The organism is Streptomyces chryseus, from assembly GCF_014650755.1.
In the GTDB taxonomy this organism is placed as follows: Bacteria; Actinomycetota; Actinomycetes; order Streptomycetales; family Streptomycetaceae; genus Streptomyces; species Streptomyces chryseus.
Map to the genome: position 1 here is coordinate 1 of NZ_BMVO01000004.1, position 54,490 is coordinate 54,490.

The window sequence follows — 54,490 nt, forward strand, 5'->3', positions numbered from 1 at the left end:
CGAACCCGCACGGACTCATGGCGGCCCCGCCGGACGATCTGCTGGAGTCTTTGCCCCTTTTGATCAGTCAACCGCCGTGCTCGGACCGGCTCTGCCATCGATGGCCTCACTCTCAACAGCAATCACGTTGTCATCGAGAGTGAGGCCGACAGACCCTGGCACCCCGAACATCGACCGGCGTGTCACCCGACCCGGCGAACGTTCGTGGCCAACGCACTAGCTGGTCAGGGCGGGTTGACGTGGTTTCAGGTTCACTTGTTCGGTTGCTGCCTGGTTGGCGTAGTGCTTCTCCTCGTACTCGATCGGGCTGAGGTAGCCGAGTCGTTTCTGGATGCGGCGGGGGTTGTAGAAGCCGTCGATGTACTCGAAGAGCGCGAGGTTCGCCTCGGCGCGGGTGGCGAAGACGCGGCCGCGGATGCACTCGGTCTTGATGACCATCCACAGGTTCTCCGCGAGGGCGTTGTCGTACGAGTCGCCGACCGAGCCCATGGACGCCTGGATCCCGGCCCTGACCAGGCGTGTCGTGAGCTTCACGGACGTGTATTGACAGCCGTGGTCCGCATGATGAATGAGCTCACCGGGGGCGACTTCGCGGCTGGCCAGGGCGTATTCCAGCGAGGTCAGGACCAGGTCGGCGTCCGCGCGGGCGGAGGTTTCCCAGGCGACCACCCGGCGGGAGAACGCGTCGCGGATCGCGGGCAGCCACAGCGGGCCCTCGAGCGTCGTGACCATGGTCAGATCGGTGACCCACAGCCGGTTCGGCCCGTTCGCGGTGAAGTCGCGCTTGACCAGGTCAGGAGCGAGGACGGCGTCCGGGTCGCGGCGGGTGAAGCCCTTGCCCTTGCGGGGGCTGATTCCGGCGAGGCCGGCCTGGCGCATGAGCCGTTCGACGCGCTTGCGGCCGACGTGGACGCCTTCACGTTTGAGGACGGCGTGCACGCGGGGTGAGCCGTAGATTCCGCCGGACTCGTCGTGGACCTGACGGATCCTGCTGGTCAGCTCGGCGTCCTGGCGGTGCCGCTCGCACGGCTCGGTCTCGGCCTGGCGCCAGCGGTAGTAGGTGGAGGAGGGGATGGAAAGTTCCCGGAGTACAGGCTCGGCCCCCAGGTGCGGGTGCTCGTCGAGGAGCGCGGTCACCTGGGCCGGGTCGGGCCGAGCTGGGCCGCGAAAAAAGCCGAGGCAGTCCGCAGGACCTCGTTCGCCCGCTTGAGCTGGGCGTTCTCCTTGCGCAGGGCGGCGAGTTCCTCACGCTCGGCGGTGGTGAGCATGTCGTCGCGTTCGCCGGCGTCGGCCTCGGCCTGCCGGATCCAGTTGCGCAGGGCCTCGTGGTGCACGCCGAGTTCCTCGGCCATGCGGCGGATCACGGGCTTCGGCTCGGCGGTCCGGTACATCCTGACCGCACGCTCACGCAACTCCAGCGGGTATTTTCTCGGTGCGGGCATCGTCTGGGCTCCTCTCATGAGACCCATCTGGCCCTTTGTCACCCACCCCCGCATCTCGGGGGAACCTCAGAGTCGAGGGTTTCGAGGTTGATGATGTGGTCGAGCAGGAGCCGGTAGCGGCCTGCGAGGAGCTTTTCGGGCAGGTCGTCGACCTGGTTGAAGGCGAACCACCACAGGTGCGGTTGTCCGGGCTGGGGCATCATCCGCAAGTCGTTGAAGACCTCGCCGGGATGGCCGACCTCCCAGAAGGCGAGCTTGTTGGTGGCTTCGGGGTGGTTGGCGGCGAAGGCGTAGGCGACCATCGCGCCGATGTCCTCACCCGCGATGTTGACCTTCTCGTGCCGGAGGTGGCGGACGAGTTCGTAGACGTCGCGGGCCATCGTCTTCTTGTCGTAACCATCGGCGGGCTTGGCCGAGGCGCCCATGCCGCGGTAGTCGACGGCTATCACCTGGTAGTGCTCGGCGAGGGCGGGCATGACCTGGTGGAACTGCCACCACGTCTGAGGCCAGCCCGGCAGGAGCACCAAGGGCTCTCCCTGGCCGCCGGTCACGTAGTGCAGGCGGGTGCCGTTGACGTCGGCGTAGTGGTGCGCGAAGCCCTCGAGAGCTGGTTCGGTGATGGGGGTGGTGGTCATGTCTGTCTTTCGTTGTTCCCGGACAGCAGGGCGGTCCAGGAGGGGAAGTGTGCCGGCCTGGCGGGGAACCGCAGCACGAGCCGGTCGAGGCTGGTTTGTTCGCCGTCGCCGTACAGCTTCTGTCGGCGGCCTGGGCGGGGGCCGCGTCATGAGAAGGACCTGTCGGCGGGGTGGCCGCGTCGCCCGGGTCGGCGGGTGGGTGCCCCCGGGGGCGGCAGCGGGGTGTGCCGCGGGGGGCTCCTGCCCCGGACCGGCCGGTCCGGGGCAGGAGTGGCGCTCGGGGCTGGGGGGTGTGGAGTGTGGGGTTACTGCGGCATCAGGCCGGCGACGATGGGCAGGATCTTCTGCCCGTCGGGGCCGGTCCAGGACTCGGCGAGTTCGGCCAGGAGCTGGTTGATGGAGGTGATGGTGGCGCCGCCGTTCTCCATGCGGCGCAGGGCGACCTGGTCGGCCCGTCAGGCACATCACCTTCCACCACGCGTGCGGCTCGGCGTGCCCCTCACCCGCGGCCGGCCCCACCGGCTGCACCCGGTGCCGCAGCATCCACCGCGCCAGCCCACCAGACGGCTGAGCCCGCAGAGAAGAACTGTCCACCACCTCCGGCATCCCCGCCTGATCCGCTTCGCTCATATCCGCCATCAGCCCTTCCGACTCTTTTCAGCGCACGCGCACAACGGCTACGAGATAGGGACTCGCGACGATCATCGAGTATGGGCCTGCCGCCGACCCGGCCCCGCACCGCACAGGCCCGCTCCAGTACCCGCCCTGCCTCTGTGGCGGGCACTGCCCGCCATCCCGGCCACCGGTAACCGCACCTCAAGAACCCACGTCCAGCGGCGCAGCGCATCAGCGGAGAGCCCTGCAGCCGTCACCGTCCGCGTCGATCTGATGCAAGGTTCGTTCGATGACCGGCCGGACGGGTGAAGTGCTCCTGGGCCGCTGGGACCGCTCAGCCGGCGGCGAGGCCGACTTTGGTGTAGTAGCGCTCCAGGTGTGCCGGGTTCTGTGTAGCCAGGCCGATGTGACCGTCGGGGCGGATCAGGAACAGGCCCGTGCCGAGGGCCTGCGCCAGGGTGCCGCCGGTCACCTGCAGGGTGCGGACAGCCGGCGGTACGGGGGGCGGTGCGCTGTCCACTGCGAGCAGGGTGAAGTGGGGGCCTGCGAGCAGTTCGAAGAGCTGTCGTGGGGTGTCATGGGCGGCTGCGTCTGCCGGGGTGAAGGTGAGGTCGGGGGCGCGGTCACCAGCTTGGAGGACCGTGTGTGTGAGCTGTTCGCGGGCTTCGGTGCTCAGGGGACTGTCGCGGTAGTGGACCGGCAGGAGGGTGAGGCGCCCTCGGTGGCGGGCGCGCACGCGGCTTCCCTCGGGTTTGCGGCCGAGGCGGTAGAGCTGGGCGCTGATGTCAAGGACGTCGTGGGCGGCAGGGCGGCGTTCGGCGTCATAGCTGTCCAGCAACGTGTCGGGAGCGTGGTCGTGCAGGACTTGGCCTAGTTTCCAGCCCAGGTTGTAGGCGTCGTGGACGCCGATGTTCAGGCCTTGGCCGCCGCCGGGCGGGTGGACGTGCGCGGCGTCGCCCGCGATGAAGACCCGTTTGTCGCGGAAGCGTTCGGCCAGTGCTGTGCGGGGCTTGTAGGAGGAGGTCCACTGGACGTCGGTGACGGCCGTTGCGGGCAGGTGGGTGCGGGTGGCGATCAGTTCCCGGACCCGTTGCGGGCAGGGGTCGCCTTCCTCGTCGCCGACCGGGGTGGTGAGCTGGAACTGGTCGGTTCCGGGCAGCGGGCAAAGCAGTAGTTCACCGCCCGGCCCGTCTGGCCACGTGTGCCAGTGGTCGTGGTCCAGGCCGTCGACGCGGACGTCCGCGACCACCGCGGCGTGCAGTGCGCCGCCCTCGGTCTTCATCTTGATGCCCAGCGCCTCGCGGACGGTGCTGCGTCCGCCGTCGGCGCCGACCAGGTAGGGCATGTTCAGGGTGCGGCGGCTGCCATCGGTCTGTGTCAGCTCGGCCTGCACCAGTTGGTCGGTTTGATGCAGGGCCGTCAGCCGGGTGCCGTACTCCACCGCCCCGCCCAATGCCAGGAGCCGGTCCTGCAGGATCTGCTGCGTCCGCCATTGCGGCACCAGCCACTGCACCGGATACCGCGTCACGGGCGCCTGCGGATCGCGTTCCACCAACCGCCATTCGCCGTCTCGGCGGCCGTTGCGCCAGGTCTGCATGGGCGGAAGGGGCCTACCGGCCTCCCGCAGCGCGTCCATGACACCGATGTCGTCCAGGACCTCCTGGGTGCGCGGCTGCAGGCTCAGACCGCGTGAACCGCTGAACGGCCGGTCGGCCGCCTCGACGACGAGGGTGCATACGCCACGCCGGACAAGGTCGACCGCGAGGGCGAGGCCGGTCGGGCCGGCACCAACAATGAGAACGTCAACGGCGTCCCTTGACTCAGCTTGGGGAGAGGGGTGGGCGGGCATTACTCACCGCTTTCTGCCGTAGGCCACGGCCTGGAAGGAGTGCGGTTTCTTTGCGCACGTCAGCACGCAATGCGTTACGGGTCGGACCTTCCCGTTGATGGGGTGGCTTTGTCAGTCGGCAACCCGCGTGCACCCGCATGGCCGGACGACCCGCCCGGCACCCGGACGGTGCCCACCGCGCCGCCCCTGCCACTTCTACTCCAGCGACGGGCTGAAGTTCGATCCAATGTTGATCCATCCCGTGGACCAGGGCCCCATCACAAGGACGACCAGCCCCAGAGGCACCAGGAACTCGACGACAACCGCTGACGCGCACAACACCCGACGCTGCCGCACTCCCCCGGCCAGGCCCTTCAGCCGGCGTTTCCGCTGGTAGCGACGGTTCTGGCACGGAGCTGCGAGCGGGCTCCGTCATGGCCGTTGGGCCGCCGACGATCTGCCCCGGCGCCGTAGGAAAGGCGGCGGCCGCACGCTGCAGCGGCGGATAGACGCGGTGGTGGAGCTCTCGAGGAGCCTACGCCTCCAGCGCGGAGGGCGGGCAGGCCGTCGCGCTGCTCGACCAACGCGACATCGTCACGTTCTGTGACCGAATCGTCTGCAGGACAGGAACGGACAGCCAAGCGCACCCGAGCGCCTCTACATCGCGCGGCTGGAGGGCCTGGCGGACGAGCGACGGGTGGGGCGGCCTCCGTCCATCCTGCTCGACCAGGTCGAGGACGTCATCGTGGCGATGTTGGATTCCATTCCGGGAAAGGACACGCACTGGTCACGGGCGTCGGTGGCGGCCCGCCCCGGGCGGTCGAAGTCGACGATCGGGCGGATCTGGAAGAGGTCCGACCTCAAGCCGCACCTGTAGGGACGCCTTCACGCTCTCCACCGACCCGCAGTTCGTCGCGAAGGTTCTCGACGTCGTCGGGCTGTACCACCACCCGCCGGAGAAAGCGGTGGTGCTACGCGTCGACGAGAAGGCGCAGATCCAGGCGCTGGACCGGTCGCTGTGTCGGTCGACTCCAGAATCATCCGGGCCCGCCAGCACGCGGCCGGCGCCCAAGAAGGGGGCACCGCAGCCCGGTGCTCGGACGGTCCTGCGGCGGACTGACGATCAAGATCACCTCACCTGCGACGGCTGTCTCTCGGCGGGGCGTAGGACGCCTGATCAGTGTGCGGCTTCCAGAGCGGCGCGCCACACCGGGCTGTCCACGTAGTGGTTGTCGAAGTGCTCGGAGGACTCCGCGATCTCCTGCGGGCTCGCCTCCCCGCGCATCACCCGCCCGAGGAGCCGCAGGTAGTCAAAGCGCGGCATGCCGGGCGTGAAGACGAACAGCACGTCGGCCTCGGCGCCGGGAGCCGCCGCGAACGCGTGCGGCGTGTGCGGCGGCACGACGAGCAGGTCGCCCGCGTCGAGGGTCTTCACCTCGTTGTCGACCAGTACCCGCAAGGAGCCGCTGATGACGAAGAAGAGCTCGGAGGCACGGGTGTGGAAGTGGGCCGGGGCGCCCACCGCGCCGTTGGCGAACTGTGAGCGGTAGCTGGTGAGCGGGCTGCCGTCCGTGCCGCAGTCGGCCAGCAGCGTCATGACGCTGCTCGGGTCGCTGGTGGTCTCGGCGGACGCGGCGCGGGTCAGAACCGGCTTCAGTGCGGCGGTGTTCATGGTTCGTACTCCCTGCTGAGCTGTGACGACGGGCGTTTCCCGCGCTCTCTTGACTACGACTCTAGGCGGCCAAGAGACCGGCCACGGGGTGCATTTCGATGCGGGGATCATGGGTCAATCTGGCGGGGGGCGGGCGGCGATCGAGCCGTCGGCGGCGACGAGGCACGCATTCGCGGCCGACCGCTGGGCACAAGGGGCAGGTACGACGACCCACAGCCCGGAAAGCAGAGATGAGAGTGATCACGTGTCCTTCTCCAACCACCCCCAGGCCCCTGACGGTTACGCGCAGACCCACCACGACGCGGGGGTGAAGCGGAGCAACGGCCCGGCGGTCACCGCACTCGTCCTGGGTGTCGCGGCGCTCCTGCTCTTCTGGACCGTCTTCGGCGGCATCGTGCTGGGCCTGCTGGCTGTCGTCTTCGGCATCGTCGGCGCACGCAAGGCACGTGGGGGACGCGCGCCCCACGGCAAGATGTCGATCATCGGTGCGGTGCTCGGCGCGCTGGGTCTGATCGCCTCCGCGGTGATCATCGCGATCGGTGCGTCGATCCTCAACTCCGACGAGTTCAAGAACTTCGACGACTGCGTCCAGCACGCCGACACACAGAGCGAACGCGACGCCTGCGCGAAGGACTTCGACCGGGACGTGAACAACTGACGCACACGCGCCCGCGCGTGGTGGCTCGGCGGCGCTCCGGACGGTGGAGCGGGCGTACGACCGCCGACGCCCGAGCTTTCGTCGCCCGCCGATCCGCTGTGAGATCCGCGGGCGACAGGCTTGCCCCGGGCCGGGTCCTCCACGGCCCGGCTTTCGTGCGGGGCACCGGACCGCACCGGCCGGCTACGTTCCGTAGCGCTTGTGCACCTCAGCGGTGGCCGTACGCGCCAGGTGCCGGACGGGCACAATGGGACGCATGACGTCCGGTGTGCCGGAACCGTCGTACCGGCCGCCGATCGGGGCACACATGGGCCATGACCTTTGGTGCGAACGGGCGTGGTGACGCGATGAACCAGGAATCAGGCAGCGGGAACGGGGCCGACGGGCTGCTGGACGGCCTGACCGTGGACGAGACCAGGCCGGAACAACCGGTCCTGCTGGACGCCACCGGGCAGTCGATCAAGACGTGGCGGGAGAACTATCCGTACGACCGGAAAGTCGGCCGGCGGGACTACGAGCGCCGCAAGCGGGTGCTCCAGATCGAGATGCTGAAGCTGCAACGGTGGGTCAGGGAGACCGGTCAGCGGCTGATCGTCATCTGCGAGGGCCGGGACGCCGCGGGCAAGGGCGGCACGATCCAGCGCTTCACGGAGCGGCTCAACCCCCGAGGCGCCCGCGTGGTGGCCCTGGAGAAGCCGACCGAGCGGGAGGCGTCGCAGTGGTACTTCCAGCGGTACGCCGCGCATCTGCCCTCGGCGGGCGAGATCGTCTTCTTCGACCGCTCCTGGTACAACCGGGCCGGTGTGGAGCGCGTCATGGGCTTTTGCACACGTGAGGAGTACGAGCGGTTCCTCGGGCAGTGCCCGGCCTTCGAGCGAATGCTGGTCGACGACGGGATCCTGCTGGTGAAGTTCTGGTTCTCGGTGTCCCGGGCGGAGCAGCGCACCCGGTTCGCCATCCGGCAGGTCGACCCCGTACGGCAGTGGAAGCTCTCGCCGACCGACGTGGCCTCGCTGGACCGGTGGGACGACTACACCGCCGCCAAGATAGACATGTTCCGGGCGACCGACACCGCGTACGCGCCGTGGACGGTGGTGAAGAGCAACGACAAGCGGCGCGGCCGGCTGGAGGCCATGCGGAGCCTCCTGTCGCGCATCGAGTACGCCAGCAAGGATGCCGAGGCGGTGGGGAAAGCCGATCCGCTGATCGTCGGCGCCGCCGACACCCTGCTGGAGCCCGGCGAGGAGCCCACCAGCCTCTCCCCCACGCCCCTGGTCCCCCACAGCACCGGTCCGGGGGCGCATCCCCCCGCCTCCTGAGCCGCCCGTGGCCGCGGCGGGCACAAGCCCGGGTCGGGGCGCTGGAGCTGCCGCAGGTGGTCACGCAGGGTGCGGGCGACGTGCGCCATGAGGGCGTCCGCACCGGGCTGCGTACGGGCCGCGACGCGTGACGCCGTGAGGACGGCGACAGCGAAACCTCCGACGGTGAAGCCGCCGTACTCGCTGACGCTGACGAACGCGCGACACGCTCCCACCAGATCCACGGCCCGCACGCTGTGCCAGTTCGGCATGGAACGGCGCCGGAGCGTATTGGACCGCATGGCGCCCGAGGGCGAAGGTGGACGGGTTCCGGCAATCAGGACCACGCACCCGGACGGCGCCGTGTCGCTCGCTCCGTCCCGCCACGCACCCCGCCCGCGGGGCGCCCCTCGGAGGTTTGGACCATGCAGTCCGCGCAGCCCCAGCAGTGCAAGCAGTCCGCGCGTCCGATGCGGCGCGCCCTCCTCGGCGCGCTCGCGACGCTCTCCCTCGTCCCGCTGGTGGCCTGCGGCCAGGGCGACTCCCCGGCCTCGCCGGCTCCCTCGTCCCCCACTTCGCCGGCGGCGGGGCCGAGCGCGACGGCGAAGCCGTTCGTCCGCGAACTCAAGGCCCTTGAGCGGAAGTTCGACGCGCGGCTGGGGGTGTACGCCGTCGACACCGGCACCGGGCGCGAGGTGGCCTACAACGACAGGGAGCGTTTCGCCTACGCCTCGACGTTCAAGGCGCTGGCCGCCGGCGCCGTGTTGCGCACGTACACCTTGAGCGGGATGAACCAGGTGGTCACGTACTCCGAGGACGATCTGATCGCCCACTCCCCCGTGACCGAGAAGCACGTCGGCACCGGGATGACCCTGCGCGAGCTGTGCGACGCCGCCGTCCGGTTCAGCGACAACGCGGCGGCGAACCTGCTGCTGGACGCGCTCGGCGGCCCGAAGGGCCTGGACGCCCATCTCGCGCGGATGGGCGACGACGTCATCCGCATGGAACGCCGGGAGCCCGAGCTGAGCCGCTGGGCGCCGGGCGACACGCGCGACACGAGCACGCCGCGCGCGATGGCCGAGGACCTGCGCGCGTTCGTCCTCGGAGACGTCCTCGGCAAGGACGAACGCGCACAGCTCACGACGTGGCTGCGGACCAACACCACCGGGGACGAGACCATCAGGGCCGGGATGCCCGAAGGCTGGGTGGTCGGCGACAAGACGGGAACCGGGAGCGGCTACGGGGCCCGCAACGACATCGCCGTGGTGTGGCCCCCCGGCTCCGCTCCGATCGTCGTGGCGATCATGTCGAACCGCGACGAGGAGGACGCCGGACACGACAACAGGCTGATCGCGCAAGCGGCGTCCGTGGTCGCCGCGACGCTGGCGTAGCGGGCGGCGCGGGCGCTGGGCGCCAGCCGGCGGCAGCCGGCGGCAGCCGGCGGCAGCCGACACGCCGGCCGATGCCGCGGGGCCGTCGGACGATTCTTCGCGCATGTGCGCCCGGTTCAGGGGCAAGTGGGGGCACATGACGCGACCACTGGGGTGGCGGTGACGGAAAGGCTGGACATGACCGGGATCTGGAACTACCTGCCGGGGCTTGAGCGGATGGCCGACGAGGACCTCACCGGCTACGCCGTGGAGGCCGTGGACGGCAGCGTGGGCAGCGTGGACAGGCAGTCGGAAGTCCCCGGGTACGACCACCTGGTCGTGGACACCGGCGTCTGGGTGTTCGGCAGGAGCGTCGTCATCACCGCCGGCCTCGTGACCTCCATCGACAGGTCCGCTCGTGTCATCCGGGTGGCCAGGACCAAGGAGGACATCAAGCAGGCCCCGGCCTTCGAGCACGACCAGGACACCAGCAGCACCCGCTACCTCGACGAGCTGGGCGCCTACCACTCGCCCGTGGCCGTGCGGTAGTCGAGTGCGCGGCGGCGGGAGCGCACCGCGCCGGGCGGTCAGGCGGGCTGGTCGCTGTAGCCGCAGATCCAGGCCAGGGCGTCGTGCACGCCCCGGATGTAGTCCCGGGCGTCTCCCTGGGTGGTGGCGTCGTCCAGCTGGACCACCGAAGCGTCCACCTCGGCGGTCAGCAGCGGCAGCCCGGGGAAACCCTGGGCGGCGCCCGTCCCGGTGATCGGGGAGCGGTCGGTACGGCCGAGGGCCCAGGTGTAGGCTGCGGCCGCCCCGGCGGCGAACTGCGGAGCACCGCCGTGGCCCGCCTGGTCCTTGAGCGCCAGATCGATGTCGGTGTGGGTGCGTACGCCGACGAGCGGGGTGTCGTCCGGTCGCGCGGTATGGGGGGTGGTCATGTCAGTCGCCTTCCCTGTTCGGCTGCGGAGGACCCAGGGCCTGGGCGGCCTCATCGGGACCGTGGTGCACGGACACCGCCGCGAGACCGGAACTCCGTGCCGCAACTCCATGGTCGTCTCACCACGCCAGGAACACGTGGATCTCCTTTCCGCCCGGCTCCCGCACCACACCGACCTCACGGGAGAGCGCCTGGATGAGGTGCCAGCCGATCCCCCCGGCCCCGCGTGCCGGATCACAGGAGCGTGGCACGGGCGGAGCGGGATTGGTGTCGCCGACACACACGTGCATGCCGTCGAAGGTACTGCGCATGTGCAGGACGAAGGGGCCGGGGGCGTACTGCACCGCGTTGGCCGCCAGCTCCGAGACCGTCAACAGGATGTCGTCCCGGCTCTCGCGCTCCGAGGGCGGGTACTGGCTGGTCAGGTCGTCGAGGAAACGCTCCGCTGTCAGGCGTGCGGCGGTGACGTCGCCGACGTCACCGCGGAAGCGGGCGGTCACGGTCTTGGAGCGCGGAGAAATGCCGCCGTCGTGGAACGGCCCGGTCACCATCGCACCCTCCTGCCTCATTTCTCCGCGTGCTCTCTTCGGGTCGTACCCGCGCCTTCCCAGCCACTGTGGACGTACTCCCCCGAGGCGGCCCCGAGGCGCACCCTTCGGGCGAGTCCACGGCAAAGCGGCCCGGGGAGGACACCTGGTGGTGAGCGCTTCGGCCGGCACCTCCGCTCACCTCGTGACCGACGTTACCCCGCAGCACATACCTGTTCTGCTGCCTCGCGGGCCGCCGCCACGTTTGACCGGCGCGTCAGCGGTCAGACGTAGGGCGTCCACTTGCTTGAACGGAAGCCTGAACGGAAGGACGTGAGCGCTGTGGCTGGGGACGAAAAGGCGAAGTCGAAGGCCGAGCAGGCCAAGGGCAAGGCCAAGGAGGCCGCCGGGCGTGCGGTAGGCAACGAGTCCGTGGAAGCCGAAGGGCGAGCCGAGCAGACCAAGGGCGACGCGCGCCAGGCGAAGGAAAAGATCAAGGACACCTTCAAGCACTGACTCTCGACGCATGACGTCTGCCAGGGCCCGGCATCCCCTCCGCCGGGCCCTGACTCATGAGCCCGTTCCGCGTCGCCGAGCCCTCTCCAGCCGCCCGTGCGACGCATTGGGGCGCCGGTGGCACGCCAGTCCGGCAGGTCGCTCGATCGGTGATCCGCAGCGCGTCGCCGGACAGCTCCGGTCAGGCTCCCCAGGGGACACGGGGTGACCACCCCGTCCACCCACGGCAGCCGGACACCGGTCGTGCCGGACGCGGGTGGCCGAAGAGCAAGGGGGGACAACGGCATGAGCTGGGATACGGGACCGGAGTGGGGCCGGCCACGGCACAGTGACGCGGTGCTGCTGGCAGCCGGGATGGCGGATCTCGCGGCGGGAGCACCGGGCAGCGTTCTGGGCGGGCTGCGCGGGCTGCTCCGCCGTTCGGACGTGGCCGACCCGGCCGGTGAGGGGCAGCAGGAGATCAAGGCGCGCGGCCGCCTGGTCCTGGACCGTTACGCCTCGGGCCCACCGGCGCACCTTGAGGTACTGGCCCGGCAGGTGACCGCCCGACGCAGTGGCGCTGCCGATGTCCGAATGGGCTGATCAGGCCGCCTTCAAGGCCCGCGTGGACCAGGTGCTGCACCAGTTCGCCCAACGCGAAGCCGACCGCCTGGTCGACATCGACGCCGAGCTCGCGCCAGTGGCCGAGCAGCTCCAGGTCGCCACGGCGCACGGAAAGCGGCTGCGCGCGGCGTTCTGCTACTGGGGCTGGCGAGCGGCCGGTCAGCCGGACGGCGACGCCGTGGTGCGGGCAGCGGCCTCGATGGAACTGGTGCACGCTGCAGCCGCCGTGCACGCCGACCTCGTCGACCGGAGCGAGGTCCGGCACGGGCTGCCCAGCGTCCACGTGGCCCTGCGCGGCGCCACGGCCGCCGGACCGCGCCCGAAGGCCGCCGCCAGGTCGCTGGCCATGCTGGTGGGCGATCTGCTGATGTCCTGGGCCGGGCAGCTCTTCACCACCTCCGGTCTGCCGGCCGCGTACCTCTCCCGGACACGGCCGTTGTGGGCCGTGCTGGCCCGCGAGCTGGTGGAACACCTGAAGAAGGACTACGACGTCGCCTCCACCGTCCCGCGAAGCCGTCGCTGGACCCCACCCGCCCCACGAGTCCCGCACCCGTAAGCGCCCGACACCCGTCCCACGGCCGGCAGCGAGGGGCACAGCACGGATCCGGCCCGGCGAATCGGCAGCGCGCTGAAGGCTGCCGGGACGCCGCTGCGCGGTCGGGGCGCGCCGCACGGCTGTCGCTGCGCGGACCCCGTCCGCGTGCCCGGCGTCATGTGGTCCGGCCCCCCGAGCGGCCGGCGGAGGACCACCCCTGGCGCCGCAGTCGCTCGAACCCGTCCAGGAGGAGATCCAGCGCGAACTCGAACTCGAACTGGTCGTCGCACCCCTGGCCGACCACGGACCCCTCGTCGTGGGCCACCGCGCCGGCCAGCTCCCTCACGTACGGGTACTCCCCCGCGTCCTCCTGGGGCCGGGCCGGCCGCGTTCGCGGGTCGGGACCAGGCGAGGCGTCGAACAGTTCCTGCGTGAAGCCCATCATGCGGCTGCCCAGCGCGTGCATCGCATGGTGGGTCAGATCGACGGAGAAGCCACCGGTCCTGAACATGCCGATCACGGAGTCCATGTAGGCGAGCACGGCCGGCGTCGGGCCGCTGCGCGTCCGGATCACTTGGGCCGCCCAGGAGTGTCCGACGAGAGCGCGTCGCGCCGAGAGGATCCTCCGGCGTACCGCGCTCTTCCAGTCGGCCCCCGCGACCGGCGGTTCGATCTCGCCCACGACGACATCCACCATGCCGTCCAGGAGTTGTTCCTTGTTCGCGACGTGTTTGTAGAGCGCCATCGGCACTACGCCCAGCTCCTGCGCGAGCTTGCGCATGCTGAGGGCTTCGATGCCGATGTCGTCGGCGAGCACGACGGCCGCCCGCAGCACCCGGTCCCTGGTCAGAGGGGTTCGGCGTGCCGCCTTCGTCTGCTCTGCCATCTCGCCGTCAGCTCCCTCGTGATCCGTCGTGTCTGTGGCCCGGGTTGACGAGTGTACGGCGTACACCTACCGTGGACCTTCGGTGTACGCCGTACACCTTTCATATGGGGGTGGGTCCTGGTGATACCGACCAGAAGAACCGCGGTCGTCGCAGGCGTGTTGTTCCTCGTCACCGAGGCCGCCGCGATCGGCGGGCTCGTGCTGTACGGACCCGTGCTGCAGGACGCCGACTACGTCGTCGGTTCCGGCGCCGACTCGCGGGTGTTCCTCGGCGCACTGTTCGAGATGGTTCTGGCGGCGGCCGTCGTCGGCACGGGCGCCGCGCTGTACCCGGTCCTCAGGAAGCAGAACGAGGGAGCGGCGCTGGGATACGTGTGCGCCCGCCTGCTCGAAGCGGCCGTCATCGTCGTCGGCATCATCAGCGTTCTGTCCGTCGTGACGCTGCGGAGGGACTTCGCGGGAGCGGCCGGCAGCGATGCCGCCTCGCTCGTCACAGCCGGCAGGACACTGGTGGCCTTCCACGACTGGGCGTTCCTCATCGGACCCAACTTCGCCCTGGGCGCGAACTCGCTGGTCCTGGCGTGGCTGATGTACCGCTCCGGCCTCGTCCCACGGGTCATCGCCGTGCTGGGGCTCGCCGGAGGCACGCTGATCTGCGCCTCGGCGACCGCCGTGCTGTTCGGGGTGTACGAGCAGCTCTCCGTGGCGGGGTCGGTCGCGGCGATCCCCGTCTTCGCGTGGGAGGTGAGCCTTGCCGTCTGGCTGATCGCCAAGGGGTTCAAGCCGTCTCCCCTCCTCGACACGGCACCCCGAGGAGAGGAGCCGCACCGCTCGACCGTCGGGTGACGGGTCGTCGCGTCCTCAGGCGCGCCGCGAGAAAAATACGGACAAGGCTGGCGTTTCGGCGTGCGTGAGCGGTCCATGGTGGGCGACGGTGGACCAGCCCTGAGCCGCGTACGTCCGCGCCCTCGGTCGGCTGCGGCCGCACCGAGGGCGCTGCGTTCGAACGGACTCGCCGCGTTTCCGAGGAGACTCTCCATGAACTGGACACTCGAAGTCGTCCCGGTCCCTGTCACCGACATGGACCGCGCCAAGAAGTTCTACGCCGAGAAGGCCGGCTTCCGCGTCGACCTCGACGACGAGGTCGCACCCGGCATGCGCATCGTCCAGCTGACGCCGCCCGGTTCGCGATGCTCGATCGCGATGCTGGAGGGCATGCCCGCCGCACCGGGCACGAAGACGATGGCTCCGGGCACTTTGCAGGGCCTTCAGGTCTGTGTCACCGACATCGAGGCGGCCCGGGAGGAGTTGGTGGGCCGCGGCGTGGACGCCTCCCCGATCCGGCACGTCGGTGCGACGGGCTGGGAGGACGGCAAGGGCGAGACCTGGAACTCGTTCATGTCCTTCGAGGACCCGGACGGCAACGGCTGGGTGGTCCAGGAGGCCCCGTCCGAGCTGTCGGAACGCTGACCGGCCGCCTCGCCGTACAGACGTAAGTGATCCACTCACGTACGTCACGCGGTGGTGGTCCCGTCGCCGCGCGCCGCCCGCGTCAGCCGGTCGGTCACCAGGGCGAGCGGGGGCCAGTTCAGGCGGCCGCGTCGGGCGACGGCGTACGCCCGCAGCTCGATGTCGGGCGCCGTGAGCGGGACGATGCGTACGTCGGGGAGCACGGCGGTGTCCAGTGGCAGCAGGCCCACGCCGAGGCCCGCCGTGATCATGCCTTGCACCAGGTTCAGGCTGTCGGCCTGGTGCGTGACGCGCGGGACGAAGCCGGCCATCGAGCCCAGCGTGCGGATGACGGACTCGTCGGCGGTGTTGCGCGAGTTGACGATCCAGTCGTGCTCGCGGAAGCGGTGGACGATGTCCAGCGCCGTCCCCTGCCCGGCGTCGGTCCGCGCGGGCACGCCCAGGCCCCACCGGGCCGTCCACAGCGGCGTGGCGCGCACCGCGGGGTCCTCGGCGGCCGGCGCGAGGTTGTAGTCGTACGTGAGCGCCAGATCCGCCTCGTCCGTCGCCAGCAGGGACAGCGCTTCGGCGGGTTCGTGCTCCCGGATCAGGACGTGGAGCCGCGGATGGCTTACCGCCAGGTCGCCGACCAGCGGCAGCAGGTAGGAGCGGATGGCGGTGCCGAACCCGGACACCCGCAGGGTGCCGTTGGGCTCCGCCCCGGGAGTGAGGTCGAGGTACGCCGCTTCGACGGCGGCGAGGATCGTCACGGCGTGTTCGGCCAGCCGTCGGCCCGCAGGGGTGAGCCGGACCCGGCGCCCGTGGGGCTCGATCAGCGCCGTGCCCATCTCCCGCGCCAGAACGGCGATCTGCTGGGACACCGTCGAGGTGGTGGTGTTCTGCGCCTCGGCCACCGCCCGCATCGATCCCAGTCGGGACAACTCCACCAGCAGGTGCAACCGTCGTGTCTCCATCACTCCATTGTTCAGGATTTCCGAACAGAGTGTCCATGATCGGCACGTGGACACGGACGATGGTCAAGCCCTCTACTGGGGCCCATGAGCCCGCTGACCTCCCTGAACAACTCCGGCGCCGTCCGTCCCCGCCTGCGCGGCGCCGAGGGCGGAGCCCTGATGACGTTCGCGTCCATGTCGAGCATCCAGCTCGGGCTGGCGCTGTCGGTCACCCTGCTCGACCAGCTCGGAGCCCTGGGCACGACCGGTCTGCGCCTCGCCTGGGCGGGCCTGCTCCTGCTCGTACTGGTGCGTCCGCGTCCCCGCGACTTCACCGGCCGGGACCTGCTGGCCTGCACCGTGCTGGGGGCGGTGACCGCCGGGATGATGGTGTTCTTCATGCTCGCCGTCTCGCGACTGCCGCTCGGCACCGCCAGCGCGCTGGAGTTCCTCGGCCCGTTGGCCGTGTCCTTGTTCGGGCCGGGCGGCGGGCGCAAGCGCTGGACCGCCGCGGCGGCTGTCGGGGTGGTGCTGCTGACCGAGCCGTGGGACGGCGGCATCGATGCCGCGGGAGCGGGTTACGCGCTGGCCGCGGCGGCCTGCTGGGCCGGGTACATCCTGCTGACCCAGCGCGTCGGCGACAGTGTCACCGGTCTGAGCGGCCTGGCCCTCTCGATGCCCGTCGCCGGTGTCCTCGGCCTGCTCCTCGCCGCACCGTCCGACCTGGTCCACGTGACGTGGAAGCTGCTCGGCCTCATGCTCGGACTGGCCGTACTGAGCGTCGTCCTGCCGTTCATCCTCGAATTCCTCGCCCTGCGCCGCCTGACCACCTCCGCGTTCGGCACCCTGATGAGTCTGGAGCCCGCCATCGCGCTCCTGGCGGGGCTCCTGGTGCTCGGCCAGGTACCCGGCGTGCTGCCCGCGCTCGGCGTCGTGTGCGTCGTGATCGCCGGCATCGGCGCCACCCGCACCGGCGCCCGCGTCTCGGAGGCAGCCGACGTCCCGAACGACGACGACAGCCTCAGCGCGCCGTTCCCCGCCAACGCGTCCCGTAGCGGCTGAGTCATCGACCCGGACCGCCGCTCCTCAGAACGTGTTGCTCCGGCGGCGGCTGAACGGCCTGCCGTCGGGGTCGACGAGCAGGCGGTAGAGCGGCATGGCGAGCGCCTTCTCCGGCTGCGAGAGGTCCGGGGGACGGTACGTGCGAAGACGCCCGGGCGGCCTCGGCCCCCGGCAGCCGCCGTCGTGCCAGGCGTCCAGGGCGGCCGCACCCGCCGCGAAGGCGTCGAAGGCGCCCACCGGGTCGCACAGGGCGTCCGGCGCGTCAGGCGCCTCGGGTTCCTCCTGGTCCAGGTGCTCGCGCGAGAGCTCCAGTCGCAGGTCCCTCGCGAAGGTGCGCGCGCCGTCCCCGAGGCCGCCGGGATCGCGCGGCTCGCGCGGGTCGGTGCTCCCGTCCAGGACGGCGCAGTCCAGTTCCGAGTCGTGCGTCCAGGAGCGGAGGTTGATGTTGTCGGAGCCCACCGAGGCCCACACGTCGTCGATCACGCACACCTTCGCGTGCACGTACACCGGTGTCCCGGCATGGTTCTCCAGCCCGTACACCGCCACGCGCCCCTCGCCCCCGCGACGCAGCTTCTCCAGGGCCGTGATCCGGCCGACCAGGTTCATCGGCAGGCTGAACCGGCCGTCCTGCTCGGGGACGGAGGGGATGACCGCGACGAGACGCAGACGGGGGTTCGCGGCCAGCGCCTCGGCGAAGAACTTCACCACGTGCGGAGACCACAGGTACTGGTCCTCCAGGTAGATGAGCGCACGAGCACGCCGCAGCGCCTTGAGGTAGCCGCGCGCGATGCTGCGCTCACCGTCGGGAGCGAAGTCGTAGCCCCGCAGCAGGCGGTTCGGATACGTGCGCAGCACTTGGACGGTGTGCCTGCCGCGCGGCTCGGGGTCCGGCAGCTGGGGCGGCAGCGTGTCGGCTTCGGTGTCCTCCCGGTGCATCCGCTCCCGCAGACGGGTCAGGGGGCTGCGGCTGAGCGGTGCCGGGTCGTCCCACCGTTCGCGGAAGCACGCCTCGATGTCGCCGACGGCGGGACCGCGCAGGGCGAGCTGGATGTCGTGCCACGGCGGGTGCGGTCCGTATGCGGCGGAGATGGGCTGGGCCTGCGGGTCACCGCGGTGGGTGGCGTCGTCGTTGCGGTTGTGGCACAGGTCGGTCCCGCCGACGTACGCCACGTCGAGCTCGGGGCGGCCGGGATGCCGCAGTACGACGAGCTTCTGGTGGTGGGAGCCTCCCGGACGCACCCGCATGTCGAGCAGGCACTCGCCGCCCCCCGCTTCGATCTCCTCGCCGAGGTGACGGTTCTCGGTCTCGCTGAACTGGAGTCGGTCCAGGTGGGAGCGCCACACCAGCCCTTTGACGATCACGCCGCGCTGTGCCGCCTCGCTCAGGACGGCGCCGACTTCGGTGCCCGGGCCGGCGAGGCGCTGGTCGGGGTCGCCGCGCCAGTCGGTGAACAGGAGCAGGTCACCGGCGCGCTGCGCGCGGATCCCCGCGAGGAGCTCCGCGAAGTACGTCGCGCCGTGGACCAGGGGCCGCGCGTCGTTGCCGTCCGACCAGGCCACGCGGTCCGGTCGGCGGCTGTCCAGGCGGGTCGCGGAATTGCCGCGTTCGCCGGCCGTCAGGAGCCAGTCGGTGTGTTCCACGGCAGGGGCCCTCCGTCCGTACGGGGCTGCGTACGCCTGCACGCGGTGCGGGTACCCGGTTCCCGCCCGCTCACCCGGTACCGGCGGCGCCCAGGGTGCCGGGCTGATCGCCGGCGGCACCGAGGACGAGCTTCGATAGGTCCTCCGGGGCGCCCCGGAGGACGTTGTGCCCGGACTCCACGGCGTGCGTGCGCCGGGCGGGGTCCTCGTTCACGCGTTCGTACACCGGGGTGAACGGTGAGGTTACGGGCCCGCCCGACGGTCGTCGTCGTGGTCGCTCCTGGGCGGCAGAGGCGCCACCTCCTGGAGAGTACGGACCTCACCGTGGACCGCATCGCCACCGAGGCGGGCCTCGGCACCGGCGCTTCGCTGCGCCGGCACCTGACGGCCGTGATCGGCGTGTCCCCGACGGCCTGTCGCCATACGTTCCGTACGGCGTCCCGCTCCCCCGCCTGACGGCGGGGAGGGCGACGTGTCGTGGCGGGGCGGCGGAGCGACCGGTGGCCTTTCCCGGCAGGCCCGCCGCGTCGTCGCCCCGGTCGCAGGCAGCCCCGCCACGGGCGCCGCCGTGCGCGGGTGCGGCGGGGGCGAGACCGGCTCAGGACGGCGGAGCCTGCAGGGGGTGAGCGGCGAGCGCCTGGGCGGTGGTGTGCAGGTTGGCGGCCATGGCCCGGCCGGTCTTGTGGGCCCAGTCGTGCCCGCGTTCGTCGTCGAGGTAGTCCGGACCGGCGCCCGGGCCGAGGTGCCAGTACGTCCATGCCTGGCCGGGGATGGTGTAGCCGATGTCGCCGAGGGCTCCGCCGATCTCGCTGATGACATGGTGGGCGCCGTCCTCGTTCCCGGTCACCACGACGCCGGCGACCCGGTTGTACGCCACCGGCCGGCCGTCGTCGTCGGTCTCGGAGAGCATGGCGTCCATCCGCTCCAGCACCCGCTGCGCGACCGAGGACGGCCGGCCGAGCCAGGTCGGGGACGCGATGACGAGAATCTCGGAGTTCAGCAGCTGCGCGTGGACGCGCGGCCAGTCGTCGCCCTCGCCCATGTCGGACTTCACCCCGGGCAGCAGGTTGAGGTCCACCGCCCGTACCGACTCGACGCTCACCCCCCGTGACACGAGTTCCGCGGTGACCACCTGGGCCAGGGCCTCGGTGTTCGACGGCTGCGGGGACGGCTTCAGAGTGCAATTGATCAAGAGAGCTCGCATGCTCGCTCGACTGCCCGGCAACCCCGCGCGTACACCGCCGCACCACACCATCGCTCCTACGACTACTTGGCCGCCGCTTCCTGCTTCCGGGTGGTGGCCGGCTCGCCCGCGTGCTTCTCGTGACCGACGGCCGTCAACGCGCACCGCCCCTCCCGGCAGGAGCGCCGCAGGCGTCCCCTCGACACGGTCTGCACCAGTCCGATCGTCCAGCACATCGGGCACCCGCGCAGCGCCATCGCCCCGGCCGGGAGCAACAGCAGGCTGACCGGTCCGACCACCGGAATCAGCGCGACGGAGCCGATCAGGCCGCCGAACCCCACCACGCCCCGGGCGAGATGTCGGGGCAGGGACGAACTCGCGAAGTCGGGGTTCTCAGCCTTCGTTCCCATCGGTGTTCCCTTCAGGAGTCGCGTCGGGTGCGGCACCCAGCATGTGGCGGACGGCGGCGCGGGCCCGGTGCAGACGCGACTTCATCGCGGCCGTACTCAGTCCCAGGGCATCGGCGACCGTGCGTCCGCTGTGACCCTGGATGTCGCGCATGATCAGCACGCGTCGCTGGTCGACGGGCAGCGCGGCGACCGCCGCCGCCACCCTGCCCGCCTCCAGGCGCAGCAGAACCTCCTCCTCGGCCGAAGGCGCGAAGCCGTCCCACGGCGGTGTGCGGTCCCGCGCCATCGCCCGCGCGCGCCGCAGGCACTCGTTGCGGACGATGCGGAACATCCACGACGCGAGAGCGCCGGACGCCCGCAGCGTCCCGATCTTCCGGTACAGGATGATCAGTGCTTCCTGCGCCGCGTCCTCGGCGTCCTCAGGGGTGGCGCACAGGGAGCGGGCGAACCGCCGCACGTTCGGATGCGAGCCCGACACCAGCGCCGTGATCGCGTCGACGTCACCCCGCTGCGCGGCGACGACCAGCAGTTCACCGGGCCAGGACGACTCAGCCACGGGCCCGGCCCCGTCTGCGCAGTACGACGTACCCACAGGTGCAGAGCAGCACGGCTCCGACGGCGACAGCGATTCCGACGATCACGGCAACCTCCATTTCACGTCCCGGCGTTCTGCCGACACGGTGATAAGAGGCGCGGGGCCGCCCAAAGGATTCCCGGCACCATGAGCCGGGCGGTACGGGCGGGGCAGAGGACGCACGAGGTGGGCGGGCGCTGATGTGCCGCCACGCGGCGCGGAGCGTCCGTCTTCGCTGCCGCCGGTTTCGCATGCGCGCTCTCCGGCAACCCATAGACAAGCGATCAGCCGGGCACGACCCGGAAACCACCGGAGGAAGGGCGCACCATGGGACGCGAGGACGCTGCCGGCCCCGACAGCGGCAGTGACATGAGGGCGATGACGTACTCGGCCTTCGGGGGTCCGGAAGTCCTCTCGGAGACCCGGCAGCCGCGCCCCAAGTTCGGCCCCGGCGAGATCCTCGTGCGCGTACGGCGCGCGGCGGTCAACCCGGTCGACTGGAAGATCATGGCCGGCGGGCTGGAGAGCCTGATGGACACGGTCTTCCCCGTGATCCCCGGCTGGGACGTCGCCGGGGTCGTCGAGCAAGTGGGTATCGACGTGCCCGAGTTCGCGGTGGGCGACGAGGTCATCGCCTACGCGCGCAAGGACTACGTGCACGGGGGCACCTTCGCCGAGTTCGTCACCGTCCCGGTGCGGGCCCTCGCCCGTCGGCCCGCGTCACTGACCTGGGACCAGGCGGCGGGCCTGCCGCTGGCCGGTCTCACGGCGTACCAGGTGCTCAAGCGCCTGGGCGCCGGCCCGGGTGACACCGTACTCGTCCACGGGGCCGCCGGCGGAGTGGGTTCCCTGGGCGTGCAGATCGCCCGTGCGCTCGGCGCCAGGGTCATCGGCACCGCCTCCCCCGCCAATCACGACCGGCTCCGCGAGCTCGGCGCGGAGCCCACGGCGTACGGCGAGGGAGTCGTCGAGCGCGTCCGCAAGCTCGCACCGGACGGGGTCGACGTCGTCGCGGACTTCGTCGGCGGGGTCCTGGACACCACGCTGGCCGTCCTGAGCGAAGGCGGCCGGCACGCGTCGGTCGCGGACAACTCCGTCGTCGGAGCCGGCGGGCAGTGGATGTGGGTACGGCCGAACGGCGACGACCTGACCGAGCTGGGAGCGCTCGCCGACGCGGGAAAGCTGGCGGTGCCGGTGGCCCGGACCTTCCCCTTGGAGGAACTCGCCGACGCTTTCGCGTTGAGCCAGTCCGGGCATGTGCACGGAAAGATCGTCGTGGCCGTCTGACCCCTCTCCCTTCCTCCCGCACCGAACATGGCCGGTCGTTGCCTTATCCCCGGACCTCCTCCTGACGCACAGTGAAGTCTCAGTTGTGCCGTCGGAGTTGGGAAGTCGGGTGTCGTCCACCGCCGGACGCCCCGGTAGCGGTGAGAACGAGCGGCTGGACCGAGGAGGGGCCATGGCCGGTGTTCGGTGGCGCGCGCCCGGAGTTGCCGCCCGCGGGCCGGACCGTGTGCCGTGGGCGTACTCCACCGCCGTGGTGTGCGCGGTGGTCTTCACCGGGGCGATGGGGCTGCTCCCCATGCTGGGCGTGGGCGGGCAACTGCACCACCCGGCAACCGCCTTGGCGGCGTACTGCGCGCTCCTGGCCTTCGTCGGTTTCCACGCGCGGCCCCGGGTGATACCGCTCGCCGCCGTCGTGTGCTGGCTTTGCTACGACGGTTTCGTCGTCCACCAGCACGGAGAGCTGGACTGGGACGGTCTCGTCGACGTCTACAGGCTGGCGGCCCTCGCGGGGGCGTCCCTGCTCGGCACGACGGCTGCTTCCGTCAGTCACGCGATCGGTGTCCGCCGCGCGTGACCGGACTCCTGAAGTGACTTGCCCGTCCGCGGCGGACGCCACATGGCGAAGGCAAGGAGCTCAGCCGCTCCTTGCCACTCTCAACATATAGCGCACCGGGGGCCTTGCGGCAAGACCCCCGTCGTACCGCAGAATGCTCGTCCAAGGCCAGGACCAGCGGAAATGACGCACCCGAGGCGCGCATGCGTGTCTTTCGACGTAGGGGTCGCGCGGGAACGTCGAACCGTTGGTGGCCTCGCGGTGCGGTTGCAGGGGTTCGGCGCGAAGGCGCGCGTGGGCCGTCCACCGGACCGCGCGGAGCGACTGGCCGGACCATCCAATCTCTTGAACGGGCTTTTGATGATTGACGTGATCGTGGTCGGCGGCGGACCGACCGGCTTGATGCTGGCCGGTGAGTTGCGACTGCACGACGTGAACGTGGTCGTGCTGGAGAAACTGACCGAGCCTACCCAGCAGTCCCGCGGCCAGGGCCTGCACACGCGCAGTGCCGAGGTGATGGACCAACGCGGCATCCTGGACCGGTTCCTGGCGGTCAGTGAGAAGTTCCAGGTCGGCGGTCTTTTCGGCGGCATCATGAAACCGTGGCCGGATCGACTGGACACGGCTCACCCGTTCGGCGTCGCCGCCTCGCAGCCGGTCACCGAGCGGCTGCTCAACGAGCGTGCGCTCGAACTCGGTACCGAGATCCGGCGCGGCTGCGAAGTCGTCGGAGTGAGCCAGGACGAGGACGGGGTGAGCATCGAGCTGGCGGACGGCACGCAGCTGCGCTCGCGTTACCTCGTCGGGTGCGACGGCGGCCGCAGCGCGGTGCGCAAGCTGATCGGCGTCGATTTCCCGGGTGAGCCCGCCAAGGTCGAGACACTGCTCGGCGACATGGAGGTGACCGAGGACCCGGCGACGATCGCCGCCGTCGTCGAGGAGGTCCGCAAGACCCAACTGCGGTTCGGTGTCGCCCCCGGCAAGGACGGGGTGTGCCGCGTCGTGGTGCCCGCCGACGGCGTGAGCGAGGACCGTACGGCCGAACCGACCCTCGAGGAATTCAAGCAGCAGCTGCGGGCGGTCGCCGGTACCGACTTCGGCGTGCATTCTCCGCGCTGGCTCTCCCGGTTCGGCGACGCCACCCGGCAGGCCGAGCGCTACCGGGTCGGCCGGGTGTTCCTTGCCGGCGACGCGGCGCACATCCACCCGCCGACCGGCGGGCAGGGGCTCAACCTCGGCGTGCAGGACGCGTTCAACCTCGGCTGGAAGCTGGCCGCCGCTGTCGACGGCTGGGCGCCGGAAGGGCTGTTGGACAGCTACCACGTCGAACGGCACCCGGTGGGTGCCCGCGTGCTGGACAACACCCGTGCGCAGATCACGCTCCTGGGGACCGACCCGGGCGCGACGGCGCTGCGGGAACTGTTCTCGAAGCTGATGGACTTCGAGGAGGTGAACCGGTACGTCACCGGGATGATCACCGCGGTCGACGTACGCTACGACTTCGGCGAGGGCCACGAACTGCTCGGGCGGCGGTTGCGGGACGTGAGACTGAAGCAGGGGCGCCTCTACGAGCTCATGCGCGACGGCCGCGGGCTGCTGCTCGACCAGACCGGCCGGCTCTCGGTCGAGGGCTGGGCGGATCGGGTCGACCACGTCGTCGACGTCAGCGAGGAACTGGACGCGCCGGCGGTGCTGCTGCGGCCGGACGGCCACGTGGTGTGGGTAGGTGAAGACCAGCAGGATCTGCTCAGCCGGCTTCGGCAGTGGTTCGGCGCCCCCGTGGGCTGAGCGCGCGGGTACGGCGCGAAGGGCGGTCCGGCGCCGACCCCCACCGGCTCGAAGCAGGGCGGCCCCGGGCCTCGGCCGCCCTGCTTCGCGATGGTCATGAGGGAACAGCCGAGGCCCTGCGGCGCCCAGAGGACGAGTGGTCGGCCCATGGTTCCCTCGGCCCCGGGGCCGTGCTTCAGGTAGTACCCCGCTCTTCCCCGCCCGTCACGGTCGACACCCGTGGCGGGCGCGGTCCGTCGTGGGGCGCGCAGCGCCGCAAGCGCACAGCACCGGCTGCCGCCACCGCGCGCTCCGCAGGGGCCGCAGCCGCCCGGGCGGCCGAGTTGCGTTCAACCTTTCAACGAAACCTCGGAGTCTCCCCACATCACGTAACGGCTCACCTCCCTGCTCCCTCCCGGGGCACGTCCCCGGCCACGTCCCGGGTCACGAAACAGTCGCACCCTGCCGCACCCCTTCCGGAGATGACACGTGTCACCTACCCTCCCCTTCAGCACGCTTCGTGGCCTGCTTCTGCGGCCGCCGGAGTGCGCCCGTCCAACCCACAGCACTTCGCTGCTTCCACCTGCTTCATTGCCTGGCACGCTCTCCAGGGGGCCCACCCATGACTCATTCACTTCCTGAAGGTGCACTTCCCGAAGGTGCGAGACCGGTACCAGCCGCTGTTCCTGGCACTGGCGCCCCGTCCGTCGCGCCCGACGAAGGTTCACTTCGTCTGCTGCAGGTCACCCTGCCGGTCGCGAACGTCGCGCTCTATCTGCTCTGGCTCGGTGTCGGCAGCTTCCTGCTGCCGATCCAGGTCGCGCGGATCACCGGCACCAACGACACCGCCGCCCTGTCCGCCGCCAGCACCATCGGCGCGATCCTCGCCACGGTCGGCAACCCCGTCTTCGGCCAGCTGTCGGACCGCACGCGCTCCCGCTACGGGCGCCGGGCGCCCTGGATCCTCCTGTGCGCGCTGCTCGGCGCGCTCGCCCTCGTGGCCCAGGCCCAGGCGGCGGGCATCGCCGCGCTGGGGCTCAGCTGGGGTGTCGTGCAGTTCATCATGAACGGTTACCAGGCCGCCCTGACCGCCGCCATGCCGGACCGGGTGCCGGCCTCCCGGTACGGCACGTTCTCCGCCCTCGTCGGCCTGGGAGTACCGCTCGGTACGATCGTCGCCGCGCTCGTCATCGGCGGCGTACCCGGCACCAAGTTCGGTAGGGACGGCGTCATCGGCGGTTTCGGCGGACGGTTCGCCGGCGAGAACGGCTACTACCTGATCGCCGCGATCGTGGTCGTTGCCGCGATCTTCTTCACAGTCCTCTCGCCCGACCGGGACGCACGGCAACTGCCCCGCGAGCGCTTCGAACTCAAGGCCTTCTTCGGCAACTTCTGGGTCAGCCCCCGGCAGCACCCCGACTTCTGCTGGGCGTTCGTGTCGCGACTGGGCGTAATGCTCGGCTACTTCGTCGTCCTCACGTACAACATGTTCCTGCTGGCGGACCACATCAAGATCCCGCAGCACGACCTGCTGCCGACCGTCGGCTTCCTGATGATCGTCAACGCGCTGTGCACGGTCGCCGCCTCGGTTCTCATCGGGCCGCTCGCCGACCGAACCGGCCGCGTGAAGCCCTTCGTGCTGGCGTCCGGAGTCCTCGCCGCGCTCGCGCTGACACTGCCGATGATCTCGCCCACGGAGGATGGCATGCTGGCGTACAACATCGTCGGCGGCATGGCGTTCGGCGCCTATCTCGCCGTCGACATGGCCCTGATCACCAAGGTGCTGCCGCGTACGGCGGACGCCGGCAAGGACATGGGCGTCATCAACATCGCCAATGCCGGGCCGCAGATCCTCGCACCGACCGTCGCCGGCTGGATCGTCGCCGCAGGCGGCTACGAGGCGCTGTTCCCCATGGCCGCCCTGGTCTCCCTCGTCGGCGCGCTCGTCGTACTGCGCGTACGTGGCGTCCGCTGACCCCGCTGCCCCCTTCCGGTACCGCGCGCACGAGCCGGCCGGCACCCGCACGCAAGACCTCCGATGTCACTTCGTACCGAACGAGGAGAACGATGACCACCACAGCCGGACGGCGAGCCACGGCCGTCCTCGCCGCCGCGGGCACACTCCTGCTCGCCGTCACCGCGGGCGCGCAGGCCCAGGTCCCGCGGCCGCCGGACCGTGACCAGCGGCAGTACGGCGGAGCGCAGCCGCTCGCCGGTCTGCGCGTCCTCATGAGCAACGACGATTCCATGCGGATGGCGCGTCCCGACGCCTCCGACGGAAAGGGCCTGTACGAGGCACGGCGCGCGCTGTGCGCGGCGGGAGCGGACGTCGTCGTCATGGCTCCTTGGGCGAATCAGAGCGGTGCGGGCACCAGCGCCACCAGCGGTGGCCACCTGACCGTCCAGCGCCGGGCCGTCCTGCCCGGCGACTACGCGAAGGACTGTTCCGGCACGCCGTCGCGCGGTGCGGTGTACGGCGTGTGCAAGGGCACGTCGCCCTGCGGTCCGGAGTCCGCGAGTGCCACACCCGCCGACACCGTACGCCTGGGACTCGGCGGTGGACTGGCCGCGAAGGCGGGCTGGGCGGACGGCCCGGATCTCGTCGTCAGCGGAAGCAACTACGGGCCCAACGTGGCCTCCGTGGTCAACGAGTCGGGCACGGTCGGAGCCGCGCTCGCCGCGATCGACGAGGGTGTCCCCGCGGTCGCGCTCAACAGCTCGTACGACCCGGCCGTCACGACCTCGCTCGAGGTGGCCGACCGCACCTATCGCCGGACCGGCGAGTTCGGGGCCGACTTCATCGGCCGGTTGCACCGGCGCGGGCTGCTGACCACGAAGTTCGTCGTGAACGTCAACTACCCGCATCTCGCGGAAGGCCGGCGCCCCCGCAGCACCGCCTGGACGTCCGTGGGGACGCAGAAGGTGGTGCGCAGTGTGTACCGGGGCAGCGGCGACACCTTCGCGGTCGGCGGGGCGATCTGCGCGCCGGGCGCGGCGGAGTGCCGGCCGGAGACCAAGCGCGACGCGGACTTCACGCTGCTCCAGCGGGGGCACGTCACAGTGACTCCCGTGAGCCCCGACCGCACGTTCACCGGCTCCGAGGCCGCGCGGCTCGCCAGGTACGTACGGACCAGCCGCTGATCGCCGAATGCGGCGAACGACCGGCCCCGGCGCTGCTGGAGGGGAGCGCCGGGGCCCTGGCGTCACCGGAAGCGGTGGAGGCATGGCGCTCAGGTGCGGGACCAACCGCCCGTCGTGCATCAGGTGGTACGGGGCCCCCGGGCCAACGGCGAAACCGGCGATCAGGCGCCGGTGACAGCGCCACCAGAGCGCCTCGCCGCACATCGCCGCCGTCCGGCGGCGGGCGGCCTCTTCGAGGAGCCGGTCCATGGCGGCCACGAAGTCCGGGTCCCGGGTGAGCGGGGCCTTCACTCACGGCCCACCACCCGGCCGGTACGGCCCCGGCGACCACGGCCACGAGTACCCTGCCGACGAGGTCGTCGAGGAGGGGACCACCCGATGGCCGCCGAACACGTCACCCGCGAGCAGGTCCCGGAAGGCACCGGCGCATGACTCCCTCGACGCAGACCCGCCTCGCCCTGACCGCCCTCGACCAGACGCTGTCGGGACTCGGCACGCCCGAGCGGGCCGCACGGGACCGCGACTACCTCCGCAGCCCCCTCGAACACCTCGGCGTCCCCGTCCCGCAGTTGCGTACCGCGGTCAAGACCTGGCACCGCGCCCTCGCCGGCACACCGCTCGAGGAGATCCTCACCATCGCCGAGGCCGCCTGGGGGCGCGAGGTGTACGAGTACCGATGGGCAGCGGTGGAAGTCCTGCGCTTCCACGCCGACCGGCTCGGCCCCCACCATCTGGACCTCGTCGAGCGCCTGGCCCGTCAGGCCCGCACCTGGGCCCTGGTGGACACCCTCGCCGTGCACGTGACCGGCCCGCTCCGCCTCCAGCACCCGGCTGCCACCGGGCCGACGCTCGACCGGTGGATCACCGACGACGACTTCTGGGTGCGGCGCACCACCCTGCTGTCGCTTGTCGCGGGCATCCGCACGGGCACGCCCGACCTCGGCCGGATCGACCAGTACGGCCGCCGGACCGTCACGGACACCGAGTTCTTCATCCGCAAGGCCCTCGGCTGGGTTCTGCGCGAACTCGCGTCGCACCGGCACGGCGACTTCGTGCGGACGTGGAGCGCCGTCCACATCGAGCACATGTCGACCGTGACGCTCCGAGAAGCGGTGCGCCGCCTGCCGCGGGACGAAGCCGACCGGCTGCTCGCCCTGCGGGCCATGCGGGCCTGACCGGGAGAAGGCGGTCGTACGCCGGTCAGCCGAGCCAGCGGCCGTCGCGCATGAGGTCGCGGCCCCGCAGCTCGTTCGCCTCACGCCAGGCCTGAATACGCCGCGGCCGGATCAGGAAGTACTGGTAGGGCTCGTCGAGCGCGCGGGGGTCGAATCCGGTCCTGGCCGCGAACTCGTCGCCCCTCCCGGGGGCGAGGTCGGCGATGTCCACGGGCTCGGCGGTGCCGTCGACGACCACGACGTCGCGGGTCGGCCCGAGGCTGAGTCGTACCCGGTCGTCCGCCAGCAGGTTGCGGCCGGTGGCCGAGGCACGCGGCGTCGAGACGAGGAACGCGGCCCCGTCCCAGAGGTAGGACAGCGGGATGAGGTGGACGCCGTCCGTGGAACCCGATGTCGCGACCCAGAGGTCGACGTCGCTCTCCAGCTTCGCGCAGGTGTCCCGCAGCCTGTCCTCGAGGCACCGCGGCGGCGCTCCCGTCATGCGTCCTCCATCCACAGGGGGAGCCCGCACTTCAGGGGACGGGCTCCGTCGGTCATCGGTCGGTTCACCGGGGCGTGGGCTGCGCGGACGCCGGGGCCGCCCCTGCCCCGGCGCCTCCCTCAGGGCGCGGGTGCGGGGGCGGGTGCGGACACGGCCGCCGTCGCGGGAGCCGGCGATGCGGCCTCCCATGTGAAGCCGTCCGGGTCGGTGAAGGGTCCGGCACCGCCGCCGATCACGAGCCGGTGCGATCCGGTGCCCTCGGGAGTGAGGCCGACGTCCTTGGCCAGGGCGCGGCGCCTGTACAGCGCCAGCTTGACGGGGCTCGACCCGGCGGCGAACTCGGCGTACACGCGGCCGAAGCTCTTGCCCACGGTGAGGCCGTGCTCGACGTAGAACCGCTTGCTCGCGGCCACGTCCGCCACGCCCAGCAGGAGCACGATCTCGTCGATCTGCCGGGTGGCCGGGCCGGTGTTCTTCTTCGCCGAGGTCGCGACCTTCCAGACGGTCCCGTCCGGTGCCTGGACGACACCACCGTAGCCCCAGAGCGACTTCGCGGCGGGCTTCAGCGACGTGGCGCCGGCTTCGAGGGCCGCTTCGACGAGGCGGTCGACGGTGGCCGGCTGGGACACCGTGAGCGCCAGGATGAATCCACGGAAGCCGGTTGCGGGTGCCTCCGAGGCCCGCAGGCGTACCTGCGTGTCCAGACCGAAGGCGGCGGTGTAGAAGCGGTGGGCGGCCGTGGGGTCGGCCACGTCGAGGGTTACGGATTCGATGTTTGCCATGCCCATCACGCTAGTTGCGGCTCGGCGTCCGGCGCTTCTTCATTCCTGACCGGTCCGGTCACCGGTTTCGCCGTCCACGGCGGCAGGCCGACCGACTCGGGGAAGCGGGTCGTGCGACGCGCCGTCACGTACGCGTACGGCGACTTGCCGTACGCCAGCCGGAACTGGCGGCTGAGCTGCCCGGCGGGCATGTCCGCGCCGCGGGCGAGGGCCTCGACGTTCAGCGGCTGCGCGTGCTCCCGGTCGATCCGGTCGCGGACGCGACGCAGTCGCGCGAGGTCGCTCAGGTGCTGCGCTGCGGCGCGTGCGCGCCCCCACGAGGGGTGACACATGCGGGAACTCCTTCTCGTCGGTGTCCGCGAGCACCTGGGTACGGCAACCCGCGTGTGGGCGCCGGCTCGGCGGCCGTACTCCGCACAGCTGGTCGCGGAGGTCGGCCGTCATGGCCGCGTCGGTGACCGGAACGCTCAGCGGATCTCCTGGATGCGGACCATGTTGCCCGCGGGATCGCGGAAGGCGCAGTCGCGGATGCCGTACGGCTGCTCGGTGGGCTCCTGGACGACCTCGGCGTCGCCGGCGGCCAGCACCTTCTCGAACGTGCCGTCGAGGTCCCGGGTGGCCAGCAGGATCCAGCCGTACGTGCCCTTGGCCATCATCTCGATGATGGTGCGGCGCTCGTCCTCGGTGACCCCGGGGTCGGCGGCCGGCGGCGCCAGGAGGATCGACGTGCCGGGCTGGCCGACCGGGCCGACCGTGATCCAGCGCATCTTGCCCTGTCCGACGTCGCTGCGGACCTCGAACCCGAGGGCGTCGCGGTAGAAGGCCAGGGACGCGTCCGGGTCGTCGTGCGGGAGGAAGCTCGTGTGAATGGTGATGTCCATGACGATCATGCTAGGCACGGACGGTGATCCGCGCTTCTCGATTCCTGACCGATCGGACCCGCGCCGCCTCCGCTCCGGCCCACCGTCCCACCTCCACCACCGTCCACTCGCACGACGCCCTCGGCGTTGTCAGGATGCGTCGATGCTGCGGCGACGCGACCGGTGCGGCCAGGCGGCGTTGGTCGCCGCTCGCAGCAGCCATTCGACCGGGCCGTACCGATGGCGGTGCAGCCACCAGCGGCAGGCCACCAGCTGGCAGGTGAACAGGATCAGTGCGATGCCTGCTGCCGCAGGAGGCGACACGCGGCCCACCAGAGCGGCGCCGAATCCCGTGAAGAGCAGGGCGCAGAGCAGGGATTGGGTCAGGTAGTTGGTGAGGGCCATTCTGCCCGCCGGAGCCAGCGGCGCGGTGAGCCGGTGGCCGCGGGTGGTGGCTGCCAGGCGCAGGACGGTGGCCGCGTACGCGGCGGCCAGCAGGGGGGCGGTGACGACATCCAGGCCGAGGGCCGCCAAGTGGTAGGCGGTGCCGGGGTGTTCCAGGCTCGCGTGGGCGTAGACCACTCCCCCGGCCGGCCCGACGGAGTATCCGATCTGCTGGAGCCGTCGCAGTACCGGTATGCGGCACGCGGCAGCGGTCAGCACCTCGCGTCGGCCGGCCGCCAGGCCGAGCAGGAAGGCGGCCAGCGCGGCGGGGGCCTGGAAGAAGACGAGCAGCACCGCTACGTCCGGGAGCTGTTCGAGGTGCGCGCCGATCACCGAGCCCGGGCTACCGCGAAGCGCCTCCGTGGCCTGCTGGGCACGGGTCGCCGCGGAGGCCGCGTCCGTGCCGCCACCGCCGGCGGCGTACTGGGCGAAGCTGAGCATCAGGTAGCCGGTGGCCGTGACGGCGAACAGGGCGACCGCGGCTTTCACCGCGGTGCGCGGCCGGGTGTTCCGGGCGGCGAGGAGTACCAGGCCGAGCAGCGCGTACGTGGTGAGGATGTCCCCGGGGAAGAGAACGACGGCGTGGAAGGCGCCGAGGGCGAACAACGCTGCCAGCCGGCGCAGGAACCGGCGGGAGAAGCGGGCGCCGCCGCGTGCGGCGGACTTCGCCTGGAGGGTGAAGCTGTAGCCGAACAGAAAGGAGAACAGCAGGAAGAACTTCGCCTCGAAGAAGGTCGCCACCAGGTAGCGGGTCGCGTGGTCGGCCGGCGAGTCGAATCTCGGGTCTTCCAGGCCGGTGCCGTGGTGGGCGGAGGCGATGTAGGTGATGTTGACCATCAGGATGCCGAGGAGGGCGAAACCCCGCAGCACGTCGATGTCGGTGATCCGCCGCCCTTCCGGGCCTGCGGGCTTCGGTCGTGTTCTCGCCGTGTCGGTCATGTCCGCCCACCCTTGTCCGTGCCGGCGTCGGCCTGCTCGACGAACTGGCGCTGGTCGGCGAGGAATCCGCTCGCGAACAGGGCCCTGGGCGCGAGGACCGCCGTCAGCGTGAGCTTGAGCTCCGACTGCTCGACGTCGTGCCTCACCAGTGAGTGCGTGGCGTCCGGATAGTGCCCGACCCGCAGGAGCGGGGCGGGGAGCAGCTTGCGGTACGCGGCTTCGGTGTCGGCCACGTCGACGTTGATGTCATGGCCGGCCAGGACGAGCAGGACGCGAGTGCCTCGTACGGCCCGCAGGTCCGCCGTGGCGTCGGCGGTGTAGTTCTTCTTGACGAACCGCCATCGGTCGGCCGTCATCCCCGGCGAGCCCGGCGAGTCGTCGACTGCGTCCCGGTACGCGGAGAACGAGGCGTCGCGGCGCAGCAGACGCAAAGTGGTTTCCCTCCGTCGCAGCGCCGCCGCTGTCTGTTCCGTGGAGGCGCCGTCTTCGCGCAGCTGGGCCAGGAGGTTGTAGCGACCTTGTTGCCGCCAGTTCACCGCCGGGGATACGGCTATGACGAAGCGCAGGTCAGGGACGCGGGCCGCGACTTTGGGCAGTACCCATCCCGCCTGGCTCGCTCCCCACAGCCCGATGCGCCGACTGTCGAGATCCGGCCGCCGGTGCGCCCAGGCGACGGCCGCCGCCGTCTCGTCGGCCCGGTCGTCCATGCTCTGGTCCAGCCAGTTCCCCGACGAACCGCCCACCCCCGGCTTGCTCAGGGACAGTGAGGCGTACCCGGCTTCGGCGAAGGACTCCCACAGCGGGCGGTAGAAGCCGTCGTGGGTGGCGTCGATCGCCCCGTCCCCGTGGACGAAGACGACCAGCCCGTACGGCCCGCGCTGATCCTTCGGTGTGGCCAGTACGCCGTCGAGGTTGTGCTTGCCGTGGCGCAGCGAGACCCGCTCCTCCCGGATGTCGTACGTGTTCTGCCGGATCACCACTCCGCCGAGCCCCGCGGCCGCCAGAAGCACGCCGATCAGGGACCAGAGCACCACTCGTTTCCTGCGACTCGTGCGACGCCCGCCCGTGGGCACGTCTTCGCGCTGCTTCGTCCGCACATCCGACTCCGATCTATCGTCCTCAAAACGCTCGTTTCGTTTACGAACGTATCAGAGATGAGAGTATGGTGGTCGCAGCACAAAGTCCGAGACCGAGACCGAGACCGACGAGGAGACCTGGACATGCCGCAGGCGGAGAAGAGGGAAGACCCCCGTGCCGAACCCATACCGGTGACCCTTCGGCGCGGCGTCCCGGAGGGCGCCGAGGACACGGTGGCCGCGCTGTACTGGGAGGCGTTCGGCCGGAAGCTGGGCGCGGCGCTCAACCCGCCGGCCACCGGGCAGCGCTTCATCGCGGCGCATCTGCACCGGGACCGGGCGGTGGTGGCACTCGCCGGTGACCAGGTGGTCGCGGTGGCCGGATATCAACTCGACGGCCGAGGACTGACCGGCGGCGGCGTGAGCGACGTCCTGGACACGTACGGACTGTTCCAGGGCATGCCACGGCTCGCGCTGCTCGCGCTGCTCGAACGCACTCCGGCAGCGGGGCAACTGGTCATGGACGGCATCGCCGTCGCGGCGGATTTCCGGGGACGCGGCATCGGCGGTCTCCTGCTCGGCGAGGTCTTCCGTGTCGCCGCCGAGAACCGCTGCCGACAGGTCCGGCTGGACGTCATCGACGTCAATCCCCGCGCCCGGTCCCTCTACGAACGCCACGGCTTCTGCGCGGTCCACACCGAACGAACGCCCTACCTGCGCCGCCTGATGGGGTTCGGCGCCGTCACCACCATGCACCGCCCCGTCCCTCCGCGGGCGGGCGGACGGCCGTGAGCGGCACCGGGGCCCCCGCGCCTCACGCCTATGCTCGGCCCATGCCCGAGAACGTCCCCGAGATCCCCACCCGCCTGCTCGTACACGCCCTGGTCCGCGAGGACGGCACGGTCGACACCGGCGAGCTCTACACCGTCGCGGGTGCTCTCGGCATGAGCGACCAGCAAGTACGCCTGTGCATCAAACGGCTCGTCGCCGAGGGCCGCTTCACCCACGAAGGACGGGGCCGCAAGGCGCTGCTGCACGCCACCGCCGACGTCACCGGCTCCCTGGCCCCCGAGGCGGAGTACGTCCGCTACGCCTACGCGCAGGATCACGGGCAGGCGCCCTGGGACGGTGTATGGCACCTCTTCGCGTTCGCCGTCCCCGAATCGGCCAGAGCGGCGCGCGACACACTGCGCGACACCCTCCTGGGACTCGGCGCCGCCGCCGTCCAGGGCGGTTTGTACGTCAGCGCCAACCCGATCGGGGCACACGTCGAGGCCCAGGCACGACACCTCGGCATCCTGGACGCCCTCACGACCTTCACCAGCCGCGACCTGTGCGTCGGAGAGCGCCATGACGCCGCCGGGCTGGCCGCCGGGCTCTGGCCTCTGGAGGAGATCGCCGACCGCTACGACGCACTGGCCGCGCTCGCGCAGGCCCGCCTCGGGCAACTCGACGCCGTAGGCGAACCGACCGGGATCGACCAGCTGACCATCGCCGTCGAACTCGCCGCCGCGTTCACCCGCGCCATGGAACCCGACCCGCTCCTACCGCCCCCACTCCTCCCCCAGCCATGGGCCGGCGCCCACGCACGCCACCTGGCCGCCCGCTGCTGGGCCCGGCTCCTCGACCACCAGGCGGCCTCCGCCGCGGACGAACACCACCGGCTGCGCCTGTTCAGCCTGTACGCCGACGCGATCAGGCCGGCCCTCGAAAAGGCCGGCCGCGGCTGACCGGGCGTCGCCCGCCGGAACGTGAAACAGTGCGGTACGTGTGACCACTTCCGCACTCCGTGATCACTCGCAGGGGGTCAGTTCGTGCGTCAGGAGGCTGCCCATGTCGAAACCGCCGTTGCCCGACGAGGTGATCGCGATGCTGACGAAACCAAACCCGGCCGTGATCTCGGCCCTGCGCTCGGACGGCCAACCGGTGTCCACGGCCACCTGGTACCTCTGGGACGGCGGCCGCGTACTGGTCAACATGGACGAGGGACGCAAACGGCTCGAGCACGTGCGCAACGACCCGCGGGTGTCACTCACGGTGCTCGACGAGGGCAACTGGTACACCCACATCAGCATCATGGGGCGTGTCACGGAACTGGCCGAGGACGAGGGACTCGCCGACATCGACCGCTTGTCGCGGCACTACCTCGGCACGCCGTACTCAATGCGCGACCGCCGCCGGGTCAGCGCCTGGATCGAGATCGACCGCTGGCACGGCTGGGGCACCCTGAAGGACACCCGCCGGCCCGGATGACGCCTCCGCGCGCCACCGGACACCGGAGTCCTCGCGGCCACCGGTCGGCACGGGCCCGCGCACCTGTACGGCGCCGGGCCCGGCCGGTCACGGGGCGAGGCCGCCGCTGTCCGGTGAGATCACGACAACTGGCCGCCGTAGTCGGGCAGTTTGAACGTCCTCTCGGCGTGCCCGCCCACCAGGTCGCTGCTCCGGTTGCCGATGTTGGCGATGATGGTGTAGCCGTCGCCCTCGATGTCCGCCCGCATGTCGGTCTTGTACGCGCTGACCTCCTCGAAGAGGTCGGGGAGACTGCGCGTGTACACCTCGGAGACCGGATAGCCGACCTTGCGCAGGTTGTACTCGGTGAGCGACTCGACGATGCCGGGCCGGGCGGTCACGAAGAACACGTCCACGTCCCGTGAGGCCGCGAAGCGACTGAGGTCGAGGATCGGCTTGACCGCCGGAGTGGGGTACTCCCAGAAGTCGTGGAAGTCCGTCTCCAGGGAGGTGTTGTCGATGTCGAGGACGAGGGCGTGCTTCTCGTCGGAGGGGCCCGAGGTGCGCTGCTCGATGTACGGGCGGGCCGTGGCGACGACAGCGGCCACATCGCGCTGCCAGGTGGCGTAATCCACGTTCGACAAGTGCGCCTCGGCGCCCGGGTGCTGGGACGGGGCGGCGGCGGGGAGAGTGCGGACCGCGGGGCTCCGCGCAGGAGCCGAGGCGGCCGAGGGCGCGACTGACGCGATCACCGCGGCCGCCGTGAGGACCACCGCGGTCACGGACGCGGCGGCTCTGCTTCTCCATCTGCTGACACGCATGGGGGGGTTCGCTCCTTGGGATCACGGTTCACGGGAGGCTCGCCCTTGTGGGGCCACGAGTCCTTGAGTGACATGTCCACGACCCAGAATGAGCGGTCGGCCGCCTCCTTTCTACTGGTCGGTAGCATGATTCTTCCGGGCCTGAGATGGCCCCGGCAGCCCGGCCCAGGCCGGGCTGCCGTAGCTCACGTGGTCCTTTCGGCCGCGTGCGAGGATGAGCGCATGGTGCCGGGAATGGCGTTCGGGAACGAGTTGTGGGCCGAGCTGGGATCCCCCAGGAGCGCTCGCGTACTGGACAGCAGCCCCCGTTCGCGTGTGTGGCGCGTCGAGCTGCCGCAGGCTTCGGTGGTGGTGAAGCAGCTCGTCGACGGCCCGGGCGCCGACGAGCGGTACGCCCGTGAGGTGGCCGCCCTGCGGCTCGCCGCCCGAGCCGAAACACCCGTGGTGCCCGCGCTGCTGGCCACCGACGCCGACGAACGGGTGCTCGTCCTGGAGCATCTGGAACACCGGCCGCCCTCCGGCGACTGGATCGTCGAATACGCCGCCGCATTGGCCCGGCTGCATGCCACCGCTCGTCCGCAGGACGCCGGAGCACTCCCCCGGTGGCAGGGCCCGAACCAGGCTGACATCGCATCTTTCCTCAGGCTGGCCACGGCCCTCGAAATCCCGGTCCCGCCTGGCGTTTCCGGCGAACTCGATGACCTCGTGGACCGTCTCGGCCAGGCCCCCGGCCATGCCCTTCTCCACGGGGACCCCTGCCCGGGGAACGACCTCCACACCGACACGGGCGTCAGGTTCATCGACTTCGAACAGGCTTCGCTGGGAAGCGGTTTGATGGAGTTGGCCTATCTGCGCATCGGCTTCCCGACCTGCTGGTGTGTCACCTCGGCGTCCGTTCCCCTGCTGGAGCGGGCTGAGCTCGCCTACCGCACGGCGTGGCGCGCCGCGACCGGCTCCGACATCCAGGACGGACTCGCCGACGCGTGCGCGGGCTGGCTGATCCGCGGCGACGCGTTGGTCGAGCGGGCACGCCGCGAAAGCACCGACCACCTGGCCCGGATCCCGCACCAGGACTGGAAGTGGGGCACCGCGACTGCCCGGCAACGGCTCGTCCACCGACTCGGCGCGGTCAGCGAGACGACCACCGGCCACCCCGCCATGAACGGCGTGAGCAGCCTGGTCGCCGACATGCGCCAGGCCATGCTCGCGCGCTGGCCCACACTTCGACCCGTACCGACACAGCGGCCTTGGCGCAGGTCTCCTACGACTCGGGCACCACAGCCGTTGGCTTGAGCGAAGTTCAGGCGCCATGTCGATACGCGTCCGCCGCCTCATGGGCAGCGGACGCGTCACGCACCACACATGGGGCGCGCTTCAACGGCCGGCAACGGCATTACGGGCCGGTTCAGTGCCGGTGTCGTGCCGCCGCGGCGATCAGCCATGCCGCGAGCACAGCGGCCGCCACCCCGGCCACCCTCCTGCCGTTCGGCGCACGGGTGTCGGCGGGCAGCAGGTCACGGGCACGGTCGATGACACTGAGCGGCACGCCGGCCACAGCGTTGCCAGGGGGCCGGCGTGGCACTCCCGGATGGGGGTGGGTGGGAGCCGTACGGCGTACGGTCTCCCAGGTTGATCCCAGCCTGCGCAGGCCCGCACGGTCCAGCGCCTCCTGCAGGCGTGGCAGCAGGAGGTCCTCCTCGTCGCGTATGTCCTGCCGGATCAGCGCGAACGCCTGACCGACCAACCGGTCGTGCCGGGGATCAGCGGGGTCCGTACGCTCGATCTCGGCGACAAGATCGTTGATCTCCTGGTGCTCCTCCTCCACCCGGGAGGTGAGCTCTTCTCCATCAGGAGCGAGGCGCCGTAGGGCGGGCCACAGCACGACTTCCTCGGCGAAGGCGTGGCTGAAGGTCAACTGGACGATCTCCTTCAGCGTCTGCTGACGCTCCGCCCGCGACACCGTGCCGGACTCGTAGCAGTGCATGAGGCGGTCGAGCTCGGCGTGGTCACGTCGCTGACGTGCCAGCACGCTGGCTTCGCCGCCGAGATCCTGAATGCTCTGTTCCGCGATCGAAAGGGTCATACCGCCTTCACTCCCTGGCCGCTCTCGAAGGTGCGCGGATACGGAAAGGAGCCGGCGATCGGCCGACGCCGCCCCGCGAGGTCCGCGGTTGTCACCGTCACCACGCACCACTCGAGTTCCCCGCAGACGTCACCCAAACCACCATGCGCGTGCGTACGAAGTCCGCAGAGGGCAGATCCCGAGCGGAACCGGTGCGTTCGCCGTGCCGTCGTACAGGACATGGACAGCAACGCCTCACGAACCCCGGCGGCCCCACTACCCCCTCCCACCACCGCCGACGCGTGGTCCGCGCTGGTGGCCGACTGGGACTCCCTGCGGCACGGGTACCACCTCGGAGACAAGGACGAGGCCGTCCTGCGGTGCGTCCACTCCCTTGGCGCGGATGTGACAGGCCCCCACTCGCTCGCGTGGACCCTCGGACTGGTCGTCCTGTCCCCGTACGTCGGGTGGGGCAGCCCGGGGCCCGGTATAGAGGCACCGGTGAAGGACGTGCTCGCCGCAGTGGCTCTCGCGCACGAAGGGCATGCGTGCGCGCACGAACGGCACCCCTACGAGCCGTTCGAAGAGGACATGGACCTGTACCTCGACCGGCTGCCCGGTGCGCTGGAGGTTCTGACCGACCCCGAACCGGGGAGGTCCGGAGGGCTTGACCTCCAGGACGACGAGGACGAACACGACAGCTCCGCGAACGAGGACAGCGCCTTGACCGGCCCGGAACTGCTGGAACGGTGGCACTGTCCGCGCAACCTCGCCGGATTCGCCGGAGTGGCCCTCGACTACATCGGTGGCTGAGGAGGTCCATGCTGTGAGGGAAGGGGAGGACTCAAGGCGGAGGCCCGCCCGGCCTCACCCGCCGGCCCCCCGGTCAGCCGACGAAGGGCCGGCGAGGAGGCCGCCGGGCGGAAGCCGGGCAGCCCCCGTTCAGCACTGAGGCCGCTTGCCGTGATTGGCTCCGTGCTTACGACGAGCCCTCTTCTTACGACGTCGCTTCGATGACATGCCTACTCCCTTGCAACGCGTTACCTTGCCTCAGCCAACGTCCCACGCCTGCCCTATGTCAGCGAGACGTCGGCGACTGCACGGGTGAAGACCTGGCGCGGGCCGGGGCCCGCGAGCGGGTGGGCCGGAGCGGCCTCACCCCTGCTTGCCGAGACCGAGACTCCGCGCCTTCGATCCGGGCACCGCCGGTCCGCCTGGCTCGTCACTACTGGCAGGGATTTCTCGCGCTGTGGGCTGTCGGGGCTGCGCCAGCAGCACGGCACTGATGATCACGAGGATTCCGACCAGCTGCATCGCTGACAACGTCTGCCGCAGAAACAGAAACCCGAGGAGGGTGGCGACGATCGGACTGGCCAAGGCGAGGAAGGAGACCGCCAGCGCCGGCAACTTGTCCATCCCCCTGAACCAGATCGCGTAACTGATGACGGCCCCCAGGGAGATGAGGTAGCCGAACCCGAGGATGTTGGTTCCAGTGACGGTGGCCGGAAGCCCCTCGACGGCCAGCGTGAACGGCAACGACACCAGTCCGCCCGCGATCAACTGCCATGCGGTGAACGGAAGTAGCCCCACACCGTCCGGACGTCCCCACCGTTTCGTCAGTGTGATGCCGGCAGCCATGCACGCCGCCGCAGCCAACGCCGCCGCCACACCGACGTAGTCGAGTGCCACTGCCCCCTTGAACACGAGCAACACGACACCGCTTGCGCCCAGGACGCAGGCCACCACGTGCGTGAACCGGATTCTGTCCCCGAGGAGCAGGGCCGCCAGGGCCAGTACGAGCATCGGTTGGACCGCCGTGATCATCGCCGCGACACCGCCGGGCAGGCGATAGGCCGCGACGAACAACAGAAAGTTGAACGCGCCGATGTTGAGGGTGCCGAGTACGAGGGAGCGCCACAGCCATGACCCGGCCGGCAGCGTACGGACGAAGGCCAGCAGGATCAGGCCCGCGGGCAGCGTTCGAACGGTCGTCGCCAGCAGCGGGCGGTCCGGCGGTAACCACTCGGTTGTCACGAGGTAGGTGCTGCCCCAGATTGCGGGCGCCAGCGCCGTCACGCCTGAAGTGAGGAATGGCCGGCCGGTCGTCATGCCGCCCCACTCTCCGCACCGGAGGGACAGTCCCCCGGGTACGCCAAGGCCGGGCACCACAAGATAGTTTCCATGGAAGATAAAGTTAGTTTCCATGGAAGGTATAGTCAAGGCATGCCTCAGGACGCCGACCCCCTCGCCCGGCCCACCGACGACGACGCGGTCGACCGCATCGTCGGTCAGTGGCAGCGGGAACGGCCCGATCTGGACCCCGGACCGATGCACGTCGTCGGACGCATCACCCGACTGCACTGGGCACTGGACGAGCACCTGTGCCGTGTCTTCGCGCGATACGACCTCGGCCGGGGCGAGTTCGACGTGCTGGCCACGCTGCGCCGCTCCGGCCCTCCGTTCGAGCTGACAGCCGGTGAGCTGCGCGGGGCGGCGATGGTCACCTCGGGTGCGGTGACCAAGCGGGTCGACCGGCTGGAGCGCGCCGGGCTGGTCGGTCGCCGAGCTGCCGAGGACGACGCACGGGGCCGGTTGATCCGGCTCACCGGCCGGGGCCGCGAGCTCGTCGACGAAGCGCTCGAAGCGCACGTCAAGAACGAGGCGCGGCTGCTCGCGGGACTGACCGCCGACGAGCGGAGCACCCTGACCGACCTGCTGCGCAAGCTGGGCCGGACGCTGCCGAGCGAGTAGCACTGCCGACCCCGCAACGCTCAGGTGTGGGTCAAGTGCGGTGCTCGGCGGCAGGGTTGTCCGTACACGCCGGAGAACAGGACATGCGGCTGCGAAGAGCACCGGAAGCGCGGCACCGGTCGGCACAGCCCACACGGCCACCAAGGTCGGCTGATGCTACGGTCCCTCCACCGGAGGGCAATTGGGGGGTTCTCGTGGAGTGGGGGACGTTGGTCGCGACACTCGGCGGCGCGGTGATCGCGATATCCGGCACCGTACTGGCCGACCATCTGCGCACGCGGCACGAAGACGATCGCGGCCTCGGCTCGCGACGGCGCGAGGTGTACATCGAGTTCATCGCCGCCGCCGGCTCCGCCCACACCCGGTTGCGCCGGCTCGCGCACTCGTCCGAGGACACCACGGACCTGGAAGCGGCCAGTCGTGCCGCCCTGGTCGACGCCGGCCTCTACGAGGTACGTGAGCGGCTGTTCATCGACGCCAGCGCGGCGGTCGCCGGTGCGGGCCAGTCGATGTTCGAGCGACTTCGTGCGCTGCGCGGTGTGGTCGCCGGGGGCGCGCGCGACACGTCGTCCGCGTTCCACGACGTCTACCACCCGTACCTCGACGCGGTGTGGGCCTACCGGGTGGCGGTACGCGACGAACTGGAGGGCCGGTCGCTGTCCCCTGCCGTCTTCGGCTGGACCGCGTGGGACGGCAGGGAGCGGTGCCCCGTGTGCGAGGAGAACGACAGCGACGCGTCCGCCCGGCGCTGATCACTGGACGCGATCAGGCGATCACCGGTCGAAGCTGTCCGACAGCTCGCGCGCACACCGCCGGTCGACCTCACAATGTTGCGTGTGTGACATGTGTGGTCAGTCTTGGGGAACCCGTAGGGGGCAGTCCGGCGCATCCCGTGAGGAGAGGACCTTGAGTATTTCTGATCCATGGCCCGCCGCCGCCCCGGGTGGTGCCGTATGTGCGGTCTGAGCGGAGAGATCCGGTTCGACGGTGGGCGCCCCGACATCGCGGGGGTCGAACGTATGACGGACAGGCTGGCCGCGCGTGGCCCGGACGGGCGGGGACTGTGGTCACAGGGAGCGGTGGCTCTGGGTCACCGCCGACTGAAGATCATCGACCTGTCGGAGCACGGCGCGCAGCCCATGACCGACGCGGAGAACCGGCTCACCGGTGTCTTCAACGGTTGCGTCTACAACTACCGGGAGCTGCGCAAGGAGCTGGAGGGCCTCGGGCACCGCTTCTTCTCCACCTCGGACACCGAGGTGTTGCTCAAGGCCTACCGCCAGTGGGGCACCAGCTGTGTCGACCACCTCCTGGGCATGTTCGCCTTCGCCGTGGTGGAACACGAGAGCGGGCGCGTCGTGCTGGCCCGTGACCGCCTGGGCATCAAGCCGCTGTACCTGGCCGAGGACATCAACCGGCTGCGGTTCGCCTCGTCGCTCCCGGCCCTGCTCGCGGGCGGCGGGGTGGACACCTCCCTCGACCCGCAGGCCGTGCACCAGTACCTGAGCTGGCACGCCACCGTGGCCGCACCGCGGACCGTGCTCGCCGGGGTGCGCAAGCTCCCCCCGGCCACCGTCCGGGTCGTGGAACGCGACGGCCGGCACCACGACCACTGCTACTGGCAGCCGTCGTACACCCGCAGACCCGCGTACGCCGGCATGGACGCGGCGGACTGGCGGGACGCGGTACGGGACGCCCTGCGCACGGCGGTACGCCGCCGGATGGTCGCGGACGTCCCCGTCGGCGTACTCCTGTCGGGCGGCCTGGACTCCAGCCTCATCGTGGCGCTGCTGGCCGAGGAGGGGCAGACGGACCTGGCCACGTTCAGCATCGGATTCGAGTCCGAGAACGGCGAGGAGGGCGACGAGTTCGCCTACTCGGACATCGTGGCGAAGGAGTTCGCCACGGACCACCACCAGCTCATGGTCCCCTCCGACCGGGTGTCGGCCGGCCTCGACGGAGCGGTCGAGGCCATGAGCGAGCCCATGGTCAGCCATGACACGGTCGCCTTCCACCTGCTGTCGGAGCAGGTCGCCAAGCAACTGAGCGTCGTGCAGAGCGGCCAGGGCGCGGACGAGGTCTTCGCGGGCTACCACTGGTACGCGCGGATGGCCGCCGTCGAGCGGCAGCAGGAGCCCGGGACGTACGCCGACGTGTACTTCGACCGGCCGCACGCCGACCTCGCCCGGATGCTGCGACCGGACATGCTGGCGGACCACGATGTCTCCGGGGACTTCGTCCGTGACCACATGGCGGCGCCCGGGGCCGAGACCGCGCTCGACGCGGCGCTGCGGCTGGACACCCACGTCATGATGATCGACGACCCGGTCAAGCGCGTCGACAACATGACCATGGACTGGGGCCTGGAGGCCCGGGTGCCGTTCCTCGATCACGAGCTGGTCGAACTGGCCGCCGCCTGTCCGCCCGAGTTCAAGCTCGCGCAAGGGGGCAAGGGGGTGCTCAAGGACGTCGGACGCCAGGTGCTGCCGCACACGGTCGTCGACCGGCCGAAGGGGTACTTCCCGGTCCCGGCGATCCGGCACATGGCGGGGCCCGTCCTCGACCGGGTGCGCGAGGCACTGTCCGCTCCGGAGGCCCGGCGGCGCGGGATCTTCCGCGAGTCGTACGTCGCCGAGCTGCTGGCGGCGCCCGACACCCACCGGACCAACCGGGGAGCCAACGCGTTGTGGCAGGTAGCGTTGCTGGAGATATGGCTGCAGACGCACTCCATCAGCTGATCGAGGCGCGGCACGGGCAGCGGCAGCGGACCGCTCCCGCCGCGCCCGCCGCGCCCGCCGAATCACCGCGGGATCCGAAGGAGCCGCCGGGCACCCCTGGCACGTACGGGCCCGGGGCTCCGCCCGCGCCGCCCGTGTCCGACCCGACGCCCTTCACGTCGACCGCTCCCGCCACGGTGGCGCTGCCGGACGCGCCCGGTCTCCGGGACGCTCCGGCGCCGCTGGTCGCGCACGGCTGCTGGTATCCCTCGGCGGACCCCACGGGCGAGCACGTGGCGTTCATCTGCGACCGCGGCGGCGTACCGCAGTTGTGGGCGTCGACGGCCGACGGGGCCGACGCCCACCTCCTGGACTCCGATCCCGACCCGGTGACGGAGGTGTCCTGGTCGCCGGACGGGCGCTGGATCGCGTACACCTGCGCTCCCGGAGGCGGTGAGCACACCCGGGTGCTGTGCGCACGCCCCGACGGCACCGGCCGCCGGGTGCTCGCCGGCGCCGAAGCGGGCCAGTTCGCCCATCTGGGCTGCTGGACGCGCGACGGCTCGGCCCTGGCCGTCACGGTCGCCGAACCGGCCGCCCCGCCCCTCGTGCTCGGTGCGACCGCCCACGCGCCGGACGAAGCCCCCACCGAGGCCTACGGGGCGCCGCCGGGGCTGCCTCCGGGCTGGGCGGAGCGGGACGGTCGTGCCACCCTCCTGGGCGGCGTTGGCCTGGACGGCGCGGCCCCCGCCCGCCGGCCGGACGCGGCCGGGCCGGTGGACAGTACTCCGGTGAACGGAGGGCTCGCCGCGTATCTCGTGGACCCCGAGGCCGTGGTCTCCCCCGTCCTGCTGACCGCCGAAGCCGGGGCGGCCTCCCTGCGGGTGTGCGACGTCAGCGCGGACGGCCGGCTGGCGCTGCTGCGGCACGGGCCGCGCGGACGGCGCGAGGCGATGGTCGTGCGCACCGCCGACACGCGGACGGCGTGCGTGGTGCCGGTGGCCGACGGCGACCCGTGGATCGGCCGGTTCTCGCCCGACGGGCGCACCCTGTGGCTGCGCAGCGACGCCGACCGCGAGTTTCCGGCCCTCATGGAGGTGACGCTGGGTGAGGGCGGCGAGTTCTCGGGTCTGCGCCCGGCGCTCGCACGAGAGGCTGCCGGCCTTGAGCTGCTGACCGTCTGCGACGACGGCGCCTCGGCCGAACTGGCCTGGAACGTGCACGGTGCCACCGAGCTGGAAACGGTCGCTCTGCCCGGCGCGGGGGCCGTGGGCGCCGTCGCCGCCCCTCGGTCCGTACCGCTGCCGCACGAGGTGGTCACCCGTATGGCCCACGCGGGGCCGAACGGTCTGTTTCTCGCCCTTTCCGGCTCCCGGCGGAGGCCCGGCGTGTGGTGGCTTCCCGACGGCGTGACGCCCGTGCGCACCGCCTGGTCGGCGCGCGACGAGGACGCCGTACCGCCGGGCCGCCCGCCGGTGCGGCCCACGCCGGTTCGTCTGCGGGCCCGCGACGGGCTGCCGATCGGCGGCTGGTACTACCGCGCGCCGGGCCGCGATCCCGGGCGTCCGGCGCCGTGCGTCATCCATCTGCACGGTGGGCCGGAGGAGCAGGAGCGGCCGGTGTTCAACCCGCTGTACCACGAACTCCTCGGGCGCGGACTGGACGTCTTCGCTCCCGATGTCCGGGGGTCCTCCGGCTGGGGCCGCTCCTTCGTGGACGCGGACCTGGGCGCGGGGCGGTTCGCGGCCATCGACGACGTCGCCGACTGCGCCGCGCACGCCGTCGCGGCCGGGCTCGCCGATCCCACCCGGCTGGCGGTGATGGGCCGTTCCTACGGCGGTTACCTGGTGATGGCGTCGCTGGTGTTCCACCCGGAGCTGTTCCGTACCGGTGTCGCGGTCTGCGGCATGTCGGACTTCGCCACCTTCTTCGCCGGGACCGAGCAGTGGATCGCGCAGTCGGCGGCGGTCAAGTACGGCCACCCCGTGCACGACCGGGAACTGCTGCACTCGCTGTCCCCCATGAGCCGCGTCGACGCGCTGCGGGCGCCGCTGCTGACGGTCCACGGCGAGCACGACACGAACGTTCCGCCGGGCGAGTCGGAGCAGATGGTACGAGCGGCTCGTGAGCACGGGGTCACCGCGGAGCTGCTGCTGCTGAGGAACGAGGGGCACGAGTTCCTGCGGGCGGACAACCGGCGGCTGTTCCGCCGTACCGCCGCCGACTGGATGGAACGCCACCTCAACCACTGAGCCGCTGCCGGGCCTTCGGTGGCGCGTAGCGCCGGAAGGCCGAGCCGCGGGCCCGTTTCTGTGATGGGCGGCGCCCGGAGGGGAACACGTCCTGTCCGCGGTTCGGTCTCCGCCGCGGCCAGGGAGAGGACGGACGATGGCCGACAGCGCAGGTGAGGTACGGGAGGGCAGCGCGCCCGGGAGCATCCGGTTGCCGGGGATCGTGCTGGGCGTGGGGCTCGGCGGACTCGTCGACGGCATTCTGCTGCACCAACTCCTTCAGTGGCACCACATGCTGACGAGCACCAACGACGACCGGATCGGGGTGAAGTACTACGCGCCGAACACCGTCTCCGGCCTGGAGATGAACACCGTGTGGGACGGCGTGTTCCACGCGGTGTGCTGGCTGGCCGTGCTGCTGGGACTGGGCATCCTGTACGCGCGGGTGACGCACGATCGGCGGCGGGTGTGGGCCTCCCGCGTGCTGTGGGGCTGGATTCTCGTGGGGTGGGGCCTGTTCAACATCGTCGAGGGCCTTCTCGACCATCAGATCCTCGGCATCCACCATGTGTACGCCGGCGAGCACCAGATCTGGTGGGACATGGCATTCCTGCTCCTGGGCGCGGTCCTTGTGGCCGGCGGCCACCTGCTGCAGCGCGGCGGCCGCCCCTTCGACCCCGGCGCCGGTGACGCGGCCGACGTCCGCGCGAGGGGCGGGCGGCGGCTCTGATGGGCGGCGGCACGCACCACGTGCACGGGGGCGGTGCGGGGCACGGCGGGTGGGAGGTGCTGCTGCCCGCCGTGGCGCTCGTCCTGCTCGCGGGTGTCTACCTCGTGCTCGTCCACCGGGCCCGTGCGCGCAACCCCGCGCCGGGGTCCGGGCGGTGGCGGACGGTGAGCTTCCTGAGCGGATGCGCGCTGCTGGGCGCGGCCCTGCTGCCGCCCCTCGCCCCGTTCGCGCACGGGGACTTCCGCGGGCACATGGTCCAGCACATGCTCGTCGGCATGTACGCGCCTCTCGCCCTGGTGCTGGGCGCTCCCCTCACCCTGTTGCTGCGGACGCTTCCCGCCGCGCGCGCCCGGCGCCTGACCGGCCTGCTGCACACCCGGCCCGTGCGCGTGCTCGCCCATCCGGTCACGGCCCTGGTGCTGAGCACCGGGACGCTGGCGGCGCTGTACTTCACGCCCCTGTTCAACGCGACGACGAACCAGCCGGTCCTGCACCACCTCACGCACGCCCATTTCCTGGTGTCCGGGTGCCTGTTCGCCTGGGCGATCGCCGGTCCCGACCCCGCGCCGTCACGGCCCGGGGTGCCGGCCCGCCTGGTCGTCCTCGGCGTCGCTGTCGCCGCGCACGCCACGATCTCCCAGCTGATGTACGGCGGCTTCCTCATCGACGTACGCGCCCCCGTCCCCCAGGTGCGGGGCGGCGCGGAGATCATGTACTACGGCGGGGACCTCGCCGAGCTGCTGCTGACCGCCGCCCTCGTCGCGACGTGGCGCCCGGCCCGGCAGCGGCCGCGACGCGCCGCGCTCCGGTCCGCGCCCCGGCGCGTGGCGGGGCCTCAGCAGGTGTCGCGGTAGGAGAGGTCGGCAGGCAGGCCCGCCAGTCCCGGGGCGACAGTCCGGCCCCGGCGCGGCGGCACACCTGCTGCGGCCACTTCCTGAGGTGATCCGACCCGCTCGGTCCCCGAGCGCCGGGGCTCTGCGCGACACGCCCGGCACAGTAGGGTGTCGCTGGGCGCGGCACGACGACGAGGAGAACGACCAGTGTCTGCGCCGAGCCTTGAGCACACCACTGTCCCCGCCGACAGTGACGAGGTGACCCTGCTGATAGCCCGCCAGGTGGAGCCGGGTTACGAAGAGGCCTTCGAGCAGTGGGCCAGAGGCATCCTCGACAGCGCGTCGCGCTTCCCCGGCCACCTGGGCTACGGCCTGTTCCGCTCGTCCGGGGACGGCGCTCCCTGGTTCCTCGTGCACCGCTTCCGCGACGCCGAGGCGTGCCGGTCCTGGCAGGGGTCCCCGGAGCGGGCGGCGTGGTTCGACCGGTGCGAGGGGCACCAGCACATCGAGATCGCCCGGCGCGTGCTGACGGGCATGGAGACCTGGTTCGCCAAGCCGGGGTCGACCCGCCCCGCGCCGCCCCGGTGGAAGATGGCCATCAGCGCCACCCTGGCGATCTATCCGATCACCCTGCTCGGCGGCTGGTTCCTGGTGCCGCACCTGACGGCACTCCCGGTCGCCCTGGCGGGCGCCGTACTCGCCTGCGTCTACAACGTGCTGATGACGTACGTGGCGATGCCCACGGTCAGCCGCCTGCTGCGGAGCTGGCTCAGCGGCTGACGCGGGCCGTGCCCCTCACCGTCCGGGCCGCGTGGGCGAGGGGCGTCGGCGCCCGGCCGGACAGCCGGCGTCACCGCGGGCCGTGTGATCGAGCCGTACGTCAGCGGGCGTCGCCGTACGTCGCTTCCTCCAGCGCCCGCAGCAGCAGTTGGAACTCGGCGTCGTCCACCGCGCCGCTGACCTGGCCGAGCTGGACCGGACAGCGGTTGACGAGCGAGGCGGCGAACTCGACCACGGCCACCTGGCTCCTCGACGCGTCGCCCGACCACCCCGGGGACTTCAGCAGCAGCCCCACACCGTCCCAGTCGACCGTGGGGTACCGGCCGGAGTGATCGATGAGGGCGTGGCCGGCGGCGGCCGCGAGGGCGTGGTCGGTGGCGAACCGGCGCAGCCAGAAGCCGTCGCTGTGCGCGCCCAGCAGCTTCGTCGCCGCCCGCATCGGCTCGTTCACCACGCCTTGCAGGAAACCCTCCGCGAGTTCCGCGCCCGTACTGTCGTTGATCACCGTCACTGGATTCTCCATCGCTGTCAGAGGGCTGTGAGAGCGGAGCCTCGGCCGGCCCCGTTTCACTGTGCGCGGTCGCGGCTCCCGGTTCCCCGTGAACACGCCGGGCGATCGCCCGGACGCCCTGCCGGCGCCTGCCGCGAGCAGGGGTGGCCGACGGTGACGGTCCGGTGGTCTTCAGGCCGGATGCGGCCTTCCGTACGACGGGTGAGGCCCGTGGGGCACGGTGTCAGGTCCGCACCCCACGGGCTGTCGGCGCGGCGGAGGTGGAGCGTGAAGACGTCCACGATGTGGTCGGCGAACCGGGTGAAGGCTTCGCGCAGCAGGTCGTCGATGCGTTGTCGCCGATGGTGACGTGGCGCGCCGACTCCGGCTTGTCCCGCCGGGACACGCGACGCCGCTGCCGTCAGGGGTTCGGTGTCCAGTGCGGATTGCGGCCGGTCGAGGCCAGCAACTCCTCGAACGGCGTCGCCCCCTGCGGCGCCGGGAACGGGTCGCCGAACATCTGCATCTGCCGGGCGGTGGGGCCCATCCTCGCCACCAGCGCGGCGAGCGCCCCGACCCCCTCCTCGTCCGGCGCGAAGTCCTGGCCGGTCGCTCGCGCCAGGTCCCAGACGTGCACGGTCAGGTCCAGGAGGACTATTGCGGCTACCGTGCGGGCGGGCAGGTTCATGGCCCCCGTGGTGCCCTCCTCGGCGCCGGGGGCCGCCCATGCCTCGACGAGCAGCTTGGTCTCCGCGGCGAACCGGTCACGCCACTCCCCCGCGAGGTAGTCGGGCGTGTGGGAGAAGTCCGCTTCCTCCCGGGCCGCGAGGGCCTGGAAGCCGACCACCACGTGGAAGAGGTGGTTGAGCAGGTCCCTTACGTCGTAGTCGGCGCACGGCGTCGCCGCCCCGAGCTGCCGGTCGTCCACGCCACGCACCACGGGCTCCGCGTGCGCGGCGGCCGCTTCGAGCAGGTCACTGATCTTGTCGGTCATGCGTACGAGGGTAGGAGTGGCGGCGGACGGGGGCTTGAAGAAACGCGACATAGGATGAGCGCCATGGCAGCTCCACGGAGTGACACCCGGGGCATCGTCGCCGCCCCGGAACTCTTCGCGCGCGTCCGGTTCCGCCGCCGCGAGCCGGCCGAGCCGCTGCGGCCGTACGTGGAGCACTACTGGCTGATCGACTGGGATCTGACGGAGCCGTTCGCGTCCCACGTCGTTCCGCACCCGTGCGTGAACATCGTCTTCCAGCGGTACGAGGGAACCGGGGACTTCGGCGAGGTCGCCGGCATCGGGTTGGAACTCTTCACCCAGAAGCTCGAAGGGCGCGGCCGGGTCTGTGGAATCCAGTTCCGGCCGGGCGGCTTCCGGCCGTTCCTCGCGGACCGTCCGGTGTCGGACCTGACCGGCCGGCGGCTGCCGTTGCCCGAGGTGCTGCCCGGCTTCCGCGCCGCGCCCTCGGCGGTGCTGGGACCGGAGGCACAGGACGCCCGTGTCGCCGCCCTGGACGACTTCCTCCTGACGCTCGGGCCGGCGCCCGACCCGCGGGCGGAGCGCGCCATGGCCCTGGCCGACCGTGTGCGCGAAGACCGGTCGATCCGCCGCGTCGACGAACTCGCCGACACGGTGGGCATGTCGGTGCGCTCGGTACAGCGGCTGTTCGCCGCGTACGTCGGCGTCAGCCCCAAGTGGGTCATCCTGCGCTACCGCGTCCACGAAGCCCTGGAGCGCGCCGGCACCGGCGCCCCGCCGGACTGGGCCGCACTCGCGGCGGAACTCGGCTACAGCGACCAGGCCCATCTCGTACGCGACTTCACCGCCCGGGTGGGGGTGCCCCCGACGGCGTACGCGCAGGCCCGTACCGGCCCGCCCCGCTGATCCGGGCGGCTGGCGGACCGCGCCACCGTGGCCGGGGCAGGGAGAGTGGGGTGCGGGACCTCGGGCCGGCGAGTCCCGCGCGGGACCGGACGGGAGAGCGGAGGTCGTGTGGTGGTGGACGACGACGCCGTACGGGGCGCGGTGCCCGGCGTGCCGGCACGGCTGGCGGAACTGCTCCGTGACCTGCCCGCGAGCAGGGGCGGAGCCCTGTGGCGGCTCGACCAGGAGGGCCGCCAACTGGACGCGAACCTGGTCCGGCTGACGGCGGGCGCCGAGGTCGGGCGTCTGTCGAGCCTCATCTCGACCTGCTGCTGTACGTGACGGACGGAAGCGGCGAGCTGACGACGGACGGCGGGCCGCAGCGTCTGGAGCCGGGGGCCGTGGTCTGGCTCCCGCGCGGCACCCGGCGGGCCCTGTACGCCGGCGACCGGGGCCTCGTCCACCTCAGCGCGCATCGCCGACGCCCGGGGCTCGGCGTCGGGGGCGCGAGCGCCGAAGGGGGCGAGGCGCCGTGCCTGCTCGACCGGGTGTGCCCCGGGTGCGGGCGGCTCGCCACGGAGAACGACGCCCGGTTCTGCGGCCGGTGCGCCGATCGCCTGCCGACGGACTGACCGGCGGAGCTCGCCGCCCTGCTCGCCCCCGGCCCGCCGGAGGCGAAGGGTGCCGGTGGGGCTCCTGACGTACATGCGGAGTTCACCGTACGAACGTGAAGCGGCAACCGGGCACTTCGCGGCGGTCGGCACAGTGTGGCCACCCGACCCGATCCGATCATCAGTGCGGCAGCCCGTGTCACGGCCGGCCCCGCTGTCAGGAGCTCGCCGCCCCGATGGACACGCCACACCCGAGACCCACCACCGCCGCCCACGGCTCCGCGGGGGCCGCCCGGCCCGAACGGGCCAGGAATCCCTGGTGGGACAACACGCGGTTCGTCTCCGCCACACTGATCGTGGTGCTGCACACGGCCGGCAGCATCATGACCCGCGAGGACGTGCTGCACTCCTTCCACATCGCGAGCTGGGCCTTCCGGGTGCCGGCCTTCGTCATGCTGGCCGGTGTGTTCAGCAGCGCGGGCCCACTCGGCCCCCGCAACCTGCGCACCCTCCTGCAGAGCATCGTGCTGCCGGCGCTGATCTTCAGTCTGCTCTTCTCGCTGGAGAACGCCTGGCTGGGCGCCGAGTTCACCGTGCATGTCGTCCAACTGCCGTGGACCCTGTGGTTCCTGATGTCCCTCTTCTTCTGGCGGCTGCTGCTGCCGCTGGTGGTGCAGCTGCGGCACCCGCTGTTCGTCACCACGTGCGTCGCTCTCGCGGTGGGGTATGTCGACGAGTTCGGGATGGCCTTCTCGGCCAGCCGGACACTGGTCTACCTGCCGCTGTTCTACCTCGGCTGGCGCATCGGGCAGGGCTCGCTGCGTACATGGTTCACCAGCCGTTGGAGCCTGCCCGTGGCGGTCGCCGGAATCCTGGCCTCCTGTGTCGTGGGGTGGCTGTGGCACCGGGAGATCAAGGGCAACTGGCTGTCGATGCGCCACCCCTACTCCGTCGCCGATCCGATGGGCCTGGAATGGGCCTGGGTCGTCCGGCTGCTGGTGCTCGCCTCCGCCGCGGCCCTCGTGCTCTGTCTGCTACGGCTGATGCCACGGCGGCGGCTTCCGCTGGTCTCCGTGGTGGGCGCGGGCGGCTTCACCGTCTACCTGCTGCACCCGCTGGTCATCCTGCCGGTCCGGGAACACGGCTGGATCGCCCGGGTGAACACCCCCGTCGAGATCGTCGGCCTGGTGCTGTGCGCGGTCCTGCTGACGCTCGTGCTCGGCTCACCGCCGGTCCGCCGACTGGTCCGGCCGCTGACCCGGCCGCCCGTAGGCCGGCTGTTCGCCCCCGCCCCGCCCGGACGGCAGCCGGCGTCCACGCGGACGCCCGCAGCGGCCGGCATCGCCCCCGAGCAGCCGGTCATGGCCGACACGAGGGCGCCGTAACTTGCATGACTGACTCCGCCCTGTGGATCTCCGCCCTGACCGCCGGTACGGCCGTGCTCGCGAGCTGGGTCACCAGCCGCGGGACCGCCCGTGCGGCGCAGATCCAGGCCGTCGCCGCCGAGAAGACCCAGCGCACCATCCGGATCAACGAAGCGCGGCGGAACGCCTACGTGAGCCTCATCGAACAGGCGCACCGCATGGCTGAGCTGTACTGGACCGTTTCCGACACCCACAGGGCGGGCGGCACCCGCTCGGAGCAACTGCCCGCCCTCAAAGAGGTCCAGGCCGGCCTCAGGGAGGGGTACGGCAAGCTCCGCCACTTCATATGGGTGATCAACCTGGAAGGCCCGGACGACGTCGCCGAGGCCGCGGAGACGCTGAGGCTCGCGACGCGGCCGCCGTACCAAGCACTTGAGGCAGCGATCGCCGGCGAGCCGGACGCCCTCGACGCCTTCGATCAGTGTTACGACCCCTTCTGGGCGTCGGTCCTGGCCTTCGTCTCCACCGCCCGGGCGGCGGTGCACGACTTGTAGGCGCGCACCACGGCACGGCAACCACCGTCGCGCAGCGACTTCGTGACCCGCCGTCGGGTGGCGATGTGGGGGTGGCCGTACGCCGGGCCGCGTGTCCGGATGTGACAGTTGGCCGTCATTGCGGTCACGCGTGGGGGCGGTGAGGATGGGCGCATGCCCCTTCCCCACCGGGTCGTCGTCGCGGTGTTCCCCGATGTCGACCTCCTCGACGTCACCGGCCCGGCCGAGGTCTTCACGCTGGCCAACCGGACCGTGGGCCGCGCCGCCTACCAGGTCCGTCTCGCCGGGGCGGCGGCCGGCGAGGTGCGGACGTCGGCGGGTGTGCGGCTGCTGGCCGACCTGTCCTTCGACGAGGCCGGCGGGAACGTGGACACGCTGCTGGTGCCCGGCGCGGTCGACCTGACCGACGACGGCCCCCTCGCCCGGATCGATCCCGATGTCGTGGCGTGGGTGAAGGAGACCGCCCCGCACGCCCGGCGCGTGGCATCGGTGTGCGTGGGCGCGCACGTCCTGGCGGCGGCCGGGCTGCTGGACGGCAGGACGGCGACCACGCACTGGTCGACGGCCGCCCAGCTCGCCGCCGAGCACCCGTCCGTCACCGTCGATCCCGATCCGATCTTCGTCCGCGCCGACCGTGGCCGGCTGTGGACGGGCGCCGGGATCAGCGCCTGTCTTGACCTCGCGCTCGCCCTGGTGGCCGAGGACCTCGGCGAGGACACCGCGCTGTCGGTGGCCCGGCAGCTGGTGATGTACCTCAAGCGGCAGGGCGGGCAGAGCCAGTTCTCCGTACCGCTGAGCCGGCCCGCCTCCGCCCGCCGTGACATCGACGACCTGCGGCTGTGGATCGCCGACCACCTCGACGAGGAGCTGTCGGCGGAGGTACTGGCGGCCCGGATGTGCCTGAGCGAGCGGCACTTCGCCCGCGTCTTCACACAGGAGACCGGCGCCAGTCCGGCGGCGTACGTCGAGGCTGCCCGGGTCGAGGTGGCCCGGCGCCTGCTGGAGACCACCGACGACCCGCTCCAACGGATCGCGGCCGCTGCCGGGCTCGGATCGGCGGAGACCCTGCACCGGGCGTTCCGGCGGCAGCTCGCCACCACCCCGGCCGCGTACCGCCGCCGCTTCCGCACCCGGGCCACCTGACCCCCGGCGTTCAC

General features: G+C 71.4%; 60 protein-coding genes and 3 pseudogenes. 34 read left to right on the plus strand and 29 right to left on the minus strand.

The annotated features are described in order from the left end of the window. Positions 1–216 precede the first annotated feature (216 nt). The 7 genes from IE185_RS08895 to IE185_RS08920 all read right to left on the minus strand — a co-directional run bounded on the left by IE185_RS08895 (position 217) and on the right by IE185_RS08920 (position 6,192). Positions 217–1,137, minus strand: a complete 921-nt coding sequence (locus IE185_RS08895) for an IS3 family transposase (protein WP_138899373.1) — start codon at positions 1,135–1,137, stop codon at positions 217–219. Beyond that, the gene (locus IE185_RS08900; RefSeq protein ID WP_170198446.1) at positions 1,134–1,442 is read right to left on the minus strand and encodes a transposase; all 309 of its coding nucleotides are present in this window, start codon (positions 1,440–1,442) and stop codon (positions 1,134–1,136) included. Before IE185_RS08900 ends, IE185_RS08895 begins: the two co-directional genes overlap by 4 nt. A gap of 38 nt (positions 1,443–1,480) precedes the next feature. After that, positions 1,481–2,077 (minus strand): alpha/beta fold hydrolase, encoded by a 597-nt coding sequence (locus IE185_RS08905; RefSeq protein ID WP_138899375.1) that lies wholly within the window; start codon positions 2,075–2,077, stop codon positions 1,481–1,483. A 305-nt stretch (positions 2,078–2,382) separates the two neighbouring features. Continuing rightward, on the minus strand, positions 2,383–2,505 hold the full coding sequence (locus IE185_RS33625) for a hypothetical protein (RefSeq protein WP_268246658.1): 123 nt from the start codon (positions 2,503–2,505) through the stop codon (positions 2,383–2,385). 521 nt (positions 2,506–3,026) lie between these two features. Further along, positions 3,027–4,541, minus strand: coding sequence for an FAD-dependent monooxygenase (locus IE185_RS08910; RefSeq protein ID WP_189714952.1), 1,515 nt, complete (start codon positions 4,539–4,541; stop codon positions 3,027–3,029). A 636-nt stretch (positions 4,542–5,177) separates the two neighbouring features. Further along, the gene (locus IE185_RS33030; RefSeq protein ID WP_229843409.1) at positions 5,178–5,384 is read right to left on the minus strand and encodes a hypothetical protein; all 207 of its coding nucleotides are present in this window, start codon (positions 5,382–5,384) and stop codon (positions 5,178–5,180) included. 313 nt (positions 5,385–5,697) lie between these two features. Further along, positions 5,698–6,192 (minus strand): cupin domain-containing protein, encoded by a 495-nt coding sequence (locus IE185_RS08920; protein ID WP_138898859.1) that lies wholly within the window; start codon positions 6,190–6,192, stop codon positions 5,698–5,700. Between the two features lie 244 nt (positions 6,193–6,436). On the opposite strand from IE185_RS08920, the gene IE185_RS08925 reads away from it, so the two are divergent. The 4 genes from IE185_RS08925 (at position 6,437) to IE185_RS08940 (ending at position 10,067) form a co-directional block, all read left to right on the plus strand. Next, positions 6,437–6,850 carry a DUF4190 domain-containing protein gene (locus IE185_RS08925; protein ID WP_138898858.1) on the plus strand — a complete coding sequence of 138 codons (414 nt, stop codon included), beginning with the start codon at positions 6,437–6,439 and terminating at the stop codon, positions 6,848–6,850. Positions 6,851–7,197: 347 nt separating this feature from the next. Beyond that, on the plus strand, positions 7,198–8,169 hold the full coding sequence (gene ppk2, locus IE185_RS08930; RefSeq protein WP_189714954.1) for a polyphosphate kinase 2: 972 nt from the start codon (positions 7,198–7,200) through the stop codon (positions 8,167–8,169). A 404-nt stretch (positions 8,170–8,573) separates the two neighbouring features. After that, positions 8,574–9,539, plus strand: coding sequence for a class A beta-lactamase (bla, locus tag IE185_RS08935; protein ID WP_229843410.1), 966 nt, complete (start codon positions 8,574–8,576; stop codon positions 9,537–9,539). A 177-nt stretch (positions 9,540–9,716) separates the two neighbouring features. Beyond that, positions 9,717–10,067, plus strand: coding sequence for a hypothetical protein (locus IE185_RS08940; protein WP_189714956.1), 351 nt, complete (start codon positions 9,717–9,719; stop codon positions 10,065–10,067). Between the two features lie 38 nt (positions 10,068–10,105). On the opposite strand, the gene IE185_RS08945 is transcribed toward IE185_RS08940, so the two are convergent. Both IE185_RS08945 and IE185_RS08950 read right to left on the minus strand, forming a co-directional pair. Then, entirely contained in the window at positions 10,106–10,456 is a 351-nt protein-coding gene (locus tag IE185_RS08945) for a hypothetical protein (RefSeq protein ID WP_138898477.1), read from the minus strand. 118 nt (positions 10,457–10,574) lie between these two features. Next, positions 10,575–11,006: an ATP-binding protein gene (locus IE185_RS08950; RefSeq protein WP_138898478.1), complete on the minus strand. Its 432-nt coding sequence runs from the start codon at positions 11,004–11,006 to the stop codon at positions 10,575–10,577. Between the two features lie 318 nt (positions 11,007–11,324). Between IE185_RS08950 and IE185_RS08955 the strand changes: the two genes are divergently transcribed. The 3 genes and pseudogenes from IE185_RS08955 to IE185_RS08965 all read left to right on the plus strand — a co-directional run. Further along, positions 11,325–11,498 (plus strand): CsbD family protein, encoded by a 174-nt coding sequence (locus IE185_RS08955; protein ID WP_138898479.1) that lies wholly within the window; start codon positions 11,325–11,327, stop codon positions 11,496–11,498. 285 nt (positions 11,499–11,783) lie between these two features. Beyond that, positions 11,784–12,080: a polyprenyl synthetase gene (locus tag IE185_RS08960; RefSeq protein WP_138898480.1), complete on the plus strand. Its 297-nt coding sequence runs from the start codon at positions 11,784–11,786 to the stop codon at positions 12,078–12,080. Continuing rightward, a pseudogene (locus IE185_RS08965) lies at positions 12,064–12,567 on the plus strand (polyprenyl synthetase family protein); the annotation flags it as partial. The gene IE185_RS08960 and the pseudogene IE185_RS08965, both read left to right, overlap by 17 nt. 244 nt (positions 12,568–12,811) lie before the next feature. Here IE185_RS08965 and IE185_RS08970 read toward each other — a convergent pair. Continuing rightward, positions 12,812–13,522, minus strand: coding sequence for a TetR/AcrR family transcriptional regulator C-terminal domain-containing protein (locus IE185_RS08970; RefSeq protein ID WP_138894704.1), 711 nt, complete (start codon positions 13,520–13,522; stop codon positions 12,812–12,814). A 120-nt stretch (positions 13,523–13,642) separates the two neighbouring features. Between IE185_RS08970 and IE185_RS08975 the strand changes: the two genes are divergently transcribed. Both IE185_RS08975 and IE185_RS08980 read left to right on the plus strand, forming a co-directional pair. After that, complete coding sequence (locus IE185_RS08975; protein ID WP_138894705.1) at positions 13,643–14,368, plus strand: DUF4386 domain-containing protein; 726 nt, start codon at positions 13,643–13,645, stop codon at positions 14,366–14,368. Between the two features lie 192 nt (positions 14,369–14,560). Continuing rightward, positions 14,561–14,992, plus strand: coding sequence for a VOC family protein (locus IE185_RS08980; protein ID WP_138894706.1), 432 nt, complete (start codon positions 14,561–14,563; stop codon positions 14,990–14,992). Between the two features lie 44 nt (positions 14,993–15,036). On the opposite strand, the gene IE185_RS08985 is transcribed toward IE185_RS08980, so the two are convergent. After that, entirely contained in the window at positions 15,037–15,945 is a 909-nt protein-coding gene (locus tag IE185_RS08985; protein ID WP_138894707.1) for a LysR family transcriptional regulator, read from the minus strand. Between the two features lie 84 nt (positions 15,946–16,029). Here IE185_RS08985 and IE185_RS08990 point away from each other — a divergent pair, with 84 nt between their 5' ends. Beyond that, a complete protein-coding gene (locus IE185_RS08990; protein WP_229843411.1) occupies positions 16,030–16,986 on the plus strand; it encodes an EamA family transporter in 957 nt (318 codons plus the stop codon). A gap of 24 nt (positions 16,987–17,010) precedes the next feature. On the opposite strand, the gene IE185_RS08995 is transcribed toward IE185_RS08990, so the two are convergent. Continuing rightward, positions 17,011–18,627 carry a phospholipase D family protein gene (locus IE185_RS08995; RefSeq protein ID WP_138894708.1) on the minus strand — a complete coding sequence of 539 codons (1,617 nt, stop codon included), beginning with the start codon at positions 18,625–18,627 and terminating at the stop codon, positions 17,011–17,013. Between the two features lie 70 nt (positions 18,628–18,697). Further along, a complete protein-coding gene (locus IE185_RS09000; RefSeq protein ID WP_170198274.1) occupies positions 18,698–18,853 on the minus strand; it encodes a hypothetical protein in 156 nt (51 codons plus the stop codon). A 44-nt stretch (positions 18,854–18,897) separates the two neighbouring features. On the opposite strand from IE185_RS09000, the gene IE185_RS09005 reads away from it, so the two are divergent. Continuing rightward, complete coding sequence (locus tag IE185_RS09005) at positions 18,898–19,083, plus strand: hypothetical protein (protein ID WP_211362551.1); 186 nt, start codon at positions 18,898–18,900, stop codon at positions 19,081–19,083. Positions 19,084–19,225: 142 nt separating this feature from the next. Here the strand turns inward: IE185_RS09005 and IE185_RS09010 are convergent, their stop codons facing one another. From IE185_RS09010 to IE185_RS09020, 3 genes are all read right to left on the minus strand, one after another. After that, the gene (locus tag IE185_RS09010; protein ID WP_167518889.1) at positions 19,226–19,831 is read right to left on the minus strand and encodes a flavodoxin family protein; all 606 of its coding nucleotides are present in this window, start codon (positions 19,829–19,831) and stop codon (positions 19,226–19,228) included. Between the two features lie 62 nt (positions 19,832–19,893). Beyond that, entirely contained in the window at positions 19,894–20,220 is a 327-nt protein-coding gene (locus IE185_RS09015) for a hypothetical protein (RefSeq protein ID WP_229843412.1), read from the minus strand. Further along, the gene (locus IE185_RS09020; protein ID WP_138894710.1) at positions 20,204–20,776 is read right to left on the minus strand and encodes an RNA polymerase sigma factor; all 573 of its coding nucleotides are present in this window, start codon (positions 20,774–20,776) and stop codon (positions 20,204–20,206) included. Before IE185_RS09020 ends, IE185_RS09015 begins: the two co-directional genes overlap by 17 nt. Before the next feature lie 387 nt (positions 20,777–21,163). On the opposite strand from IE185_RS09020, the gene IE185_RS09025 reads away from it, so the two are divergent. From IE185_RS09025 to surE, 5 genes are all read left to right on the plus strand, one after another. Then, positions 21,164–22,081 carry an NADP-dependent oxidoreductase gene (locus IE185_RS09025; RefSeq protein WP_138894725.1) on the plus strand — a complete coding sequence of 306 codons (918 nt, stop codon included), beginning with the start codon at positions 21,164–21,166 and terminating at the stop codon, positions 22,079–22,081. Between the two features lie 172 nt (positions 22,082–22,253). After that, the gene (locus IE185_RS09030) at positions 22,254–22,655 is read left to right on the plus strand and encodes a hypothetical protein (RefSeq protein ID WP_138894711.1); all 402 of its coding nucleotides are present in this window, start codon (positions 22,254–22,256) and stop codon (positions 22,653–22,655) included. A gap of 339 nt (positions 22,656–22,994) precedes the next feature. Next, positions 22,995–24,422 (plus strand): rifampin monooxygenase, encoded by a 1,428-nt coding sequence (gene rox, locus IE185_RS09035; protein WP_138894712.1) that lies wholly within the window; start codon positions 22,995–22,997, stop codon positions 24,420–24,422. A gap of 601 nt (positions 24,423–25,023) precedes the next feature. After that, a complete protein-coding gene (locus tag IE185_RS09040) occupies positions 25,024–26,376 on the plus strand; it encodes an MFS transporter (RefSeq protein ID WP_138894713.1) in 1,353 nt (450 codons plus the stop codon). Between the two features lie 92 nt (positions 26,377–26,468). Continuing rightward, on the plus strand, positions 26,469–27,542 hold the full coding sequence (gene surE / locus IE185_RS09045; protein WP_138894714.1) for a 5'/3'-nucleotidase SurE: 1,074 nt from the start codon (positions 26,469–26,471) through the stop codon (positions 27,540–27,542). A 90-nt stretch (positions 27,543–27,632) separates the two neighbouring features. On the opposite strand, the pseudogene IE185_RS09050 reads toward surE, so the two are convergent. Further along, positions 27,633–27,818 (minus strand): annotated as a pseudogene (locus IE185_RS09050) (DUF488 family protein); the annotation flags it as partial. Positions 27,819–27,970: 152 nt separating this feature from the next. Between IE185_RS09050 and IE185_RS09055 the strand changes: the two are divergent. Continuing rightward, positions 27,971–28,717 carry a DNA alkylation repair protein gene (locus tag IE185_RS09055; RefSeq protein WP_138894715.1) on the plus strand — a complete coding sequence of 249 codons (747 nt, stop codon included), beginning with the start codon at positions 27,971–27,973 and terminating at the stop codon, positions 28,715–28,717. A 25-nt stretch (positions 28,718–28,742) separates the two neighbouring features. Here IE185_RS09055 and IE185_RS09060 read toward each other — a convergent pair whose 3' ends face one another. The 6 genes from IE185_RS09060 to IE185_RS09085 form a co-directional block, all read right to left on the minus strand. Then, positions 28,743–29,198: a pyridoxamine 5'-phosphate oxidase family protein gene (locus IE185_RS09060; RefSeq protein WP_138894716.1), complete on the minus strand. Its 456-nt coding sequence runs from the start codon at positions 29,196–29,198 to the stop codon at positions 28,743–28,745. A gap of 119 nt (positions 29,199–29,317) precedes the next feature. Next, positions 29,318–29,980: a VOC family protein gene (locus IE185_RS09065; protein ID WP_138894717.1), complete on the minus strand. Its 663-nt coding sequence runs from the start codon at positions 29,978–29,980 to the stop codon at positions 29,318–29,320. Between the two features lie 5 nt (positions 29,981–29,985). Then, on the minus strand, positions 29,986–30,312 hold the full coding sequence (locus IE185_RS09070; RefSeq protein ID WP_138894718.1) for a helix-turn-helix domain-containing protein: 327 nt from the start codon (positions 30,310–30,312) through the stop codon (positions 29,986–29,988). A 135-nt stretch (positions 30,313–30,447) separates the two neighbouring features. Beyond that, positions 30,448–30,861, minus strand: coding sequence for a VOC family protein (locus IE185_RS09075; RefSeq protein WP_138894719.1), 414 nt, complete (start codon positions 30,859–30,861; stop codon positions 30,448–30,450). 129 nt (positions 30,862–30,990) lie between these two features. Then, positions 30,991–32,223 carry a DUF418 domain-containing protein gene (locus IE185_RS09080; protein ID WP_138894720.1) on the minus strand — a complete coding sequence of 411 codons (1,233 nt, stop codon included), beginning with the start codon at positions 32,221–32,223 and terminating at the stop codon, positions 30,991–30,993. Then, positions 32,220–33,254, minus strand: coding sequence for an alpha/beta hydrolase family protein (locus tag IE185_RS09085; RefSeq protein WP_138894721.1), 1,035 nt, complete (start codon positions 33,252–33,254; stop codon positions 32,220–32,222). Before IE185_RS09085 ends, IE185_RS09080 begins: the two co-directional genes overlap by 4 nt. A gap of 189 nt (positions 33,255–33,443) precedes the next feature. Between IE185_RS09085 and IE185_RS09090 the strand changes: the two genes are divergently transcribed. From IE185_RS09090 to IE185_RS09100, 3 genes are all read left to right on the plus strand, one after another. Continuing rightward, positions 33,444–34,091 (plus strand): GNAT family N-acetyltransferase, encoded by a 648-nt coding sequence (locus IE185_RS09090; protein ID WP_138894722.1) that lies wholly within the window; start codon positions 33,444–33,446, stop codon positions 34,089–34,091. 41 nt (positions 34,092–34,132) lie between these two features. Continuing rightward, positions 34,133–35,029, plus strand: a complete 897-nt coding sequence (locus IE185_RS09095) for a PaaX family transcriptional regulator C-terminal domain-containing protein (RefSeq protein ID WP_189714960.1) — start codon at positions 34,133–34,135, stop codon at positions 35,027–35,029. A gap of 103 nt (positions 35,030–35,132) precedes the next feature. After that, a complete protein-coding gene (locus IE185_RS09100) occupies positions 35,133–35,552 on the plus strand; it encodes a PPOX class F420-dependent oxidoreductase (RefSeq protein WP_138898749.1) in 420 nt (139 codons plus the stop codon). A 119-nt stretch (positions 35,553–35,671) separates the two neighbouring features. On the opposite strand, the gene IE185_RS09105 is transcribed toward IE185_RS09100, so the two are convergent. Next, positions 35,672–36,352 (minus strand): HAD family acid phosphatase, encoded by a 681-nt coding sequence (locus IE185_RS09105; RefSeq protein WP_138898750.1) that lies wholly within the window; start codon positions 36,350–36,352, stop codon positions 35,672–35,674. A 222-nt stretch (positions 36,353–36,574) separates the two neighbouring features. Between IE185_RS09105 and IE185_RS09110 the strand changes: the two genes are divergently transcribed. After that, positions 36,575–37,645, plus strand: coding sequence for an aminoglycoside phosphotransferase family protein (locus tag IE185_RS09110; RefSeq protein ID WP_138898751.1), 1,071 nt, complete (start codon positions 36,575–36,577; stop codon positions 37,643–37,645). Positions 37,646–37,757: 112 nt separating this feature from the next. On the opposite strand, the gene IE185_RS09115 is transcribed toward IE185_RS09110, so the two are convergent. Further along, positions 37,758–38,435 (minus strand): hemerythrin domain-containing protein, encoded by a 678-nt coding sequence (locus tag IE185_RS09115; protein WP_138898752.1) that lies wholly within the window; start codon positions 38,433–38,435, stop codon positions 37,758–37,760. Positions 38,436–38,654: 219 nt separating this feature from the next. Between IE185_RS09115 and IE185_RS09120 the strand changes: the two genes are divergently transcribed. Then, complete coding sequence (locus IE185_RS09120; RefSeq protein ID WP_189714962.1) at positions 38,655–39,227, plus strand: hypothetical protein; 573 nt, start codon at positions 38,655–38,657, stop codon at positions 39,225–39,227. 129 nt (positions 39,228–39,356) lie between these two features. On the opposite strand, the gene IE185_RS33950 is transcribed toward IE185_RS09120, so the two are convergent. Together IE185_RS33950 and IE185_RS09125 are read right to left on the minus strand one after the other, a co-directional pair. Then, on the minus strand, positions 39,357–39,434 hold the full coding sequence (locus tag IE185_RS33950; protein WP_373303704.1) for a 50S ribosomal protein bL37: 78 nt from the start codon (positions 39,432–39,434) through the stop codon (positions 39,357–39,359). Between the two features lie 135 nt (positions 39,435–39,569). Then, positions 39,570–40,523: an EamA family transporter gene (locus IE185_RS09125; protein WP_138897314.1), complete on the minus strand. Its 954-nt coding sequence runs from the start codon at positions 40,521–40,523 to the stop codon at positions 39,570–39,572. 114 nt (positions 40,524–40,637) lie between these two features. On the opposite strand from IE185_RS09125, the gene IE185_RS09130 reads away from it, so the two are divergent. The 7 genes from IE185_RS09130 to IE185_RS09160 all read left to right on the plus strand — a co-directional run bounded on the left by IE185_RS09130 (position 40,638) and on the right by IE185_RS09160 (position 48,456). Next, positions 40,638–41,165: a MarR family winged helix-turn-helix transcriptional regulator gene (locus tag IE185_RS09130; RefSeq protein ID WP_138897315.1), complete on the plus strand. Its 528-nt coding sequence runs from the start codon at positions 40,638–40,640 to the stop codon at positions 41,163–41,165. Between the two features lie 209 nt (positions 41,166–41,374). Continuing rightward, positions 41,375–41,917 (plus strand): CchlQ, encoded by a 543-nt coding sequence (locus IE185_RS09135; protein ID WP_229843413.1) that lies wholly within the window; start codon positions 41,375–41,377, stop codon positions 41,915–41,917. A 201-nt stretch (positions 41,918–42,118) separates the two neighbouring features. Further along, positions 42,119–43,903 (plus strand): N-acetylglutaminylglutamine amidotransferase, encoded by a 1,785-nt coding sequence (locus tag IE185_RS09140; protein ID WP_138897317.1) that lies wholly within the window; start codon positions 42,119–42,121, stop codon positions 43,901–43,903. Further along, the gene (locus IE185_RS09145; protein ID WP_138897318.1) at positions 43,876–46,134 is read left to right on the plus strand and encodes a prolyl oligopeptidase family serine peptidase; all 2,259 of its coding nucleotides are present in this window, start codon (positions 43,876–43,878) and stop codon (positions 46,132–46,134) included. The genes IE185_RS09140 and IE185_RS09145 overlap by 28 nt, the downstream gene beginning before the upstream one ends. Positions 46,135–46,270: 136 nt before the next feature. Further along, entirely contained in the window at positions 46,271–46,843 is a 573-nt protein-coding gene (locus tag IE185_RS09150) for a DUF2243 domain-containing protein (RefSeq protein WP_189714964.1), read from the plus strand. Next, positions 46,843–47,697, plus strand: a complete 855-nt coding sequence (locus IE185_RS09155; protein ID WP_189714966.1) for a cytochrome c oxidase assembly protein — start codon at positions 46,843–46,845, stop codon at positions 47,695–47,697. Before IE185_RS09150 ends, IE185_RS09155 begins: the two co-directional genes overlap by 1 nt. A 186-nt stretch (positions 47,698–47,883) precedes the next feature. Continuing rightward, positions 47,884–48,456, plus strand: a complete 573-nt coding sequence (locus tag IE185_RS09160; protein ID WP_138897244.1) for an antibiotic biosynthesis monooxygenase — start codon at positions 47,884–47,886, stop codon at positions 48,454–48,456. 100 nt (positions 48,457–48,556) lie between these two features. Here the strand turns inward: IE185_RS09160 and IE185_RS09165 are convergent, their stop codons facing one another. Next, positions 48,557–48,967: a hypothetical protein gene (locus tag IE185_RS09165; protein WP_138897243.1), complete on the minus strand. Its 411-nt coding sequence runs from the start codon at positions 48,965–48,967 to the stop codon at positions 48,557–48,559. Between the two features lie 400 nt (positions 48,968–49,367). Continuing rightward, entirely contained in the window at positions 49,368–49,940 is a 573-nt protein-coding gene (locus tag IE185_RS09170) for a TIGR03086 family metal-binding protein (RefSeq protein WP_138897242.1), read from the minus strand. A 63-nt stretch (positions 49,941–50,003) separates the two neighbouring features. Between IE185_RS09170 and IE185_RS09175 the strand changes: the two genes are divergently transcribed. From IE185_RS09175 to IE185_RS09195, 5 genes and pseudogenes are all read left to right on the plus strand, one after another. Next, complete coding sequence (locus IE185_RS09175) at positions 50,004–50,825, plus strand: helix-turn-helix domain-containing protein (protein ID WP_138897241.1); 822 nt, start codon at positions 50,004–50,006, stop codon at positions 50,823–50,825. A gap of 114 nt (positions 50,826–50,939) precedes the next feature. Next, a pseudogene (locus tag IE185_RS33955) lies at positions 50,940–51,436 on the plus strand (cupin domain-containing protein). Between the two features lie 215 nt (positions 51,437–51,651). Continuing rightward, complete coding sequence (locus tag IE185_RS09185; RefSeq protein WP_138897240.1) at positions 51,652–52,800, plus strand: acyltransferase family protein; 1,149 nt, start codon at positions 51,652–51,654, stop codon at positions 52,798–52,800. Between the two features lie 5 nt (positions 52,801–52,805). Continuing rightward, positions 52,806–53,333: a hypothetical protein gene (locus IE185_RS09190; protein WP_138897239.1), complete on the plus strand. Its 528-nt coding sequence runs from the start codon at positions 52,806–52,808 to the stop codon at positions 53,331–53,333. Positions 53,334–53,486: 153 nt separating this feature from the next. Then, positions 53,487–54,476 (plus strand): GlxA family transcriptional regulator, encoded by a 990-nt coding sequence (locus tag IE185_RS09195; protein WP_138897238.1) that lies wholly within the window; start codon positions 53,487–53,489, stop codon positions 54,474–54,476. Positions 54,477–54,490: the final 14 nt, after the last annotated feature.

Coding starts and splice junctions, on each gene's coding strand:
- IE185_RS08900 (WP_170198446.1), bottom strand. CDS start 1,442: ATGCCCGCACCGAGAAAATACCCGCTGGAGTTGCGTGAGCGTGCGGTC.
- IE185_RS08905 (WP_138899375.1), bottom strand. CDS start 2,077: ATGACCACCACCCCCATCACCGAACCAGCTCTCGAGGGCTTCGCGCAC.
- IE185_RS33625 (WP_268246658.1), bottom strand. CDS start 2,505: ATGGAGAACGGCGGCGCCACCATCACCTCCATCAACCAGCTCCTGGCC.
- IE185_RS08910 (WP_189714952.1), bottom strand. CDS start 4,541: ATGCCCGCCCACCCCTCTCCCCAAGCTGAGTCAAGGGACGCCGTTGAC.
- IE185_RS08920 (WP_138898859.1), bottom strand. CDS start 6,192: ATGAACACCGCCGCACTGAAGCCGGTTCTGACCCGCGCCGCGTCCGCC.
- ppk2 (WP_189714954.1), top strand. CDS start 7,198: ATGAACCAGGAATCAGGCAGCGGGAACGGGGCCGACGGGCTGCTGGAC.
- bla (WP_229843410.1), top strand. CDS start 8,574: ATGCAGTCCGCGCAGCCCCAGCAGTGCAAGCAGTCCGCGCGTCCGATG.
- IE185_RS08940 (WP_189714956.1), top strand. CDS start 9,717: ATGACCGGGATCTGGAACTACCTGCCGGGGCTTGAGCGGATGGCCGAC.
- IE185_RS08945 (WP_138898477.1), bottom strand. CDS start 10,456: ATGACCACCCCCCATACCGCGCGACCGGACGACACCCCGCTCGTCGGC.
- IE185_RS08950 (WP_138898478.1), bottom strand. CDS start 11,006: ATGGTGACCGGGCCGTTCCACGACGGCGGCATTTCTCCGCGCTCCAAG.
- IE185_RS08960 (WP_138898480.1), top strand. CDS start 11,784: ATGAGCTGGGATACGGGACCGGAGTGGGGCCGGCCACGGCACAGTGAC.
- IE185_RS08970 (WP_138894704.1), bottom strand. CDS start 13,522: ATGGCAGAGCAGACGAAGGCGGCACGCCGAACCCCTCTGACCAGGGAC.
- IE185_RS08980 (WP_138894706.1), top strand. CDS start 14,561: ATGAACTGGACACTCGAAGTCGTCCCGGTCCCTGTCACCGACATGGAC.
- IE185_RS08985 (WP_138894707.1), bottom strand. CDS start 15,945: ATGGAGACACGACGGTTGCACCTGCTGGTGGAGTTGTCCCGACTGGGA.
- IE185_RS08990 (WP_229843411.1), top strand. CDS start 16,030: ATGAGCCCGCTGACCTCCCTGAACAACTCCGGCGCCGTCCGTCCCCGC.
- IE185_RS09010 (WP_167518889.1), bottom strand. CDS start 19,831: ATGCGAGCTCTCTTGATCAATTGCACTCTGAAGCCGTCCCCGCAGCCG.
- IE185_RS09015 (WP_229843412.1), bottom strand. CDS start 20,220: ATGGGAACGAAGGCTGAGAACCCCGACTTCGCGAGTTCGTCCCTGCCC.
- IE185_RS09025 (WP_138894725.1), top strand. CDS start 21,164: ATGAGGGCGATGACGTACTCGGCCTTCGGGGGTCCGGAAGTCCTCTCG.
- IE185_RS09030 (WP_138894711.1), top strand. CDS start 22,254: ATGGCCGGTGTTCGGTGGCGCGCGCCCGGAGTTGCCGCCCGCGGGCCG.
- rox (WP_138894712.1), top strand. CDS start 22,995: ATGATTGACGTGATCGTGGTCGGCGGCGGACCGACCGGCTTGATGCTG.
- IE185_RS09040 (WP_138894713.1), top strand. CDS start 25,024: ATGACTCATTCACTTCCTGAAGGTGCACTTCCCGAAGGTGCGAGACCG.
- surE (WP_138894714.1), top strand. CDS start 26,469: ATGACCACCACAGCCGGACGGCGAGCCACGGCCGTCCTCGCCGCCGCG.
- IE185_RS09055 (WP_138894715.1), top strand. CDS start 27,971: ATGACTCCCTCGACGCAGACCCGCCTCGCCCTGACCGCCCTCGACCAG.
- IE185_RS09060 (WP_138894716.1), bottom strand. CDS start 29,198: ATGACGGGAGCGCCGCCGCGGTGCCTCGAGGACAGGCTGCGGGACACC.
- IE185_RS09065 (WP_138894717.1), bottom strand. CDS start 29,980: ATGGCAAACATCGAATCCGTAACCCTCGACGTGGCCGACCCCACGGCC.
- IE185_RS09070 (WP_138894718.1), bottom strand. CDS start 30,312: ATGTGTCACCCCTCGTGGGGGCGCGCACGCGCCGCAGCGCAGCACCTG.
- IE185_RS09075 (WP_138894719.1), bottom strand. CDS start 30,861: ATGGACATCACCATTCACACGAGCTTCCTCCCGCACGACGACCCGGAC.
- IE185_RS09080 (WP_138894720.1), bottom strand. CDS start 32,223: ATGACCGACACGGCGAGAACACGACCGAAGCCCGCAGGCCCGGAAGGG.
- IE185_RS09090 (WP_138894722.1), top strand. CDS start 33,444: ATGCCGCAGGCGGAGAAGAGGGAAGACCCCCGTGCCGAACCCATACCG.
- IE185_RS09095 (WP_189714960.1), top strand. CDS start 34,133: ATGCCCGAGAACGTCCCCGAGATCCCCACCCGCCTGCTCGTACACGCC.
- IE185_RS09100 (WP_138898749.1), top strand. CDS start 35,133: ATGTCGAAACCGCCGTTGCCCGACGAGGTGATCGCGATGCTGACGAAA.
- IE185_RS09105 (WP_138898750.1), bottom strand. CDS start 36,352: ATGCGTGTCAGCAGATGGAGAAGCAGAGCCGCCGCGTCCGTGACCGCG.
- IE185_RS09110 (WP_138898751.1), top strand. CDS start 36,575: ATGGTGCCGGGAATGGCGTTCGGGAACGAGTTGTGGGCCGAGCTGGGA.
- IE185_RS09115 (WP_138898752.1), bottom strand. CDS start 38,435: ATGACCCTTTCGATCGCGGAACAGAGCATTCAGGATCTCGGCGGCGAA.
- IE185_RS09120 (WP_189714962.1), top strand. CDS start 38,655: ATGGACAGCAACGCCTCACGAACCCCGGCGGCCCCACTACCCCCTCCC.
- IE185_RS33950 (WP_373303704.1), bottom strand. CDS start 39,434: ATGTCATCGAAGCGACGTCGTAAGAAGAGGGCTCGTCGTAAGCACGGA.
- IE185_RS09125 (WP_138897314.1), bottom strand. CDS start 40,523: ATGACGACCGGCCGGCCATTCCTCACTTCAGGCGTGACGGCGCTGGCG.
- IE185_RS09130 (WP_138897315.1), top strand. CDS start 40,638: ATGCCTCAGGACGCCGACCCCCTCGCCCGGCCCACCGACGACGACGCG.
- IE185_RS09140 (WP_138897317.1), top strand. CDS start 42,119: ATGTGCGGTCTGAGCGGAGAGATCCGGTTCGACGGTGGGCGCCCCGAC.
- IE185_RS09145 (WP_138897318.1), top strand. CDS start 43,876: ATGGCTGCAGACGCACTCCATCAGCTGATCGAGGCGCGGCACGGGCAG.
- IE185_RS09150 (WP_189714964.1), top strand. CDS start 46,271: ATGGCCGACAGCGCAGGTGAGGTACGGGAGGGCAGCGCGCCCGGGAGC.
- IE185_RS09155 (WP_189714966.1), top strand. CDS start 46,843: ATGGGCGGCGGCACGCACCACGTGCACGGGGGCGGTGCGGGGCACGGC.
- IE185_RS09170 (WP_138897242.1), bottom strand. CDS start 49,940: ATGACCGACAAGATCAGTGACCTGCTCGAAGCGGCCGCCGCGCACGCG.
- IE185_RS09175 (WP_138897241.1), top strand. CDS start 50,004: ATGGCAGCTCCACGGAGTGACACCCGGGGCATCGTCGCCGCCCCGGAA.
- IE185_RS09185 (WP_138897240.1), top strand. CDS start 51,652: ATGGACACGCCACACCCGAGACCCACCACCGCCGCCCACGGCTCCGCG.
- IE185_RS09190 (WP_138897239.1), top strand. CDS start 52,806: ATGACTGACTCCGCCCTGTGGATCTCCGCCCTGACCGCCGGTACGGCC.
- IE185_RS09195 (WP_138897238.1), top strand. CDS start 53,487: ATGCCCCTTCCCCACCGGGTCGTCGTCGCGGTGTTCCCCGATGTCGAC.